This is a genomic window from Verrucosispora sp. NA02020, from assembly GCF_013364215.1.
Lineage (GTDB): Bacteria > Actinomycetota > Actinomycetes > Mycobacteriales > Micromonosporaceae > Micromonospora.
Genome location: NZ_CP054923.1, coordinates 6,128,473 through 6,185,562 on the forward strand (window position 1 = coordinate 6,128,473; position 57,090 = coordinate 6,185,562).

The 57,090-nt window shown below is 73.0% G+C and carries 52 protein-coding genes and 2 tRNA genes (2 of these 54 cut by a window edge); 18 read left to right on the top strand and 36 right to left on the bottom strand.

Annotated elements, in window-relative coordinates:
• The 4 genes from HUT12_RS27305 to HUT12_RS27320 all read right to left on the bottom strand — a co-directional run.
• Window positions 1–13: the 5' portion of a sigma-70 family RNA polymerase sigma factor gene (locus HUT12_RS27305; RefSeq protein WP_162854371.1), read on the bottom strand. Its footprint begins 803 nt before the window's first position; only the first 13 of its 816 coding nucleotides appear in the window; its start codon is at window positions 11–13; its stop codon lies off the left edge, out of view.
• Window positions 14–274: 261 nt separating this feature from the next.
• Window positions 275–889 (bottom strand): alpha/beta family hydrolase, encoded by a 615-nt coding sequence (locus HUT12_RS27310; protein WP_176095154.1) that lies wholly within the window; start codon window positions 887–889, stop codon window positions 275–277.
• Between the two features lie 208 nt (window positions 890–1,097).
• Window positions 1,098–1,490, bottom strand: a complete 393-nt coding sequence (locus HUT12_RS27315) for a WhiB family transcriptional regulator (RefSeq protein ID WP_131054846.1) — start codon at window positions 1,488–1,490, stop codon at window positions 1,098–1,100.
• Window positions 1,491–1,686: 196 nt separating this feature from the next.
• The gene (locus HUT12_RS27320) at window positions 1,687–2,397 is read right to left on the bottom strand and encodes an SOS response-associated peptidase (RefSeq protein WP_131054847.1); all 711 of its coding nucleotides are present in this window, start codon (window positions 2,395–2,397) and stop codon (window positions 1,687–1,689) included.
• Window positions 2,398–2,499: 102 nt separating this feature from the next.
• Here HUT12_RS27320 and aroA point away from each other — a divergent pair, with 102 nt between their 5' ends.
• From aroA to HUT12_RS27340, 4 genes are all read left to right on the top strand, one after another.
• A complete protein-coding gene (gene aroA / locus HUT12_RS27325; RefSeq protein WP_131054848.1) occupies window positions 2,500–3,801 on the top strand; it encodes a 3-phosphoshikimate 1-carboxyvinyltransferase in 1,302 nt (433 codons plus the stop codon).
• Window positions 3,771–4,895 (top strand): ribosome small subunit-dependent GTPase A, encoded by a 1,125-nt coding sequence (gene rsgA / locus HUT12_RS27330; RefSeq protein ID WP_131054849.1) that lies wholly within the window; start codon window positions 3,771–3,773, stop codon window positions 4,893–4,895. The genes aroA and rsgA overlap by 31 nt, the downstream gene beginning before the upstream one ends.
• Window positions 4,896–4,959: 64 nt before the next feature.
• On the top strand, window positions 4,960–5,763 hold the full coding sequence (gene hisN, locus HUT12_RS27335) for a histidinol-phosphatase (RefSeq protein WP_131054850.1): 804 nt from the start codon (window positions 4,960–4,962) through the stop codon (window positions 5,761–5,763).
• 59 nt (window positions 5,764–5,822) lie between these two features.
• Entirely contained in the window at window positions 5,823–6,812 is a 990-nt protein-coding gene (locus tag HUT12_RS27340; protein ID WP_176095155.1) for a hypothetical protein, read from the top strand.
• On the opposite strand, the gene HUT12_RS27345 is transcribed toward HUT12_RS27340, so the two are convergent.
• The gene (locus HUT12_RS27345) at window positions 6,767–7,969 is read right to left on the bottom strand and encodes a glycosyltransferase (protein WP_176095156.1); all 1,203 of its coding nucleotides are present in this window, start codon (window positions 7,967–7,969) and stop codon (window positions 6,767–6,769) included. The two genes, HUT12_RS27340 and HUT12_RS27345, sit on opposite strands and share 46 nt — an antisense overlap.
• Before the next feature lie 391 nt (window positions 7,970–8,360).
• Between HUT12_RS27345 and HUT12_RS27350 the strand changes: the two genes are divergently transcribed.
• On the top strand, window positions 8,361–8,933 hold the full coding sequence (locus HUT12_RS27350; protein WP_176095157.1) for a DUF5709 domain-containing protein: 573 nt from the start codon (window positions 8,361–8,363) through the stop codon (window positions 8,931–8,933).
• A gap of 73 nt (window positions 8,934–9,006) precedes the next feature.
• Here HUT12_RS27350 and HUT12_RS27355 read toward each other — a convergent pair whose 3' ends face one another.
• Entirely contained in the window at window positions 9,007–9,651 is a 645-nt protein-coding gene (locus HUT12_RS27355; RefSeq protein ID WP_131056433.1) for a response regulator transcription factor, read from the bottom strand.
• Window positions 9,652–9,665: 14 nt separating this feature from the next.
• Entirely contained in the window at window positions 9,666–10,790 is a 1,125-nt protein-coding gene (gene macS / locus HUT12_RS27360; RefSeq protein WP_368660295.1) for a MacS family sensor histidine kinase, read from the bottom strand.
• 116 nt (window positions 10,791–10,906) lie between these two features.
• Here macS and HUT12_RS27365 point away from each other — a divergent pair, with 116 nt between their 5' ends.
• Window positions 10,907–11,377 (top strand): ATP-binding protein, encoded by a 471-nt coding sequence (locus HUT12_RS27365; RefSeq protein WP_176095159.1) that lies wholly within the window; start codon window positions 10,907–10,909, stop codon window positions 11,375–11,377.
• A 15-nt stretch (window positions 11,378–11,392) separates the two neighbouring features.
• Here HUT12_RS27365 and HUT12_RS27370 read toward each other — a convergent pair whose 3' ends face one another.
• From HUT12_RS27370 to HUT12_RS27395, 6 genes are all read right to left on the bottom strand, one after another.
• Window positions 11,393–12,226 (bottom strand): phosphoribosylaminoimidazolesuccinocarboxamide synthase, encoded by an 834-nt coding sequence (locus HUT12_RS27370; protein WP_131056425.1) that lies wholly within the window; start codon window positions 12,224–12,226, stop codon window positions 11,393–11,395.
• A 75-nt stretch (window positions 12,227–12,301) separates the two neighbouring features.
• On the bottom strand, window positions 12,302–12,544 hold the full coding sequence (locus HUT12_RS27375) for a hypothetical protein (protein ID WP_131056423.1): 243 nt from the start codon (window positions 12,542–12,544) through the stop codon (window positions 12,302–12,304).
• Between the two features lie 145 nt (window positions 12,545–12,689).
• Window positions 12,690–12,763 (bottom strand) — tRNA-Met (locus HUT12_RS27380).
• A 152-nt stretch (window positions 12,764–12,915) separates the two neighbouring features.
• Window positions 12,916–12,989, bottom strand: a tRNA-Met gene (locus HUT12_RS27385).
• A 143-nt stretch (window positions 12,990–13,132) separates the two neighbouring features.
• Window positions 13,133–16,132 (bottom strand): UPF0182 family protein, encoded by a 3,000-nt coding sequence (locus tag HUT12_RS27390; protein ID WP_176095160.1) that lies wholly within the window; start codon window positions 16,130–16,132, stop codon window positions 13,133–13,135.
• Between the two features lie 189 nt (window positions 16,133–16,321).
• Window positions 16,322–17,335 (bottom strand): PDZ domain-containing protein, encoded by a 1,014-nt coding sequence (locus HUT12_RS27395; RefSeq protein ID WP_131055852.1) that lies wholly within the window; start codon window positions 17,333–17,335, stop codon window positions 16,322–16,324.
• A 114-nt stretch (window positions 17,336–17,449) separates the two neighbouring features.
• Between HUT12_RS27395 and HUT12_RS27400 the strand changes: the two genes are divergently transcribed.
• A complete protein-coding gene (locus tag HUT12_RS27400; RefSeq protein ID WP_131055854.1) occupies window positions 17,450–18,772 on the top strand; it encodes a zinc-dependent metalloprotease in 1,323 nt (440 codons plus the stop codon).
• Between the two features lie 61 nt (window positions 18,773–18,833).
• Here HUT12_RS27400 and HUT12_RS27405 read toward each other — a convergent pair whose 3' ends face one another.
• Both HUT12_RS27405 and HUT12_RS27410 read right to left on the bottom strand, forming a co-directional pair.
• Complete coding sequence (locus HUT12_RS27405) at window positions 18,834–19,454, bottom strand: hypothetical protein (RefSeq protein WP_176095161.1); 621 nt, start codon at window positions 19,452–19,454, stop codon at window positions 18,834–18,836.
• Window positions 19,455–19,485: 31 nt separating this feature from the next.
• Entirely contained in the window at window positions 19,486–20,007 is a 522-nt protein-coding gene (locus HUT12_RS27410) for a M48 family metallopeptidase (RefSeq protein WP_131057806.1), read from the bottom strand.
• A 533-nt stretch (window positions 20,008–20,540) separates the two neighbouring features.
• Here HUT12_RS27410 and HUT12_RS27415 point away from each other — a divergent pair.
• The 3 genes from HUT12_RS27415 (at window position 20,541) to HUT12_RS27425 (ending at window position 23,343) form a co-directional block, all read left to right on the top strand.
• Complete coding sequence (locus tag HUT12_RS27415) at window positions 20,541–20,708, top strand: DUF5679 domain-containing protein (RefSeq protein ID WP_012014940.1); 168 nt, start codon at window positions 20,541–20,543, stop codon at window positions 20,706–20,708.
• A gap of 192 nt (window positions 20,709–20,900) precedes the next feature.
• Complete coding sequence (locus HUT12_RS27420; protein ID WP_176095162.1) at window positions 20,901–22,004, top strand: TOMM precursor leader peptide-binding protein; 1,104 nt, start codon at window positions 20,901–20,903, stop codon at window positions 22,002–22,004.
• Window positions 22,005–22,014: 10 nt separating this feature from the next.
• The gene (locus tag HUT12_RS27425; protein ID WP_176095163.1) at window positions 22,015–23,343 is read left to right on the top strand and encodes an AarF/ABC1/UbiB kinase family protein; all 1,329 of its coding nucleotides are present in this window, start codon (window positions 22,015–22,017) and stop codon (window positions 23,341–23,343) included.
• 71 nt (window positions 23,344–23,414) lie between these two features.
• Here HUT12_RS27425 and HUT12_RS27430 read toward each other — a convergent pair whose 3' ends face one another.
• The 4 genes from HUT12_RS27430 to HUT12_RS27445 form a co-directional block, all read right to left on the bottom strand.
• Window positions 23,415–23,651 carry a hypothetical protein gene (locus HUT12_RS27430; protein ID WP_131056528.1) on the bottom strand — a complete coding sequence of 79 codons (237 nt, stop codon included), beginning with the start codon at window positions 23,649–23,651 and terminating at the stop codon, window positions 23,415–23,417.
• Window position 23,652: 1 nt separating this feature from the next.
• Window positions 23,653–24,018 (bottom strand): WhiB family transcriptional regulator, encoded by a 366-nt coding sequence (locus HUT12_RS27435; RefSeq protein WP_131056526.1) that lies wholly within the window; start codon window positions 24,016–24,018, stop codon window positions 23,653–23,655.
• 132 nt (window positions 24,019–24,150) lie between these two features.
• Window positions 24,151–24,435: a hypothetical protein gene (locus HUT12_RS27440; protein WP_131056524.1), complete on the bottom strand. Its 285-nt coding sequence runs from the start codon at window positions 24,433–24,435 to the stop codon at window positions 24,151–24,153.
• A gap of 140 nt (window positions 24,436–24,575) precedes the next feature.
• Window positions 24,576–26,726 (bottom strand): ATP-dependent DNA helicase UvrD2, encoded by a 2,151-nt coding sequence (locus HUT12_RS27445; protein ID WP_176095164.1) that lies wholly within the window; start codon window positions 26,724–26,726, stop codon window positions 24,576–24,578.
• A 93-nt stretch (window positions 26,727–26,819) separates the two neighbouring features.
• On the opposite strand from HUT12_RS27445, the gene HUT12_RS27450 reads away from it, so the two are divergent.
• The gene (locus tag HUT12_RS27450; RefSeq protein WP_176096007.1) at window positions 26,820–27,062 is read left to right on the top strand and encodes a mycoredoxin; all 243 of its coding nucleotides are present in this window, start codon (window positions 26,820–26,822) and stop codon (window positions 27,060–27,062) included.
• Between the two features lie 56 nt (window positions 27,063–27,118).
• On the opposite strand, the gene HUT12_RS27455 is transcribed toward HUT12_RS27450, so the two are convergent.
• Window positions 27,119–28,435 carry an MFS transporter gene (locus tag HUT12_RS27455; protein WP_176095165.1) on the bottom strand — a complete coding sequence of 439 codons (1,317 nt, stop codon included), beginning with the start codon at window positions 28,433–28,435 and terminating at the stop codon, window positions 27,119–27,121.
• Between the two features lie 223 nt (window positions 28,436–28,658).
• On the opposite strand from HUT12_RS27455, the gene HUT12_RS27460 reads away from it, so the two are divergent.
• From HUT12_RS27460 to HUT12_RS27470, 3 genes are all read left to right on the top strand, one after another.
• The gene (locus HUT12_RS27460; RefSeq protein WP_131053857.1) at window positions 28,659–29,639 is read left to right on the top strand and encodes a helix-turn-helix transcriptional regulator; all 981 of its coding nucleotides are present in this window, start codon (window positions 28,659–28,661) and stop codon (window positions 29,637–29,639) included.
• Window positions 29,640–29,707: 68 nt separating this feature from the next.
• Entirely contained in the window at window positions 29,708–29,944 is a 237-nt protein-coding gene (locus tag HUT12_RS27465; RefSeq protein ID WP_131053856.1) for a DUF397 domain-containing protein, read from the top strand.
• A gap of 211 nt (window positions 29,945–30,155) precedes the next feature.
• Window positions 30,156–30,428: a hypothetical protein gene (locus HUT12_RS27470; RefSeq protein WP_131053855.1), complete on the top strand. Its 273-nt coding sequence runs from the start codon at window positions 30,156–30,158 to the stop codon at window positions 30,426–30,428.
• Window positions 30,429–30,679: 251 nt separating this feature from the next.
• Here the strand turns inward: HUT12_RS27470 and nudC are convergent, their stop codons facing one another.
• From nudC to HUT12_RS27515, 9 genes are all read right to left on the bottom strand, one after another.
• Entirely contained in the window at window positions 30,680–31,633 is a 954-nt protein-coding gene (gene nudC / locus HUT12_RS27475; RefSeq protein ID WP_176096008.1) for an NAD(+) diphosphatase, read from the bottom strand.
• 47 nt (window positions 31,634–31,680) lie between these two features.
• Entirely contained in the window at window positions 31,681–33,018 is a 1,338-nt protein-coding gene (locus HUT12_RS27480; protein WP_176095166.1) for a pitrilysin family protein, read from the bottom strand.
• Entirely contained in the window at window positions 33,015–34,328 is a 1,314-nt protein-coding gene (locus HUT12_RS27485) for a pitrilysin family protein (RefSeq protein ID WP_176095167.1), read from the bottom strand. The genes HUT12_RS27480 and HUT12_RS27485 overlap by 4 nt, the downstream gene beginning before the upstream one ends.
• A gap of 106 nt (window positions 34,329–34,434) precedes the next feature.
• Window positions 34,435–34,623 carry a hypothetical protein gene (locus HUT12_RS27490; protein WP_131053852.1) on the bottom strand — a complete coding sequence of 63 codons (189 nt, stop codon included), beginning with the start codon at window positions 34,621–34,623 and terminating at the stop codon, window positions 34,435–34,437.
• Window positions 34,624–34,839: 216 nt separating this feature from the next.
• A complete protein-coding gene (locus HUT12_RS27495; RefSeq protein WP_013735772.1) occupies window positions 34,840–35,043 on the bottom strand; it encodes a cold-shock protein in 204 nt (67 codons plus the stop codon).
• A gap of 221 nt (window positions 35,044–35,264) precedes the next feature.
• Window positions 35,265–38,624 carry an ATP-dependent DNA helicase gene (locus tag HUT12_RS27500; protein WP_176095168.1) on the bottom strand — a complete coding sequence of 1,120 codons (3,360 nt, stop codon included), beginning with the start codon at window positions 38,622–38,624 and terminating at the stop codon, window positions 35,265–35,267.
• Window positions 38,625–38,649: 25 nt separating this feature from the next.
• Complete coding sequence (locus HUT12_RS27505; RefSeq protein ID WP_176095169.1) at window positions 38,650–42,201, bottom strand: ATP-dependent DNA helicase; 3,552 nt, start codon at window positions 42,199–42,201, stop codon at window positions 38,650–38,652.
• Between the two features lie 418 nt (window positions 42,202–42,619).
• Entirely contained in the window at window positions 42,620–43,165 is a 546-nt protein-coding gene (locus tag HUT12_RS27510; protein WP_176095170.1) for a TIGR00730 family Rossman fold protein, read from the bottom strand.
• 1 nt (window position 43,166) lies between these two features.
• Entirely contained in the window at window positions 43,167–44,021 is an 855-nt protein-coding gene (locus HUT12_RS27515; protein WP_131057490.1) for a TIGR00730 family Rossman fold protein, read from the bottom strand.
• 138 nt (window positions 44,022–44,159) lie between these two features.
• Between HUT12_RS27515 and HUT12_RS27520 the strand changes: the two genes are divergently transcribed.
• Window positions 44,160–44,312 carry a hypothetical protein gene (locus HUT12_RS27520; protein ID WP_162854397.1) on the top strand — a complete coding sequence of 51 codons (153 nt, stop codon included), beginning with the start codon at window positions 44,160–44,162 and terminating at the stop codon, window positions 44,310–44,312.
• Window positions 44,313–44,418: 106 nt separating this feature from the next.
• On the opposite strand, the gene dapE is transcribed toward HUT12_RS27520, so the two are convergent.
• Complete coding sequence (gene dapE, locus HUT12_RS27525) at window positions 44,419–45,492, bottom strand: succinyl-diaminopimelate desuccinylase (protein ID WP_131054898.1); 1,074 nt, start codon at window positions 45,490–45,492, stop codon at window positions 44,419–44,421.
• A gap of 137 nt (window positions 45,493–45,629) precedes the next feature.
• Here dapE and dapD point away from each other — a divergent pair, with 137 nt between their 5' ends.
• Window positions 45,630–46,589, top strand: coding sequence for a 2,3,4,5-tetrahydropyridine-2,6-dicarboxylate N-succinyltransferase (dapD, locus tag HUT12_RS27530; RefSeq protein WP_131054899.1), 960 nt, complete (start codon window positions 45,630–45,632; stop codon window positions 46,587–46,589).
• 107 nt (window positions 46,590–46,696) lie between these two features.
• Here dapD and HUT12_RS27535 read toward each other — a convergent pair whose 3' ends face one another.
• A complete protein-coding gene (locus HUT12_RS27535) occupies window positions 46,697–50,023 on the bottom strand; it encodes a S8 family serine peptidase (protein ID WP_176095171.1) in 3,327 nt (1,108 codons plus the stop codon).
• A 140-nt stretch (window positions 50,024–50,163) separates the two neighbouring features.
• Here HUT12_RS27535 and HUT12_RS27540 point away from each other — a divergent pair, with 140 nt between their 5' ends.
• Together HUT12_RS27540 and HUT12_RS27545 are read left to right on the top strand one after the other, a co-directional pair.
• Window positions 50,164–50,724 (top strand): sugar O-acetyltransferase, encoded by a 561-nt coding sequence (locus HUT12_RS27540; protein ID WP_131054901.1) that lies wholly within the window; start codon window positions 50,164–50,166, stop codon window positions 50,722–50,724.
• A gap of 142 nt (window positions 50,725–50,866) precedes the next feature.
• Window positions 50,867–53,494, top strand: coding sequence for a hypothetical protein (locus tag HUT12_RS27545; RefSeq protein ID WP_176095172.1), 2,628 nt, complete (start codon window positions 50,867–50,869; stop codon window positions 53,492–53,494).
• On the opposite strand, the gene HUT12_RS27550 is transcribed toward HUT12_RS27545, so the two are convergent.
• The 5 genes in view from HUT12_RS27550 to fdxA are tightly spaced (at most 58 nt apart) and all read right to left on the bottom strand, a layout consistent with a single transcriptional unit that may run on beyond the window.
• Window positions 53,471–54,118 (bottom strand): nucleoside/nucleotide kinase family protein, encoded by a 648-nt coding sequence (locus tag HUT12_RS27550; RefSeq protein WP_176095173.1) that lies wholly within the window; start codon window positions 54,116–54,118, stop codon window positions 53,471–53,473. The genes HUT12_RS27545 and HUT12_RS27550 overlap by 24 nt on opposite strands.
• A complete protein-coding gene (locus HUT12_RS27555; protein WP_131057043.1) occupies window positions 54,118–54,762 on the bottom strand; it encodes an SIMPL domain-containing protein in 645 nt (214 codons plus the stop codon). Before HUT12_RS27555 ends, HUT12_RS27550 begins: the two co-directional genes overlap by 1 nt.
• 58 nt (window positions 54,763–54,820) lie before the next feature.
• A complete protein-coding gene (locus tag HUT12_RS27560; protein WP_176095174.1) occupies window positions 54,821–55,813 on the bottom strand; it encodes a prephenate dehydrogenase/arogenate dehydrogenase family protein in 993 nt (330 codons plus the stop codon).
• Complete coding sequence (dapC, locus tag HUT12_RS27565; protein WP_303393517.1) at window positions 55,813–56,922, bottom strand: succinyldiaminopimelate transaminase; 1,110 nt, start codon at window positions 56,920–56,922, stop codon at window positions 55,813–55,815. Before dapC ends, HUT12_RS27560 begins: the two co-directional genes overlap by 1 nt.
• On the bottom strand, window positions 56,919–57,090 hold the 3' portion of the coding sequence (gene fdxA, locus HUT12_RS27570) for a ferredoxin (protein WP_030490464.1). The gene runs 155 nt beyond the window's last position; the window shows 172 of its 327 coding nt (coding positions 156–327); its start codon lies off the right edge, out of view — the gene reads right to left on this strand; its stop codon occupies window positions 56,919–56,921. Before fdxA ends, dapC begins: the two co-directional genes overlap by 4 nt.

Here is a 57,090-nt window from a genome sequence, read left to right on the forward strand (position 1 = left end):
TCTCGGTCGGCACCGGTCACCCCCTCGCACAGTGGTCATCCGAGGGGTTCAACACCCACCGCAGGCCAGGGCATTCCGGATCCGACTCCCGATCCTGGTCCCGGCCGCGCGGATCACACGGCTGGGACCAGGAAGGGCCTGGGAGCCCGGTGCGACCGCCCCGACCGGGCGGGCGACACCATGGGATGCAACGACCCGGCGCGGCCACCGGACACGGCGCGGGCCCCGACCGGCACCGCGGCGGCCGCGTCCCGGCCGGGCGGACGACGGGCGGTCAGGACCGCACCCAGCCGTGTGCGCGCAGCCAGTCGATCACCAACGCCGCCGTGCCGGGTGGGTCGCCACGCAGGTCGTGGCGCTGGCCCGGGCGGACCACCACCTGCACGCCGGGGCCCGGCTCGGGCACCCCGAACGGGTCCCGGTCGCCGTTGACGACCAGTGTCGGCACCCCGCTGTCCAGCTCGGCGGCCCGGCTGCGTTCCGGGCGGCCGGGCGGATGCAGCGGGAAGGCGAGCGCGACCACCCCGGCGGCGCCGACGCCACGCGCCGTCCGGCAGGCCACCCGCGCGCCGCTGGAGCGACCTCCCACCAGCACCGGTACGCCCGGATGACGCCCCCGCAGCACGGTCGACACGGCGGTCCAGGCCGTGTCGAGGTGTCCGGCCGGAGCCGGAGCCCGCCGACCGGCGACCCGGTAGGGCTGTGTCACCCGGGCCACGACCAACCCGACAGCCACCGCCGCGTCGCGTAGCGCGAGCAGGTCCGGTGCGTCGACACCGCCACCCGCCCCGTGCCCGAGCACCAGGAGCGCGCCGGCCGGGCCGGGCGGTCGGTCGGTGTCCACCCGCGCCGGGCCGTGCGGGGTCTCGATGAGGTCGTCGTGCGGCACGGCTCCATTCTGCGGGCCGCCCGCTCTGCGCCACCGGCGGTCACGCCGCCGCCCGCGCCACCGGCGGCCGGGCTGGCGTCCGGGCACCACCACCGCCGGTCGGTCCGCAGGTCGGCGTGCCTCGTTCCCGCCGACGCCATCTGGCCGGCTCCGGGGCGGGACCGTCGCGTCCGACGACACGGCGTCCCGCTCCGGACCGGCTCATCGATCAGCTCAGCGGCACCAGGGTGAGCAGTCGATCACGCACCGGCGGACCCGCCTCGCTGGCGGCGTCCGGATCGGGTTGGACCTCGTCACGCCAGGCCACCAACATCGCCCGCCGCTCGCGGGGTGTGGTGCCACCCCACACGCCGTGGCAGTCGCCCACTTCCAGCGCCCAGGCGAGACAGGAACCCTGCACGTCACAGCTGTTGCAGAGTGCCACCGCCGCGTCGGCCGGCTCGTTCGGTGCCGGAAAGAACGTCTCCGGATCGACGCTCTGGCATGTCCCCCTGGTACGCCAGGCTTCGTCTTGTCGCCGCTCGTGCAGCGCCCTCAACAGTCGTGGATCACGCCGTGCGGCGGCCACCTCGTGCGGACGGGGCATACGCGCCCGTGTCATCCACCCACCTCCCCCGTGGGACCAGCAATATCGATGAGCATCGTTCACAGGACGCGAACGACACCCACCACCGGCGCTGTGTTCTATCGCATTTACTGGCACGGGGACAAGTGTCTGCCGGGAAGTTGCCAGAAAGAGCCCTGCACCTTTCACCCGCAACTGCGGCAAATCACTCCCGACAATATGCGGGGTGCAATCAGAACAGGGTCGCCTCTTCCGGGCCGGCCGGGGACGACAGTGGCACCCGGGCGGTCAACCGGGGACCGTCGTTGCGGACGTCGCCGACCGCCGGCCCCACCGGGCGCACCTCCAGCCCGGCCAGCCACTCCGGTGCCGGCGGGACCAGCAGCTCCGCCGGCTCACCTCCCCCGCCCAGCCAGGTCGCCCACCGCTCCGGCGGCAGCAGCAACGGCATCCGGTCGTGCACCTCGGCCAGCTCACCCAGGGCGCCGGTGGTCACCACGCTGCACGTCATCAGCGGGTCGTCGGGGCCGCCCCAGACCGACCAGATGCCCGCGAAGGCGAGCACCGACCCGTCGCGTGGGGTCAGATAGAACGCCTGCTTGGTGCCGTCCGGTCGACGGACCCACTCGTACCAGCCGTCGGCCGGGACCAGGGCCCGACGGCGGGCGAAGGACGGCGCGTACGCCCGGCTGGTGGCGACCGTCTCGGCGCGAGCGTTGATCATGCGTGCGGCGCCGGCGGGCGACCGGGACCACGGCGGCACCAGCCCCCAGCGGGCCAGACAGAGCACCCGGTGCCCCTCGGAGCTGACCCGCACCAGCGGCACCGGATCGGTCGGCGCCACGTTGTAGTCGACCGCCAGGTCGCCACCGGTCTCGTCGGCGGACTCGAACAGCCCGCTCAGGTCACCGGAGCTCCGGGTCGTGGCGTACCTCCCGCACATGTCCGACACGCTAGCGCGCCACCGGCCGGGCGGCTGTCCCGTTCATCGGGAGTGGGAAACGGCGAGGTCCGCCGACGCCCGGCACACGGCAGAATGGGAACCGTGGGGAACCTGACCGCGACCCGGCCGCTACAGCCGTGGACCGCCCCGACGGCCAGCGATCCGGTGTCGGCGTCGCTACGCCTGCCCGGGTCCAAGTCGATGACCAACCGGGCCCTGGTGCTCAGCGCGCTGGCCACCGGCCCCTCGACACTGGCCGCGCCGCTGCGCGCCCGCGACACCGAGTTGATGGCCGGTGGGCTGCGGGCGATGGGCGCGCACGTGTCGATCGCCGACGACGAGCGCTGGTTGGTCCGGCCGCACCCGCTGGTCGGCCCGGCCCACGTCGACGTCGGCCTGGCCGGCACGATCATGCGGTTCGTACCGCCGGTCGCCGGGCTTGCCGACGGCCGGGTCACCTTCGACGGCGACCCGCACGCCCGCACCCGGCCGTTGGGCCCGCTGATCGAGGCGCTGCGCTCGCTCGGCGTCCGCATCGACACCACCGGTCCGGGCAGCCTGCCGCTGGCCGTCCTCGGCACCGGGCGGGTGACCGGCGGCGAGGTGGTGATCGACGCCTCCGCCTCCAGCCAACTCGTCTCCGGCCTGCTGCTGGCGGCCCCGCGCTTCGACCGGGGCCTGGTGGTACGCCACGTCGGCCCGCCGGTGCCCTCCGCGCCCCACCTGCGGATGACCGTGCAGATGCTGCGCTCGGCCGGCGCGGCCGTGGACGACAGCACGCCGGACGTGTGGGTGGTCGAACCGGGCCCGTTGACCGGGCGCGGCTGGCAGATCGAGCCCGACCTCTCCGGCGCGGTGCCGTTCTTCGCCGCCGCGCTGGTCACCGGCGGCGAGGTGACGCTCCAGGGCTGGCCGGGCAGCAGCGCACAGCCGGTGGAGCGGCTCCGCTCGCTGTTGCAGCAGATGGGCGCGGAGGTCGCGCTCACCACCGAGGGGCTCACCGTACGCGGCACCGGGACGGTCCACGGGCTGCGCGCCGACCTCTCGGACGTCAGCGAGCTGACCCCGGCCCTGACCGCGCTGGCGATGCTGGCCGACTCCCCCTCGGTGTTCACCGGCGTCGAGCACATCCGGGGGCACGAGACCGACCGGCTGGCCGCGTTGGCGCGGGAGTTCGCCGCGCTGGGTGCGGACGTCACCGAGGCGTCCGACGGGTTGGAGATCCGCCCCCGACCGCTGCGGGGTGGCGTGTTCCACACCTACGATGACCACCGGATGGCGCACGCCGCGGCGATCACCGGCCTGGCCGTCCCCGGCATCGAGTTGAACGACGTGGCGTGCACCTCGAAGACCATGCCCGAGTTTCCGGCACTATGGTCGGCGATGGTGACCGGCAAGAGCTGACCGACGACGGAGGGGCGGACCTGGCGACCAAGCGACGCGAGTACGACGAGGACGACGTCCGGGTCCGGCCCGGCAAGTCCTCGCGTCCGCGTACCCGCACCCGCCCCCGGCACTCCGACGCCCGGGACGGCTTCGTCTTCGCGGTGGACCGGGGACGCTACACCTGCGTGCTGACCGGAGCCGGGCCCGACGACCCCACCGTCACCGCGATGCGCGCCCGCGAGCTGGGCCGCAAGTCGGTGGTGGTCGGAGACCGGGTGGCCCTGGTCGGGGACACCTCCGGCGCGGCCGGGGCGCTGGCCCGCATCGTCCGGATCGCCCCCCGCCACTCGGTGCTGCGGCGGACCGCCGAGGACGACGCCAGCACCGCCGAGGGGCGGCTGGAACGGGTGGTCGTCGCCAACGCCGACCAGCTCGTGATCGTCAGTGCGCTGGCCGACCCGCCGCCGCGTACCGGATTCATCGACCGCTGCCTGGTGGCGGCCTACGACGCGGACATCGAGCCGCTGCTCTGCCTGACCAAGGCCGACCTGGCCGGGCCCGAGGCGGTGCTCGACTACTACACCGAGCTCGAACTGCCGTACGTGCTGATCCGGCCGGACTCGCCGCTGGACGCCCTCCGCAGCCTGCTCGCCGGCCGGGTGTCGGTGCTCGTCGGGCACTCCGGGGTGGGCAAGTCGACGCTGGTCAACCGGCTGGTCCCGGAGGCCGACCGGGCGGTCGGCACGGTCAGCGCGATCGGCCGGGGGCGACACACCTCGACCAGCGCGGTGGCGTTGCGGCTGCCTGCCCTGCCGGGCGCCGCGGACGCCCCGGGCTGGATCGTGGACACGCCGGGCGTCCGCAGTTTCGGGCTGGCACACGTCTCGGCCGAGAGCCTGCTGCACGGCTTCCCCGACCTCGTCGAGGCCACCGCCGACTGTCCGGCCAACTGCCCGCACACCGCCGACGAGGCCGACTGCACGCTGGACGCCTGGGTGGCGCAGGGGCGGGCGGATCCGCGCCGGCTGGCCTCGTACCGCCGCTTGCTGGCCTCCCGCTCCGGCGACCTGGAGCCACGCGGCGAGGTCGAGCCGCGCGGGCACCCGGAGTGAGCCGCGCCCAGGTCACGACGGCCCGGCGGGACCGGCCGCGACCGGCCTCGCTACCGTGTCCGGCATGACCGGGTACGCCGACGATCTCGCTCTCGCCCACCGGCTCGCCGACGCCGCCGACGCCATCTCGGCGGCCCGGTTCCGCGCGCTCGACCTGCGGGTGGAGGCGAAGCCCGACCTCACCCCCGTCTCCGACGCGGACACCGCCGTGGAGCGCGCGATCCGGTCGCTGCTGACCGCGCACCGGCCGGACGACGGGCTGCTCGGCGAGGAGTACGGCGCGTCGCCGGCCGCCGGCACCCGGCAGTGGGTGGTGGACCCGATCGACGGCACCAAGAACTTCGTCCGGGGAGTGCCCGTCTGGGCCACCCTGATCGCCTTGCTGGAGGACGGCCGACCCGTCGCCGGGCTGGTCTCCGCACCGGCCCTGGGCCGCCGCTGGTGGGCGGCGACCGGCACCGGTGCGTACGCAGGCCCGGACGCCGCCTCGGGCGAACCGATCCGGGTCTCCGCCGTCGCGGAGCTGGCCGACGCGAGCTTCTGCTACTCCTCCCTCAGCGGCTGGGAGGAGGCCGGTCGGTTGGCGCCGATGCTCCAACTGATGCGGGACACCTGGCGCAGTCGCGCCTACGGCGACTTCTACGGTTACATGCTGCTGGCCGAGGGCGCACTGGACGTCATGGTCGAACCCGAGCTGTCGCTCTGGGACGTGGCCGCATTGGTACCCATCGTGACCGAGGCGGGGGGTACCTTCACCGATCTGGCCGGTCGACCGGCCCCCGCCGGAGGCGAAAACAGCGCGGTGGCCAGCAACGGAATACTGCACGCCGAACTCCTCGACAGGCTCGGTCGGCCCGCCGCGCACTGACGTCCGGTTACCTCTATCCTCGCCAGGTGGCTACCTCGGGTTGGTGTTTTCTCGCGGCGATGATCGTCGCGTACGGCGTTGCCAACCTGTTGCAGTCGGTCGCCGCAGCGCGCACCACAGTGCAGCACACCTTCGATCCCGGTCTGCTGCTGCGCCTGGCCGGACACCGCGCCTACCTGATCGGCCTGGTCTGCCAGGTGGGCGGCTTCGTGCTGGCCTTCCTGGCCCGCCGCGACCTGCCGCTGTTCCTGGTGCAGGCCAGCGTGGCGGCCGGGCTCGGGGTCACCGCGATCCTCGGTGTCCTGGTGCTGAAATGGCGGCTGCCGGTGGCCGAGGTGGTGCTGCTGCTCCTGCTCTTCGCCGGGATCACCGCGTTGGTGCTCGCCGCCCAGCCGGCACAGTCCAAGCCCCTCGGCACCGCCGGGATGATCGCCCTGCTGGTGACGCTCGGTGTGATCGCGGTGCTGGGTTTCTTCGCGGTCCGGCTACGCGGCGCTCCCGGCTCGGTGGCGCTCGGCTCGCTGGCCGGGCTGGCCTTCTCCGCCGCCGCGATCGCCGCCCGCCCGTTGGCCTCCGCACCGACCTGGGACGCGTTCCTCGCCGACCCGCTGCTCTACGTGCTGGTCGGGCACTCCGTGGTCGGGCAGCTGCTGCTCGGCCTGGCGATGCAGCGCGGCTCCACCACGGCGGCGGTGGCCGCGATGGACGCCGCCGGGGCGGTCCCCGCCGCGATCGTCGGGCTACTGCTGCTCAACGACAAGATCTGGCCCGGCCGGGAGTGGCTGGCCGGAGTCGGTTTCCTGGTCACCCTCGCCTCGGTCATCGGCCTCACCCGGTACGCCGAGCCGCAGCACCACCACGCCGTCGCTCAGGAGACCTCGCGGGCGGTCGTCGCCGGCAAGCCGCTGATCGGGCCGCAGCCGAGCCGGGCACGCCCGGGCGGCACGGACGGGCCGATGCCGCATCCCGCCGCCCAGCTCTCCCCGACCGGCTCCGGTCTGGCTCAGGCCGCCTCGACGGGCCTGCGCCGGCCGACCACCCGCTCGTAGAGCCGTTCCAGGGCGGAGGCGGTCCGCTCCCAGGTGTAGCTGCACCGGACCCGGTCCACCGCCGCGTGCCCGTACGCGAACCGGCCCGCGTTGTCGGTGAGCACCCGACGCAGCGTCATCCCCAGCGTCCGGACGTCGCCCGGCGACACCAGCTTGCCGGTCACCTCGTCCACCACCGCGTCGGCGATGCCGCCCATCGCGTAGCCGACCACCGGCACCCCGCAGGCCATCGCCTCCAGCGACACCCGTCCGGCCGACGAGTAGTGCGGGGTGCAGGCGACCACGTCGGCCGAGCGGTACCAGGTGGCCATCTGCTCGTGCGGCACGGCGCCCACCAGGTGCACCTGCTCCCCGACGCCGATCCGCTCGGCCAGTTCCCGCAGCCGACGGGCCTCGGTGTGCTGGGCCAGCCCCTCGGCCGGCGGACCACCGGCGATCACCAGTTCCGCGTCGCCGACCAGGCGCATCGCGCGGATCAGGTCGTCCTGCCCGTGGCCTGGGGAGAGCCCGCCGACGGAGAGGATCCGGGAACGCTGGTCCCGGGGTGCCGCCTCGCCGTCGGGCTGAAACCGGTCGATGTCCACTCCGGTCGGCACCATCGCCACCGAGCTGCGTTGCAGACCCATCCGGGTCAGCTCGTCGACCTCGTCGTTGCACTGGGCGACGGCCATGTCCACCGCCCGGGTCAGCGCCCGTTCAAGCGGGATGCGGGTGCCCGGCCCGTCGTACTGCGAACCGAGGTGGCGGAGCTGCTCCATGCCGAGAGAGTGGAACGTCTGCACCACCGGGATGTCGGTCTCCCGGACCGCCTGCGCGGCGGCGAGTCCACCGACCCAGTAGTGGCCGTGCACGACCTCCGGCGTCCAGTCGCCGGACCACCGGTCGGCCAGCCACTGGCCGAACGCCGGCACGTACGGCACCAGCTCGGCGGTGGGGATCGGGGTGATCGGACCCACCGGGGCCCGTTCCATCCGGTACCCGTCGACGAGGTCGCTCTCGGCGACCTCCGGATCGTCCCGTCGGGTGTAGACCCGGACGTCGTGGCCTCTCCCCGCCAGTTCGGCGGCGACCCGTGCGATGTGCTGGTAGGTGCCGACGACGTTACCGTCGCCGGACGGCGGCGAAGCGGCGTGGGCGCAGACGAGGCCGACGCGCATGGGTCACCTCCATGCGGATGGGGCGGTGGTCTCCGGTCAGAGCGTCCCATTAACCGGGCTCCGACGAGCCGAAACATGGCAGATCCCCTGGTGTCCGGCGCGCATGACCCGGACACCAGGGGGTACCGATGAGGAATGCCCCTCGCCCGAAAGCTCGCCGAACCGCCACGGCACCAGCCACGGGCGGCCCTTGATCACGCCCGATCCCGGATCGAGTGGTATCGGCGTGCACCGGAAGCCACTCGATCCTGCATCGAGCGCGACCGTGACGCCGTTCGCGGCACCCCGCCACCACCCGCGTCGATTCGCCGCGGTGGCCCGCCAGCGGCGGCTGCCCGAACGACGCGGACGTGACCGGTTACGGCCGGAGGGCAACGGGTAGTGGTCAGTCATGCGCGACGACGAGTACCCGACCCCCCTGTCCGACCCTGAGGCCGACGGCCTGCCGGACACCGCCGACGACGACTCGACGGCCGGTGACGACGTGCTGACCGGCCGGGAGGCGGACGGCCCGGCGCCGGCCCAGTTGCCCGGTGACCGGACCCCGGTGGCGGTGGACGAGTTCGGCACCACCGCCGAGGAGCAGCTCGACGGCGAGTCGCTGGACTACAAGCTCGGCCGGGAGCGGTTCGAACTGCCGGTCGACGACCCGCTGGCCGGTCCGGTCGACCCGGACATCGCGGCCGAGGCGGACAGCCGGGAGCAGGCGGCGCAGGCGCAGCTCGACGCCGACGTGATCGATCCCGGCCCGACCTCCGACCCGAACTCCCCGGTGTCGCTCTACGACCACGACCGGCTGGGCACCGTCGCCGACGCCACGGTGGGCCGACTGGTCGAACCGGACGAGGGCACGCACACCGACCAGGAGACCGACTCCATCGCGTACGACGCGGGAGCGGCCGGTGGCGGAGCCAGCGCGGAGGAGTTGGCCGTGCACGAGACCCGGCCGCCGCACTCGGTCTGAGTCCCGCTCACGACGTCACTGCGCTGCGTGCCGCCGTACCTGCTGTGCCTGATGGTTCGCTCGCTGCGCTCGCTCATTCGTCCAGGCCGCGTTCGATCGCGTACCGGGTCAGTTCGACCCGGTTGTGCAGTTGCAGCTTGCCGAGCGTGTTCTGTACGTGGTTCTGCACCGTCCGGTGCGACAGTCCGAGCCGCTCGGCGATCTGCTTGTAGGACATCCCCTTGGCCACCAGCCGCAGCACCTCGGTCTCCCGGTCGGTGAGCCGGGGTGCGGTGTCCTGCGTACCGGCGGGAGCCTGTTCCCGGACGGCGGCCAGCCGGCGGTACTCGCCGAGCACCAGCCCGGCCAGGCCCGGCGTGAAGACCGGCTCACCGGCGGCGGTCCGGCGGACCGCGTCCAGGAACTCCGCCAGCCCGGCCGACTTCAGCAGGTAGCCGGTGGCGCCGGCCTTCACCGCGTCCAGCACCCCCTGCTGCTCGCCGCTGGCGGAGAGCATGAGCACCCGCACCTCGGGCCGTTCCGCCCGCAGGCCCCGGATCACCTGCACACCGGAGATGTCCGGCAGTTGCAGGTCGAGCACCACCAGGTCGGGGCGGGCCGCGGCGATCACCCGGACCGCCTGCCGGCCCTCCCCGCAACTGGCGACCACCTCGTGGCCGGCCTCGGTGAGGTCGCGGGCCACCCCTTCCCGCCACATCGGGTGGTCGTCGACCACCATCACGCGTACGCCGTTCACGATCCCCTCCTCGGCACGGTGAGCTCGACCTCGGTGCCGGAGCCCGGGGTGGAGTTGATCCGGGCGGTCCCGCCGAGTTCGGCGAGCCGGCCCTGAATCGCGTGGGTCACGCCGAGCCGGCCCTGGGCGGCGGCCTCGGCGAGTCGTTCCGGGGTGAAGCCCGGTCCCTCGTCCCGGATCGACACGGTGACCGCCGTTCCCTCGTCCTCGACCAGCACCCAGGCACGTCCGTCGCCGTGGCGGGCGACGTTGTCCAGCGCGGCCCCGATCGCGGCGGCCAGTTCGCGGGCCACCGGCGGGGCCAGCGGCACCGGGGTGGCCGGCGCGGAGAGCGACACGCCGCCCGTGGCGTACCGGCCGAGCAGCGCGCGCAGGTCCACCGGCGAGTCCACGTCGTCGACGGACATCGGGCCGGTGCCGGAGATCAACATGCGCAGCGCCGCCTCCTGTTCACCGGCCAGCCGGGCCAGTTCGCCGGCCTCGCCGTCGAGTCGCTCGCCGCGCCGCTGCACCAGGGCGAGCACCTGGAGCACCGAGTCGTGGATGTCGCGGGCCAGCCGTTCCCGTTCGCGGTTGGCGGCCTCGATCTCGACCGCCCGCTGCAACCGCTCCCCGGCGGTCACGGTGAGCCGGGCGACGTGCCCGACCACCACGCCGGCGAGCAACATCAGGATCGCGCCGTTGATCGCCGTGGGGGTGGCCATCCCCCGGGTGGCCAGGTCGGTGGCGCCGACGACCAGAGCGGCCAGCGCGCCGCGTCGCCGTCCGCCGCAGACCGCCCAGGCCAGCACCGGGCCGCTCAACCAGGCCACCGCCATGGTCGGCAGGCCGGCGTCCAGCGCGTCGCGGCCCATCACCCAGGGAGTGGCCAGAAGGATCGCCACCACGACGCCGAGATCGGCCAGGAGCAGCGGCCAGCCGCGCCGGGCCGGAGCGGCGTAGCCGATCGCGGTGACGCCGGTCCAGACCGCCATCGCCAGCACCAGCACCCCGGCGAGCAGAGGGTGGGCGTAGCGGTCCGCGTCGCGCAGCACGACCACGCAGACGTACGCCAGCGAGGCCACCCGGAAGACCGCGACGGCCCGCCAGAGAGGGAGTTCGAAACCACCGGGGGCGGACACGCCCGTCACCATGCCACAGCCTGTGTGACGGGTCCTCGCCGATGCGGTCCCACGAATCCTGACGTACGGTGGTAAAAGCCGCTTAAAGCTCTGCGATCTCCTGTCGGGACGGGGCCATGACGAACGCAGAACCCCGCACACCGCGTACGGTGGTGCCCATCGAACACACCCTCCTGATCGCCGACGCCTTCGACCAGGCACAGGTGACCGAGCTGCGGCACTCGGTCGCCTCGTGCGTGCGTGCCGCAGGGCTGCGCGACGACCGCCTCGACGACTTCGTGCTCGCGGTCAACGAGCTGATCACCAACGCGGTCCGGCACGGCGGAGGGCGGGGCTGGCTCCGGCTCTGGCGGCAGTCGGAACTGGTGGTGTGCGAGGTCTCCGACCACGGTCAGGGCATCAGTGTGCAGCGCCTCGACGACCGCAGCCGGCCGGCGCCGGAGACCGCCGGCGGTTGGGGACTCTGGCTGGCCCGCGAGCTGACCGACGCGATGGACGTGGAGACCGGCCCGGAGGGCACCACGGTCCGCATCACCTCCGCGACCCTCCCCACCGAGCAGCACATCGGCCGGCACCGCAGCGAGTGACGACCGGCGCCGGGGTCACTCCCAGCGGTTGCCGGTGATCTTCTCGTAGACGTCCACGTAGCGGGCCCGGGTCGCCTCGACCACCTCGTCCGGCACCTCGGGCGCCGGTTCGCGCCGGTCCCAGCCGCTGCCCGCCGCCCAGTCCCGCACGTACTGCTTGTCGTAGGAGAACTGCGTACGGCCCGGCTGGTACGACTCGGCGGGCCAGAAGCGGGACGAGTCCGGGGTGAGCACCTCGTCGGCGAGGACCAGGGTGCCGTCCGCCGCCCAGCCCAGCTCGATCTTGGTGTCGGCGACCAGGATGCCGCGCTCGGCGGCCAGCTCGGCGCCCCGGCAGTACACGTCGATGGTCAGCTTCCGCAGCCGCTCGGCGGTCTCCGCGCCGACCTCGTCGACCACCTCGGCGAAGGTCATCGGCTCGTCGTGCTCGCCCATCGGCGCCTTGGTCGACGGGGTGAAGATCGGCTCGGGCAGGATGGACGCCTCGCCCAGCCCACGCGGCAGCGCGACGCCGGACACCGCCCCGGTGCTCTGGTACTCCTTGAGGCCACCCCCGGTGAGGAAGCCGCGGGCGACGCACTCCACCGGGACCATCCGCAACCGGCGGCACCGGATCGCCCGCCCGGCGAACTCGGCCGGCACGTCGGTGGCGGAGATGACGTGGTGCGGCACCAGGTCGGCGAGCTGCTCGAACCACCACAGCGACAACGCGGTGAGCAGCTTGCCCTTGTCCGGGACCGGAGTCGGCAGCACCACGTCGTAGACGGAGATGCGATCCGAGGCGACCAGGATCAGGTCGTCGCCGTCCGCGTAGACGTCCCTCACTTTGCCCGAGTGCAGAAGTTCCACGCGGACAAGTAGACCACGCCCCGGACGCACCACCGTGCCGGGACCGCAGCGCGCGGGAGGCGCTGCGGAACCCGTTCAGCGCCGCCGGTTACGGGTGAGCCGCACCAGCAGCAGGACGACCACGGCCACCACCGCAAGGCAGCAGAGCAGGCCCAGGAAACCGAAGAAGCCGCCACCGCGCCCACGCCGCCGGGCGGCCTCCACGACCAGTTCCCCGGGGCCGGTCGAGGCCCACGCCGCGACCGGCACGAACACCGCCAGCACGACCGTTCCCAGGAGCGTGCCGAGCCGCCCCCACCACTTGCCGATTGAAGACATGGCCCCATCCTCGCGGAGGTCCGCAACCCCTGCCGGGGAACAGCGCACCGCCGAGGCGGGCCCACCGGCCGACGGACGAAGGCCGGAACGGCAGGGATCGGAAACGACGAAGGCCCCGGGAGATCCCGGGGCCTTCGTCGTGCAGTAGCGGGGACAGGATTTGAACCTGCGACCTCTGGGTTATGAGCCCAGCGAGCTACCGAGCTGCTCCACCCCGCGTCGGTATGTGACAACCCTACCCCATGCGGTACGAGCCGCACCGACCACCCCACCCACCCCCGAAGAAGGTGTTCCGGCACCGGTCGGGACGGGCCGCCGCACTCCGGACAACGAGAAAGGCCCCGGGAGATCCCGGGGCCTTTCTCGTGCAGTAGCGGGGACAGGATTTGAACCTGCGACCTCTGGGTTATGAGCCCAGCGAGCTACCGAGCTGCTCCACCCCGCGTCGGTAGATCCACCGTAGCGCACCACCCCGCCCCGCCGCAAAACGACTCACAGAACACCGTGGGCGACCGGTGGGCCCGGACGCCGAAGGGCCCGCGGCGGCGACGGATCGCCGGCCCACGGGCCCTGTCGGAACGTGCTTCGTCAGCCGGTCGGTGACGGGCTGCCGGTCGGTGCCGTACCGTTCGCCCCGGCCGCCTGCTGCGCCTGCTGGAACGCGGTCAGTGCCTCGTCCAGCGTCTTGAGCGCCCGGCCGTACCGCTCGAAGTCACCGGACGCCTGCGCGTCGCGCACCTCGGTGATCGCCGCTCGCACCCGGTCGGCGGCGACCCCCAGGTCGCCGGTGAGCGGCGGCGCCTCGGTCGGCGTGGGCGTGGGCGCCGGCTCCTCGCCGCCCGGCGGCGGCTCCTCGCCTGCGGGCGGCTCCTCCGCGGCCGGCGGCGGGTTGCCGGCCGCCGCCCGCTTGCCCTGCTCCACGAGCTGCCGGATGCCGTCGGCCGGGTTGTCGGCCAACACCACGAACGAACCACCGTCGCCGTACGAGAGCAGCACCTTCTGCAACAGCGGGTACGCGTCGGTCTGGTTGCTCTTCACGTAGACCGGCTCGACGTAGAGCATGCCGTTGCCGAACGGCAGCGAGAGCAGGTTGCCGTACTGCACCTGGGCCTGGTTCGAGGAGAGCAGGTTCAGCTGCTGCCGGATGTTGGCGTTGTTGGTCATCTGCTGGTGCACCTGCACCGGGCCGGAGACCCGGGTCTGGTCGGGCAGTTCCAGCACCTGCAACCTCGGCCGCCCGTCCTGGTACGACGCCGAGATCAGCGCGGCCAGGTTCTGCCGGCCGTTCGGGGTGACCGCGCTGGTGAGCTGGAAGGTCGGCTGCTCCTGCCCGGGCATCTGCGTGTAGAGGTAGTACGGCGGCTGCTTGACCCCGCTGTCCGGCGCGTCCGGCACGTTCGGCACCTGCCAGAAGTCCTGGCCGGAGTAGAAGTCGCCGGGGTTCGTGACGTGGAACCGGGTCAGCAGGTTGCGCTGCACCTTGAACAGGTCGGCCGGGTAGCGGAAGTGGTCGGCCAGCGCCTGCGGGATCTCCTCGCGCGGCGTGATCAGGTCACCGCCGAATGCCTTGTTCCACGCCTTGAGCACCGGGTCGTTCTCGTCGAACTCGTAGAGCCTGACCGTGCCGTCGTACGCGTCCACGGTCGCCTTGACCGAGTTGCGGATGTAGTTGACGTTCTCCCGGGCCAGCTGGATGGTGCCCCGGCCGGTCAGCTCGTCGGTGGTCTCCTGCTGGAGGTTGACCCGCTCGGCGTACGGGTAGGTGGCCGAGGTGGTGTAGCCGTCCACGATCCACTGCACCCGGCCGTCCACCACGGCGGGGTACGGGTCGCCGTCGAGCGTCAGGAAGGGCGCGACCTTCTCCACCCGGTCCCGGGGGTTCCGCACGTAGAGCAGCTTGGAGTTGTCGTTGACCGCCTCGGAGAGCAGGAAGTTCGGCTCCTGCTCCTTGATGGCGTAGAGCAGCCGCCGGGAGAACGACCCGACGTCCACGCCGCCCTCACCGGTGTAGGTGTAGTACGACTCGCGGCCCTCGCCGCTCTCGCCGGCCGGCCGGTCGAACTCCGCCGGGTTGGCGTCCTCGCTCGGCTTGCCGACGATGGCGTAGTCACCGTCCTGCATCCGCTCGCCGTAGTAGATCCGGGGCTGGCTGGCCGGGATCTGGTCGGTCGGCGAGGAGCAGGACTCCTGCGACCGCTCGCCGAGGAAGCCGGAGACGAAGAAGGGCTGGCCACCGCAGACGACCTGGTTCGCGGGGGCGGCCACCACGCCGAACCCGTGGGTGTAGACGGTGTGCCGGTTGATCCAGTTGCTCTGCTGGGCGGTCAGCTCGCCGTAGTTGATCTCACGGACGCCGACCACGTAGTCCTGGGTCTTGCCGTCGACCGTGTACCGGTCGATGTCCAGCTTGGGGCCGAAGTCGTAGAAGCCACGGACCTGCTGGAGCTGGGTGTAGGTCTCGCTGACCAGCTGCGGGTCGAGCAGCCGGGCGTTGGGCACCACCGAGGTGTCGGTGGCCAGGTTCTCCGACGGGGTCAGGTTGCTGGCCGAGTACGCCGAGTTCTCGGCGATGTCCAACCCGTACGAGGCTCGGGTGGCGTCGATGCTGCGCTGGATGTACGGCGCCTCCTTGTCCCGGGCGCTCGGCTTGACCTCGAAGGTCTGCACCGCCCAGGGGTAGATGCCGCCGATCGCCACCGCCGAGACGCCGAGCAGCGCCAGCGAGATGCCCGGCCAGACCAGGTTCCGCATCCAGGCGTTGGAGAAGACGATGATCGCGATCGCCACCACCACGGAGATGTAGGCGAGGATCTCCTTCGCCGGCAGCAGCGCGTTGATGTCGGCGTACCCGGCGCCGTAGACACCGACGCCGTCGTTGTACTCCAGCAGCATCGACCGCCGGTCCAGCACGTACGCGACGGCCTTGAGCAGCACGAAGACCGCGACCAGCGAGCTCAGGTGGGCGCGGGCCGCCCCGCTCATCCGGTCGCCGACGCCCTGCAGGCGTACTCCGCCGAAGAGGTAGTGCACGGCCAGCGAACCGATCAGCGCCAGCACCACCGCGGTGAAGCCCAGCCCGAGCAGGAAGCGCCAGAACGGCAGCTGGAAGACGTAGAAGCCGACGTCCACACCGAACTCCGGGTCCTGCACGCCGAAGTCACCGCCGTGCAGGAAGAGCAGCCACTGGTTCCAGCGGCTCTGTGCGGACAGGCCGGCGAAGAGACCCACCACCACGGCGGCGGCGGCGATCCAGAGCCCGAGCCGGGGGCCGAGCAGCATCCGGTAGCGCTCCAGCGTCGCCTGCTCCGGCGAGTGCGGACGCATCCGGGGGCGCAGCCGCTGCGCCAGCCAGAGGTTGCCACCGACGATCAGACCCATCGCGACGGCGGCGGCCAGGAACAGCAGCAACCGGGTGACGATCACCCCACGGAAGACGGAGGTGTAGTCGACCTCGGAGAACCAGAGCCAGTCGGTCCAGGCCTGCACCCCCCAGCCGAGCAGGGTGAACAGGACGAACACTCCGATCAGCACCCCGATCGTGACGCGTCCGCGTCGGCTCATCCTCGGCAGGGGGCTGCTGCTACGCATGACCACTGTTGGCTCCGCACGCTCGTTATGATCGGCTCCGACCAGGCACCCAGAGTACGGGGTGTTCCTGAATGCGTTGTGGCAGGTCGCGCCGCGCAGCCGACACCCGGCCCGCGAGCGATCGCACCGACCCGAAGTCGGCCCAGGTCAAGAGCGTGGTCCCGGCGGGACGCCGGGTCGGTCCGGCGGTCAGCAGAGCGTCGGTTCGCCCCCGGCACGCAGCGTCTCCATCGCGCTGAGCGCCTCGTCGAGCGAACCCACCCGGACCAGCGGCAGGTCCGGCTGGCGGTTGGACACCGCCTCGGCGCAGTTGGCCGCCGGCACCAGGAACACCGTGGCGCCGGCCCGCTTCGCGCCGACCAGCTTCTGCGGGATGCCGCCGATCGGCCCGACCTGGCCGGAGTCGTCGATGGTGCCGGTGCCCGCGATGACCCGGCCGCCGGTCAGGTCCTCCGGCGTCAGCTTGTCGATGATCCCCAGGGCGAACATCAGCCCGGCGCTGGGCCCGCCGATGTCCTGGAGGTCGAAGGAGAGCGTGAACGGGTGCGGCTGCTGCTGCTCGATCTCGACCCCGATCCGCGGTCGGCCGTCCTGCTCCTGGGTGGTGATGGTGTCGGTGCGGGCGGCACCGTCTCGGGTGTACCCGACGCGGAGCGCGGTGCCCGCCGGCTTCGCCCTGACCAGCTCGGTCAACCGGCCGGCCAGCGGCACGGGCTCCCCGTCGACCGAGGTCACCACGTCGCCGGGACGCAGCACTCCGGCGGCCGGTCCGTCGGCGGCGACGGTCTTGATCACGACCTGCACCTCGTACCCCAGCTCCCGCAGCGCGGCGGTCTCCGCGCTGGTCTGCGAGACCTGGAAGTCCTCGGCGTTGCGCTGCTCGACCTCCTCGCGGGTCTCGCCGGGCGGGTATACCAGCTCGCGCGGCACCACCGCCTGGTCGTCGGAGAGCCAGCCCTGGATGGCCGAGCGCAGCTTCACGGTCGGCTGCACACCCACCGTGGTCAGCCGCAGTTGCCCGGCCGAGTCGGAGGTCTCCCCGCCGGTGACCTGGATCACCTCCTTGCCGTCCTCCTGCCCGAGCGTGTCCACCGTCGGACCGGGACCGAGCACGACATAGGGGACGGGCGCGCCGAGCACCCCGATGCTGAGCAGAGCGGTGAGCAGAGCACCGAGGAGGACGGTCACGCCACGTCGTCTCATGCGCCAGAGCGTACCGAGCCGGTTCTCGGCCTCCGGGCGGCACGACGACGACTTCGCCCTCAGCGCAACTGCGGTGACGGCGACCAGGGGCACGGCGCGCGTACCGTAGAGCTCGTGCCTGATATTCCGTTCGGTTTCGCGCTCCCGGGTGGGCAGCCGCCCGACCCCAACGACCCCGCGCAGATGCAGCAGTTCATGTCGCAGTTGCAGCACCTGCTCTCCGCGCCGGGCAGCGGGCCGGTCAACTGGGATCTGGCCCGTCAGGTGGCGGCCAGCCAGCTCGCGGCGGCGGGCGACCCGGCGGTCTCGCCCTATGAGCGCAACGCGGTCGATGAGGCGCTGCGCATCGCCGACCTCTGGTTGGAGCCGGCGTCGGCCCTGCCCTCCGGCATCAAGACCACGGTGGCCTGGAACCGCAACGAGTGGATCTTCAAGACGCTGGACGTCTGGCGCAAGCTGTGCGACCCGGTGGCAAGCCGGATGGTCGGCGCGATGGGCGACCTGGTGCCGCCGGAGGCGCGCGCCCAGCTCGGCCCGATGCAGTCGATGGTGGCCACCCTCGGCGGTGCCCTCTTCGGCGGTCAGCTCGGTCAGGCGCTCGGGTCGCTGGCTGCGGAGGTGCTCTCCGCCGGTGACATCGGCCTGCCGCTCGGCCCCGCCGGGACCGCCGCGTTGATCCCGGCCAACATCCGGGGTTACGGCGAGGGCCTGGAGCTGCCCGAGGACGAGGTACGCCTCTACGTCGCCCTGCGCGAGGCGGCCCACCAGCGACTCTTCGAGCACGTGCCGTGGCTGCGCGGGCACGTCCTCACCGCCGTGGAGACGTACGCGGCCGGGATCCGGGTCAACCGGGAGGCGATCGAGGAGGCGATGGGTCGGGTCGACCCGACCGACCCGGAGTCGATGCAGGCGATCGCCCTGGAGGGCATCTTCACGCCGGAGGACACCCCGGCACAGAAGGCGTCACTGGCCCGCCTGGAGACCGCTCTCGCCCTGGTCGAGGGCTGGGTCTGCCACGTGGTGGACGGTGCTGCGGACGGCCGGCTGCCGAACGTGGTCTCGCTCGGCGAGGCGTTCCGTCGGCGGCGGGCGGCGGGTGGACCGGCCGAGCAGACCTTCGCCGCCCTGGTCGGGCTGGAACTGCGCCCTCGCCGGCTGCGTGAGGCCGCCGCGCTCTGGGCGGCGCTCACCGAGCACCGGGGCATCGCCGGACGGGACGCCCTCTGGGGCCACCCCGACCTGCTGCCGTCCGACGCCGACTTCGCCGACCCGGTGGCCTTCGCCATGGCCGACATGGACCTGATGACCGAGCTGGAGAAGTTCGACTTCTCCGCTCCGGGCGGCCCGGAGGAGAAGATCCCGGGCGAGGTCGAGGGCAAGGGCCCGGACGGTCCGGAACGCCCCGACGACACCGAGGGCGACGACCGCCGCTCCTGACCCCGCCGCACGCGAGCATCGCCGGTCCGGCCTCAGCCGGACCGGCGGTGTGGGTCGCGCGTCAGCCGGTCCGGTCGGCGCCGGTGAGCAGGGCCCGGGTGTGTTCCCAGCCGTCCAGCGCGAGGTCGAGCCGGGCCAGGTCGGCCGGGCCGCGTAGCCGGTGCCAGGACGGGGTGACCGCGAGGTCGCCCGGCTCGGGCGCCGCCGCGCGCACGGCCGCGGGCACGGCGCTGTCCAGATCCAGCGCCGGCAGCCAGGAGGGTACGGGCAGCCGGACCGCCGCCCCGAGCAGTCCCGGCACACCACCCTCGACCGGGGCGAGTGCCACCGGCCGGCTGGTGAGCGGGCGCAGGAGCTTGCCGACGGTGAGTCCGGGCAGGTCGGGGGCGTCCCCGGCGACCACCGCCGCCTGCTCGTAGCCGTCGCCGGAGGCATCGAGGGCGGCGAAGACGGCGTTGGGCGTCGGCTCGGGCACCTCGTACACCGTCGTGCCGGGCCAGATCACCTCGTCGGCCAGCCGGCGGTCCGCCGGGGTGACCGCCACCGCCGTGTCGACCTCGTTGAGCATGGCGAGCAGGTCCACCACGTCCTCGGCGAGCGCGCGCCGCCAGTCCACCGGGTCGATGCCGGGTGGCGTCCAGGTGACCGGGGCGAGCAGCGCCACCACCACACGTCGGGCCATGCGTCGACCCTACCGCCGGGCGGCGGACCGCTCAGGGCGCGCCGCCCACCGCCGCGACACCCTCCAGGTAGCCCCGGGCGCGTTCGGTCTTCGGGTACCGGCCGACCAGCGCCCAGAACTGCGCGTTGTGGCTGTGCACGATGAGGTGGACGAGTTCGTGCAGCAACACGTAGTCGATCACCCACTCCGGCATCTCCTGGAGCCGGTGGGAGAGCCGGATCGAGCGGTCCGCCGGGGTGCAGGAGCCCCAGCGGCCGTTCTGGTTGCTCACCCACCGGACGCTGGCCGGCACCGCCTGGTCGCCGTACTCGGTCAGGTACAGCTTGATCAGCCGGCCGGACCGCTCCACCAGTTCGGCGTCGGAACGGGTGAGGCGCCCCTCGCGGGCGGCGAGCCGGGCGAGCATCCGGTCGACCCACTCGCTCTCCTCGGCCCGGGAGAACTGGTCGGGGATGAGGACGACGACCCGCTCACCGTCTCGGTAGGCGGACACCGTACGTCGCCGACGCTGGCTGCGCCGTACCTCGACGACAGGCTTCCGCGCCCCCGCCATCAGTGGACCGCGCAGCCTCGGTTTGCTGTCACGTTGGCAAGCTAATGCGTTGTGACCAGGGGTCCGCAAGGGTCAACCCCCCGACACGCGCCCGGAAAATGGGGATTGGTCGCCAGGAGTCCCGAAAAAATTCTTGCCGGAGCATCGCGCGGCGTCACGATCACCCTTCGTGACGGCCGGTGAGGTGTCACAGCACCGACCCGCACCACGGTAAGTGATCATCACTCGACCCCGCCAGCGGGGTCCCAATCTCCGGCCGCACCGCCCGACCAGCGGATTTAGCGGCCTCCAGTCGGCGTGTCCCCGCCAAAAGGACTGATCTGGCGCAATTCGGCGTGCACACTCTCGACGTCGCCTTGCTCACAGTGGCAACGCGCAACTGACATGGAACCACCCGCACCTGGGTAGGGTCCGCCAACCGGTGGTCATGTGGATGACCACGGAGAAGACCCGATGTCGGACGTCGTAGGCGACCGCGCCGGGAGAACCGCCGGACCGGCATCGACCCGGCGGACGAGACGAGGAGGCACACCGTGGCCGACCAGGCCCAGACCTACAACGGTTACTGCGTCAAGTGCAAGGAGAAGCGGGATTTCGAAGGCCGCGTCGAGGTTTCGAAGACCGGCATGAACATGGCCAAGGGCAAGTGTCCGGTGTGTGGCACAACAGTGAACCGCATCCTGGGCAAGGCGAAGGTCTGACGTACGCGTCCGCGCGAGGGGGTGGCCGTCGGCCACCCCCTCGCGGCGTTTCCGCTCACTGTCGGGCCACCGACAGGGTTACCGACGAGTTGTGGAAAACTCGCCAAATCCTGTGGACAGCCCTGGATCTGCGGGTGGCCACCTGTGGACAACGATCGACGGACAGCAGGGAATCGGTCACTGTTCGTACCCATGCCGCCGATCACGGACCACCCGCCGTCGCCCCGACCCACCCTGCTGCCCGGCCTCAGCCGACTCTGGCGCGACCGGCACACCCTCCAGCTCGGGCTGGCACCGGAGCGTGCCGTCCTGGTCGAGTTCGCCGACCCCGGGGCGGTCCGGCTCCTCGACCTGCTCGACGGCACCCGCAGCGAACGGCAGGTGCTGACCGGTACGGGCGGCCGTCCGGAACACGCCCGCGCCCTGCTCGACGCGCTGCGTGAGGCCGGCCTGGTGGTGCCGGCACACACGCTGGTGCCCCGGGATCTCGCCGAGCCCCGCCGGAGCCGACTCGCCGCGGAGGCCGGCGCGCTGGCCCTGGCCGCCGCCCGGCTGCCCGGCACTCCCGCGCAGGTGCTCCGGCGTCGCCTGGCCGCCCGGGTGACGGTCACCGGTCCCGGGCCGCTCGGCGCCGCCGTCACCCTGGCCCTGGCCCAGGCCGGCGTCGGGCACGTCCGACCCGACCTCAGCGGCCCGGTACGCCCCGTCGACCTGGTCGGCAGCGGTATCGCCGCCGCCGATCTCGGCCGGCCACTCGACGCGGCCGTCCAGGCGGCCGTGACGCGCGCCGCACCCGGCACCACCACCGGCCCACTGCGACGGACCCGGCCCGACCTGGTGATCCAGCTCGGCCTCGACCGGCCGGCCGCCCTGGTGGCGGCCGGTCACGCCCAGCGTCGGCAACCGCACCTGCTGATCGACGTCCGGGAGGGCGTACCGGTCATCGGGCCACTGGTCCAGCCGCCGACCGGACCCTGCCTGCGCTGCCTCGACCTGCACCGCGCCGACCGGGACCCGCACTGGCCGGCGCTCGCCGCCCAGATCGCCCGCGCGCCCGCCACCCCGACCTGCGCCACCGGCACGCTGCTCGCGGCCACCGCCTACGCGGTCACCGAGGCGCTGACGCAGCTCGACGGCGGCACACCGGAGACGCTCGGCGGGGCGGTGGAGGTCGGTCCTTCGGGCGTCGCCCGACGCCGGCACTGGCCACCGCACCCCCGCTGCCGGTGCGGTGCGTACACCGAAGATGAGCGCCAGCCCGGCCGCAGAGCAGCAGCGGGCCCGCCGAGTCGGTAACAATGACCTCGTGACCGACATCCCGCGCCGGGCCGTGTCCCGCACCGCCAAGCTCGCCGCACTGCCGCTCGGCTTCGCCGGGCGGACCGTCCTCGGCATGGGAAAACGTGTCACCGGGCTCGCCTCCGACGTGATCTCCGCCGAGATCCAGCAACGCACCGCCGAGCAGCTCTTCAGCGTCCTGGGCCAGCTCAAGGGTGGGGCGATGAAGTTCGGCCAGGCGCTGTCGGTCTTCGAGGCGGCCCTGCCCGAGGAGGTCGCCGAGCCGTACCGGCAGGCCCTGACCAAGCTCCAGGAGGCCGCGCCGCCGCTGCCCGCCGCCAGCGTGCACAAGGTCCTCGCCGAGCAGTTGGGGCCGGCCTGGCGTGAGCGCTTCGTCACCTTCGACGACTCCCCCGCCGCCGCGGCCAGCATCGGGCAGGTGCACCGGGCCGTGTGGCGGATGCCGGACGGCACCGGCCGGGACGCGGCCGTCAAGATCCAGTATCCGGGCGCCGGTGACGCCCTGCTCGCCGACCTCAAGCAGCTCTCCCGGCTGAGCGCCATGTTCCGGGCCATCCAGCCCGGGTTGGACGTCAAGCCGCTTCTCGCCGAGCTGCGGGAACGCATCACCGAGGAGTTGGACTACGAGTTGGAGGCGGAGTCGCAACGCGCCTTCGCCGCCGCGTACGAGGGCGACCCCGAGATCTCCGTCCCGGCGGTCTTCTCCGCCTCGCCCCGGGTCCTGGTCACCGAGTGGGTGGAGGGCACGCCGCTCTCCGACATCATCCGGGAAGGCAGCGAGGAGCAACGGGACCGGGCCGGCCTGCTGATGGCCACGCTCCACCTCTCCGCACCGGCCCGGGCCGGGCTGCTGCACGCCGACCCGCACCCGGGCAACTTCCGGCTGCTGCCGGACGGCCGACTCGGGGTGATCGACTTCGGCGCCGTGGCCCGGATGCCGGAGGGTACGCCGGAACCGATCGGCCGCGTCGCCGCCCTGGCCCTGCGGGGCGACGCCGACGGGGTGGAGGCCGGGCTGCGTTCGGAGGGCTTCCTCAGCACCGACGACCCGATCGACGCCCGCGCGCTGCTGGAGTTCCTGCGGCCGATGCTGGAACCGATCGCCGTCGAGGAGTTCCGGTTCTCCCGGGCCTGGCTGCGCGCCGAGGCGACCCGGCTGGCCAACCCGCGCTCCCCCGCCTACCAGTTCAGCCGGCACCTCAACCTGCCCCCGTCATACCTGCTCGTCCACCGGGTGACGCTCGGTTCGATCGGGGTGCTGTGCCAGTTGGAGGCCAAGGCGCCCTACCGGGGCATCCTGGAACGCTGGCTGCCCGGTTTCGCCCCGGTCGGCTGAGCACCGACCCACCACACGACGACGGCGGGCGGGGACCCCTTGGTCCCCGCCCGCCGTCTGCGGTGTCGGTCCTACAGGACGCCCAACTCGCGGGCCGACCGGGTACGGCCGGTCATGGCGACGGTACGGGCGGATCGGGTTGCCTCAGTGCTCGTGGTGGTGCGGCCGGCCTGAGGCCGCAGCATTCGTACCCGCGCCAACGCTTCGTGGAGTAGGTACATGTCGGTGGTTCCGTTCGGCAGGTGCAGCATCGTGGTCAGCTCTCTCTCGGCCGGCGCAGTGCCGGGGTCGGTCTGGTTCGGGAACATGTCAGGCAGCCAGCCGGACCGCGTTGCGCGACGGGGCGAGCCCGTCGGCGGCCAGTCGCGCCTCGGCCTCGACCCGCAGGGCGGCGTCACGGGCGATGTCCTCCTTGCGCGGGCGACCACGGGGCCGCTTGCGCGGGACGACCGCGCCACGCTCGAAGATCTCGCCGCCCCAGACGCCCCAGGGCTCGGCCCGCTCGACCGCACCGGCCAGGCACTCGACGCGCAGCGGGCAGTCCCCGCAGAGCGACTTGGCCAGTTCCAGGTCGGTGGGCGAGTCGGAGAACCACAGGTCGGGGTCGAACTTCCGGCAGGGCAGGTTCGCCTCCATCTCGACGCTCAGGTCAAGTGGGGCCAACGCCAGACTCATCGCCCGGTCACCTCTCTCTCACTTCGATCTCGTGGATCGCTGTTCCGACGTACTCGGCGGTGCAAAAAAACTGAGGCCGCGGATCCCGGTATGCGGGTTCCGCGGCCTCGAGGTGAGCCGGTGGTCTGTTGGTCAGACCGGTCTACCTCGAGGTGGAACACCGCGGACGTCCATCCGCTTGCTGGCGCCATCGACGCCCTTGCCCGTGAAGCCACTGGTCCCCTGGATCCCGTTCGGCTTCGGTGCGAGGATCAGCTCGGCCTGAACCTCGACCCGGTGCACCTGCGGAGCCCACGGTCGCGTGGCGACGACAGTCGCCCGAACATCCGTCGCCGGAACGACGGAGATCAGGGCAGCCGACAGCGGAGCGACGGCAACGGGCAGCGCCGTCGGACGCTGGTTGATGTAGCTCTCCATCGGTGCCACCTCCAGACCTTCACTCAACGATCGACTCGGAACAGATCCCCCGTGAGCAGCCCGAACAGGGCCCCTCGCCGAGGTGTGTCCTGAGGCTATGACGGTCGGTGGGGCGAGGGCAAACGAATTAACGGTCAGATTCAGAAAGTTTTCTGAGGGCAGATCTCATCGACCGCCGCGCCCCCCACCAGCGCCAGCACGGCCTCCCCGTACAGGCCGAGTTTGCGGGGGCCGATGCCGGCGATCGCCACCAGTTCCTCGGACCGGCCCGGCCGCCGCTCGGCGAGCGCGACGAGCGTCGCGTCGGTGAAGACCACGTAGGCGGGGACACGCTGGGCTCCGGCCACCCGGGACCGCCACTCGCACAGCCGCTCGTGCAACTCGTCGTCGATGTCGGACGGACAGGTGGCGCAGCGGCCCAGCTTCCGGTCCGGCCCGGCGAACAGGGTGGTCCCGCAGATCCGGCAGGAGACGATCCGGGTGGCCGCCCGCCGCTGTGCGCCGCGCGCCGGGGCGCCCGCGCTCGCCCGTTCCGTCCCGCCCGGGGCGAGTTGGGGCAGGAAACGGCACGGCCGCCGGGCCCGCCCGCCCGGGGAGCGTGCCGAGGCGTACGACAGCCAGAGCCACTGACGGGCCCGGGTGATGCCGACGTACAGCAGCCGGCGCTCCTCCTCGACCTGCTCGGTGGTGCGCGCGTACGTGGTGGGCAGGGTGCCCTCGGCGAGCCCGACCAGGAACACCGCGTCCCACTCCAGGCCCTTCGCGGAGTGCAGCGAGGCCAGGGTGACCCCCTCCACCGTGGGTACGTGCTGCTGGGCGGCCCGTCGGGCCAGTTCGTCGGCGAAGTCGGCGAGGGTGACCGGGCGCTCGACCGTGGCGGCCACGCCCACCGGCACCAGGTCGGGGGTGGCCGCGTACTCCTCGGCGAGCTGGACCAGCGCGGCCAGCGCCTCCCACCGCTCGCGGGCGGCCCCACCGGGCGGGGGCGCGTCGGGTGCCCACCCGACGGCGGCGAGCGCCTCGACCACCGCCACCGGCAGCGGGGTCTCGCCGGGAATCGACCGGGTGGCCGCGCGCAGCGCCACCATCGCCTGCCGCACCTCGGTCCGCTCGAAGAACCGCTCGGCCCCCTGGACCTGGTACGGCACGCCCGCCTCGGCCAGCGCCTTCTCGTACGCCTCGGACTGCGCGTTGGTGCGGAACAGCACGGCGATCTCCCGTGCCGGGGTGCCGGCGTCGACCAGGGCACGGCAGCGCGCGGCGACCGCGGCGGCCTCGGCCGGCTCGTCGGTGAAGATCCGCCGCTCCGGCTCCGGGCCGGGCGGACGCTGGCCCACCAGTTCCAGGCGCAGCCTCGCCTCGGTGCCACGGGCCTGTGAGATGACCGCGTTGGCGAGCCCGACCACCTGCGGGGTGGACCGGTAGTCACGGACCAGCCGGACCACCGTGGCGCCCCGGTAGCGGCGCGGGAAGTCGACCAGATACGACGACGTCGCCCCGGTGAACGAGTAGATCGTCTGGCTGGCGTCGCCGACCACGGTCACGTCGTCCCGGCCGCCGAGCCAGGCGTCCAGCAGGCGCTGCTGCAACGGGTTGACGTCCTGGTACTCGTCGACGACGAGATGCCGGTACTGGTTGCGTACCTGTTCGGCGACGTCCGGGTGCTCCTCGATCCCCCAGACCGCGGCGCGGAGCACGTCCTCGAAGTCGATCACACCTCCGGTGCGCTTGAGCCTCTCGTACGCGGCGAAGACCTCGGCGACCTTGGCCGGCTCGTGCGGCGTCTCGCGCAGCGCCTTCGCCGCCGCCACCACGTACTCCCCCGGCTCGACCAGCGAGGACTTGGCCCATTCGATCTCACCGGCGAGGTCCCGGGCGGCGGTCCGGTCGGTCCGCAGGCCGGCCCGGGCCGCGGCGAGGGTGACCAGGCGCACCTTGCTGTCCAGCAGCTCGGGCATGGCCCGCCCGGCCAGCAGCCGGGGCGCGAAGTAGCGCACCTGGCGCAGGGCCGCCGCGTGGAAGGTCCGGGCCTGGACGCCGGCCACCCCGAGCGCGCCGAGCCGGTGCCGCAGCTCGGCGGCGGCGCGGGCGGTGAAGGTGACGGCGAGCACGTGCCGCGCCGAGATCTCCCCGCTCAGCGCCCGGTGCGCGATCCGCGAGGTGACCGCCCGGGTCTTGCCGGTGCCGGCCCCGGCGAGTACGCAGACCGGCCCGGCCACGGCGGTCACGGCCGAGCGTTGTTCCGGGTCGAGCCCGGTCAGCACGCGTTCGGACGCGGAGTTAACCACCACAGCGGGGAATTGTCGCAGCTCGCCCGGACGTTGCAGCGGTTAGCCTGTGCTGATCTGCGCGAGCAGGCGCGCATGACGTTGGAGGATCTCACCATGCTGACCATGTACTCCACTCCCTGGTGCGGCTACTGCCACCGGCTGAAGTCGCAGCTCGACCGGGAGGGGATCGCCTACCAGGTGGTCGACATCGAGCAGGATCCGGCGGCGGCGGAGTTCGTGATGGGGGTCAACGGTGGCAACCAGACCGTGCCCACCCTGCGCTTCGCCGACGACAGTGCGCTGACGAACCCGTCGATCAACCAGGTCAAGCAGCACCTGGCGAGCATCACCGTCTGACCGAGGACGTACCCGCGGCGGCCGGCCCCCACCCGGGGCCGGCCGCCGCGTCGTCGTCAGTGACCGCCCCGGCCGGTCAGCGTCCCGACCGGCGCCGGGTCCCGGTCCTCGGTGGCCGGGCGTGGTGCCGGCACCCGGGTACGCGCCGCCGGTCCGGCCGGCGGGCTCAGCCGGCGCCCGCCCCAGAGGTAGCCGCCCGCGAGCAGGGTGGCCAGGCCGATCGACACGAAGACCAGCCGGTAGTCGAGCACTCCCACGATCAGCGCGCCCACGCCGACCGAGATCGCCTGCGGGCCCCGGATCACCGCCTCCGACGCCGCCGCGACCCGGCCGATCAGCTCGGGCGGGGTCCGCCGCTGAATCAGCGTGTGCAGGCCGACCAGGGTCAGCGGCAGGGAGAGACCGGCCAGCAGCACCGCAGTGAAGCCGAGCCACAGGTTCGGGTACGCCAGCGCCAGTGCCGCCGGGCCGAAGAACGCCACTCCGGCGGCGAGCGTGCCCAGCTCACCGAGCCGACGCAGGACGGCTGGGGAGCACAGTCCGCCGACCAGTCCCCCGATGCCCTGCACGGTGACCAGTACGCCGACGAACGTGGCGTCCCGCCTGAGCCCCGAGTCCACGTACGCGAAGATCAGCGACTCGGTGAAGCCCATCACCAGCGAGCCGAGGCCGTAGCCGACCAACGCCCGCCGCAACGCCGGCTCACCGGCGAGGTGCCGCAGCCCGGCGACCAGCTCGGAGGAGAGGCGTCGTACCCGGGTGACGGCGACGGTCGGGCAGTCCTCCGGATCGGCCGCTCGCGCGGGCGACTCGGCCATCCGGAGCGTGCCGACCACGGCGGCGGCGGCCAGGAAGCCGACCATCCCGACCGCGGCCAGCACCCAGCCGCCGAGCACCGCGTACAGGCCCGCACCGGCCAGCGGACCGACCAGCCGCAGGCCCTGCCGTGCGGTCTGCAACGCGCCGTTGGCCTCTCCGAGCAGGTCGGACGGGACCAGTTCCTGGATCAGCCGGCTGAGCACCGCACCGACCGTGAGGTTCGACAGGCCGTAGAGCGCGGCCACCGCGTAGATGATCCACATGTCGCCCGCGTCCCGGACCGCGAACAGCGGGGTCAGCAGCACCGCCATGGCGAGGTGGGTGACCACGAAGAAGGGCTGCCGGGGGTACCGGTCGACGAACCAGCCGACCAGCGGCGCGAGGGTCCTCGGCGCGAGGATGACGAAGATGGTGGCACCGGCGAGGCCGTCCGATCCGGTGAGGTCCTTCACCCAGATGGCGAGTGCCAGCAGCAGGATCGACTCCGCGGTCATGCTGGCCAACAGTCCGCCGAACAGCAGGCGGAAGTCCGGGCGACTCAGGACGGTTCGCATTGATCCCTCCGGGGGTGGCGCGACTCGGGCGCGGTCGGGAACCCGTCCGGGGCGGGGACGCAGGTGAAGGCGGTCTCGTTCCGGTGTGTCGGGTGTCCGTATTTCTCATGACACGCCCCCGCCGGTACCTCCGGCGCCGGTCGCGACGTCCATACTGGCCGTGGGGGGCGAATTTCATACAGTTACCGTCGCGTCTGCGGCGGTCGACGGAAAAGAGGACACCGTGCCTCCTGCCGCACCCAGTCCGATCCTGCGTCGGCAGCGGCTCGGCCGCGAACTGCGCCAGCTACGCGAGGCCGCCGGACTCACCGGTGACCAGGTCATCGAGCGTGTCGGTTGGGCCTCCGCGTCGAAGCTGTCCCGGCTGGAGAACGGCCGCAGTCGACCCGACCCGCAGGACGTCCGGGACCTGCTCGACCTCTACGACGCCGACACGGCACGGCGGGCGGAACTGCTCGGCATCACCGACGAGGCCGGTGACATGCGCGGCTGGCTCAAGAACTACCCGGCGATGACGCAGCAGCAACGCGGCTTCGCCGAGCTGGAGGCCGGTTGCGTCGAGATCTCCGAGTACAACCCGGTGCTGGTGCCGGGGTTGTTGCAGACCCCCGGGTACGCCCGCGTCCGACTCTCCTCGGCGTACCAGGTCGGTCGGGAGGCCGGCGATCCGGAGACCGAGGAGGAGACCGAGACCCAGGTCAAGGCCCGGCAGGCCCGGCAACTGCTGCTCACCCGGGAGCACGACGCGCCCCGGTACACGGCGGTGCTGGAGGAGGCGGCGCTCGGGCACCGTGCCGGGCCGCCCGAGGTGCTCCGGGAGCAGTTGGCGCAGCTGTGCGAGCTGGCCATGCTGCCCAACGTCACGCTGCACGTCCTGCCCAGGGACACGCCGATCGGGCAGTGGTACCTCCCACCGACCGCGTTCTCGGTCTATCGGTTCGCCGACCCACTCGATCCGGAGACGCTCGCCATCGAAGGTGGCTTCACCGACGTCATGTCGACCGACGTAATCGCCCTAAATCACTATAAAGTGGTGTTCGAGTGGCTACGTACGGCGGCACTTTCCGCAACGGATACCCACTCCTGGCTGGTCAAGTCGTCGGAACGGCTGACCAGTCCGGGAGCATCGTCCATTGTGGCCAATGGATCGGCAACGGCGCCGGCCCAGCGCCGTGGTTCCTCCGGGAGCCTGACGGAGCGGTGACCGAGAAGGGACCGCGCCCGACACGTGCGGCCCTGCTCGATCCATCGGTCCACGTCAGGAGCTCAACCATGAACGACATTCGCACCACGCCGTCCGTCCTCGCGCAGCTCGCGCACGCCCCCTGGCGTACCAGCACGCGCAGCCAGACCTCCAACTGCGTGGAGGTCGCACCGCTGGGCACCGGTCCCGCCGCGGTGGCGCTGCGCGACAGCAAGGACCAGGGTGGCCCGGTCCTGCTGTTCAACCGGGCCGGATGGCTGGGCTTCATCTCCGGCGCCAAGAACGGGCAGTTCGACCTGAACTAGCTCGGGTACGTCTCGCGGGGCCGTCGGCACACCACCGGCGGCCCCGTCGTCGTCCACACCGACCACCCCGGTGAGCAGGCATCGGATGATCGGACGGGGCTGAAATCAATCGCCGTGTTTCACTTGCTGAGATGCGGGCCGGGCGTACGATGGCCGAGTATTGACGTGGAACTTCCACGGTTCCACCCGTCGCGGCACATCGGAGACCCACATGCGGTTCCTGATCGTTCGCACCGACATCCGCGCCGTCGTCGACACCGACATCACGGCCGCCTGGGCCGGCGGTCACCGGCTGCGGGACGAGACCACCCGGCCCGAGCCGCGTCGCCAGGTCGTGCACGCCGAGGACCGTGACGCCGCCCTGCACCTCGCCCGCGCCATCGCCACCGTCGGCGCTGTGCGCTGCGGTAAGCAGCGGGTCAAGGTGCTGCCGCTCGACGACCCGAAGCGCTGGCGGGCCCACCCGGGTCCACCCGACACCTGACCTCCCCACGTCCGTCGTGGTCGGCCGGCTCCCCCGCCGTGTTCCTCACCCAGCCGACCACGACGGCCCGTGTCCCCGGCCCGTGGCCGCCGCGGCAACGACGGCCACGGGTCGGGGCCGCACCTCCCGCACCCGCACCGGCACGCACACCCGCGCCGCACCCGCCGCACCCGCCGCCGTGCTCGGCGTGGGTGTAAGGAGGGGTCCCCTGCTATGCACCAGGCGTTAGCAGGGGACCCCTCCTTACAACCTCAGCAGTGCCCGTCGAACCAGCGGTGGATCAGGAACAGCGCGATCGACGACGGCGGGGGCAACAGCAGGCGGTCGCCTCCGGCGTCCACGTCCCGGCCGGCGAGCGCGGCACCGATCTCGTGCCGGGTGAACCAGCGGGCCTGCGCGATCTCGGCCGGATCGGGCCGGACCGGGTGCTCCGGGTCGGCGGTGGCCAGGAAGCCGAGCATCAGCGAGCCCGGGAACGGCCACGCCTGGCTGCCCGCGTACGTGATCTCACGGACCGGTACGCCGACCTCCTCGCGTACCTCCCGCAGCACGGTCGCCTCGGCCGACTCGCCCGGCTCGACGTACCCGGCCAGACAGGAGAACCGGCGCTGCCCCTTCGGGCTGGGCCAGGCCGCGTTGTTGCCCAGCAGGCAGCGCCCGTCGACGCCGTCGACACCGTCGTGCACCAGCACGATCATGGCCGGGTCGGTACGCGGCCACACCCGCTCACCGGAGCCGTCCACCCGGGACCAGCCCGCCTCGTCGGTGCGGGTCGGTGCGCCGGTGACCGGGTGATAGAGGTGCCGCAGATGCCAGTTGGTCAGCGCCAGCGCCGTGGTGAACAGCCCGGCGTCCCGGTCACCGAGCAGGTGCCCGATGCCCCGCAGGTGAGCAGACCGGGTGTCCGGCAGCACCGTCAACGCGGTGTGCACGCAGAAGATCGGCACCCCGTCCGGTTCCACCCCGAGGAACACCGCGTCGGCGGCCAGAGTCGACGGCAGGTCGTCCGCCGCCACCAGGACCAGCTCCGGCACCGGGGTGTCGGTCCGCACCAGCGCCCGGCCGCCGGCCTCCACGTCGAGCACCAGCACCCGCGCGCCGGACCAGGCCCCCGCCAACCACTGCGGGTCGGTACGCCGATGCGCCGCCCGGTCCAGCGTGGAGCGGGCCAGCGGCGGGGCCGCCTCCCCGCGTACCCAGTCGATCGGCTGTCCCCAGCCGTCCGACGGCAGCGCCGTGCCGGTGGGCCCGCTCACGGTGTGGCCGGTGTGGTCTGGACCGGGGTCAGCGTGGACAGCGAGGGCTCGATCCGTGCGGCGTCCCCGAGCACGACGGTGACCGCGCGGGACGGGGCGAGGTAGCGGGCCGCCGCCTCGGTGACGTCGTCGACGGTCGCCTTCGCCAGCCGGGTCGCGTGCTCGGAGAGGAAGTCCAGTCGCAGCCCACTGCCGGCGTACGCGCTGACGAACGACGCCAGTCCCGCCTGGGTGGCGATGCCGAGCTGGAGCGTGCCGAGGGCGTACTGGCGGGCCTGGTCCAACTCCTCCTGACTGGGCGGCACCGTGGCCAGTCGACCCAACTCGTACGTGGTCTCCAGCAGCGCCGGTGCCGTCACCTCGGTGGCCACCTCGGCGGCGGCCAGCAGCACCGAACCACCGACCGAGTGCTCGACCATCGAGTGCGGGCCGTACGTGTAGCCCTTGTCCTCGCGGATGTTCTCCACCCAGCGCGAGGAGAAGTAGCCGCCGAAGATCAGGTTGGCCAGTTGCAGCGCGGCGTGGTCCGGATGGGTACGCGGCACCGCCGGCAACGCCATCCGCATCGACGACTGCACCGAACCGGGCCGGTCGACCAGCAGCAGCGGGCCCGGTTCCAGCGGCGGGACCGGCGGCACCTCGGCCACGTGCTCGCCGCCCTGCCAACCGGCGAGCGCCTTCTCGGCGGCGTCCAGCGCCCGCTCCGGGCGTACGTCGCCGACCAGCACCAGCACCGCGCCGGCGGGTCGGACCCGCTGGGCGTGCAGCGTCCGCAGGGCGGCCGGACGGACCGCCCGGACCTGCTCGGGCTCCGGGGTCTGGACCGCGTACGGGTGCCGGCCGAAGATCCGCCGCAGCAGCGCGGTACGGGCCAGATGGGCGGGCTGGCTGCGGGCCACCTGGATTCCGTCGACCAGCCGGTCCCGCTCGACGCCGACCCACTCGGCCGGGTAGCTGGCGCCGGTCACCACGTCGGCGAGGATCTCCAGCATCCGGTCCAGCCCGGTGGCCAGGGCGGTGCCGGAGAGCATCAGCCGGTCCGGGTCGAGCCCGGCGGAGAGCCCGCCGCCGATCCGCTGGAGTTCGGCGGCGATCTGCACGCTGCTCATCGTCTCGGTGCCGGAGAGCAGGGTCTGCGCCAGCAGGTGCCCCCGGGCCAGGTGGGCGCGGACGAACGGCATCCAGAGACGCAGTTCCACAAGCGGCACCGCCGGGCGGCGTACCACGATCACGGTGAGCCCGTTGGCGAGCGTGCGTTCGGCCTGCCGGGGCAGCGTGAGCCGACGGGTCGGGCCGAGCGGCGGCAGCGTTCGTGTGGGCGTACTCGTGCTCATGAGCGGCCACCTCCGGGGATCACCTCGACGGACGCGCGGCGCTCCGGCCGCAGGGTGGCCGCAGCGGCGCGGACCTGGTCGTCGGTGACCTCACCGACCAGCCGGGGCAACTCGCCGAGCAGGCCGGGCTCACCGCGCTGCTGTTCCAGCACCGCCATCCGCAGCGCGCGGGCCAGCACCGCGTCGGTGTCGCGCAGCAGGTGGGTGGCCATCCGGGCCTGGGTACGGGCCAGCTCACCCTCGGTGAGGCCGTCGGTGGCGACCCGGTCCACTTCCTCGTCGACGGTCCGCAGCACCTTGTCGACGTCGCCGCCGGGCGGCAGGTGCGACTGGATCAGCAGGGCGGTCGGGTCGCGCACGTCGAAGGGGTCGCCCATGAAGCCCAGGTAGCCGCCGATGCTGGTGACCGTGCGGTCCCGGTGCACCAGCCGTTCGACCAGCCGGGAGGCGTCGCCGTCGGTGAGCACCTCGGCCAACACCACGAAGGGCAGGTAGTCGGCGAAGTTCCCGATCGGGTCGGGCACCCGCCAGCCGGAGGCCACCGCCGGCAGCGGGGCCAGCCTGTCGTCGTACGCGGTGCGCCGCTCGACGGTCGGCGCCGGCTCGGCGAAGTCCGGGCGGGCCGGCGCCGGACGGGCCGGCACGTCGCCGAAGTGTCGTTCGATCAGCTCGACGGCCTCGGCGGTGTCGATGTCGCCGCTGACCGCGAGCACGGCGTTGCCGCTGGCGTAGTAGCGCCGGAAGAAGTCGGCCGCGTCGGCGACGGTGGCGGACTCCAGGTCGTCGAAGGAGCCGTACCCGTCGTGCGCGTTCGGGAAGGTGTCGAACATGACCGGCGGCAGGGTCAACCAGGGGAACCCGCCGTACGGCCGGTTGAGCACGTTGACCCGGATCTCCTCCTTGACCACGTCCACCTGGTTGCGCAGGTTCTCCTCGGTCAGCCGAGGGCCGCGCATCCGGTCGGCCTCCAGGAACAGCGCCCGTTCCAGGGCGTTGCTCGGCAGGGTCTCGTAGTAGTCGGTGTAGTCCAGGTGGGTGGAGCCGTTGAAGGTGCCGCCGGCACCCTGGACGTGCCGGAAGTGGGCGAGCTTCTCCAGGTTCTCCGAACCCTGGAACATCAGGTGCTCGAAGAGGTGCGCGAAGCCGGTCCGTCCCTCGGGCTCGGACCGTATGCCCACGTCGTAGACCACCGCCACGCCGATCACCGGAGCACTGCGGTCGGGGGTCAGGACCACCCGCAGGCCGTTGTCGAGGGTGAACCGCTCGACGGGGTACTTCGCGGCTGGGATTCTCGCTCTGCGCGTCGGCACGGCTCCGACCCTAACGCCTCCGCCGAGCCGGGGAGGCGGGTAAGGGCGGCGGGTGTTAGCCGGGGACCCCTGCTATACCCGAGGCGTTAGGAAGGGGCCCTTCCTTTCATCCGGCGGTGCTGCCCGGCCGCGCGGTCGCGGGGGCAGGGCCGTGCAGGTCCACCAGGCCGGACGGCGCCGCCCCGCCCGGCGTGACGGGCCAGGGAGCGAACGCCACGGCCGTGGCCAGCAGCAGTCCGACGGCCGCCACCGCGACCACCAGGAGTAGTTCCCGCACCGCCGCCGAACCCACCATGGTCGTTCCTCCCCGAGCTGAGCCGATCCCCCCGGCTCATCCCCCGGCACCCAGCGTTCCCTGGCCGGGAGGTGGTGACAGTCGTCCACCCGACGATTGGACGGCTGATTACCGACTCAGGTTCCGCCGAACGGCGCCCGACATGCGGACGGCCGGGCCGCCTCCGATCCCAGTGGGTGACGGAGGCGGCCCGGCCGGCGCGGGTGAACCCGGCGATCAGAGCGGACGGATGTTCTCCGCCTGCGGGCCCTTCTGGCCCTGGACGACCTCGAACTCGACCCGCTGGTTCTCGTCCAGGCTGCGGTAGCCGGAGCTCTGGATGGCCGAGAAGTGAGCGAAGACGTCGGCGCCGCCGCCGTCCGGGGTGATGAAGCCGAAGCCCTTGTCAGCGTTGAACCACTTGACGGTGCCAATAGCCATGCTTGTTTCGTCTCCTTGACGGAACGTCGGACCCGCACCTGTTGCGGGGCCGAAAGAGTGAGAGCTCCGGGCGGTTCCCGGAACTTCTGTCGCTGCTGGTCGCCCCGCCCGGAGAGGTCCGGACATAACAAAGAGCGCCTGGGGCCACAATCCGCCAGGCGCAAACAGAGCTGGTAACCAAAACTGCAACGCGGGCACAGTACCACGGATTCGGGCCCGCGCTACCTGTCCAGCCCACATTCCGGCAACGACATGATCAGGGCGGAGAGTCCGTCGACGTCCAGCAGGTCCGCCGGACGGACGGTCGCCCCGTCCCGCACGTAGTGGAACGCCGCGCCGACCCGGTCGACCGGGATCCCGGCCAGCTCGGCCCAGGCCAGCCGGTAGACCGCCAACTGCACCGAGGCCACCTCGGCCGCCGGTCCCGAGGGCTGGGCACCGGTCTTCCAGTCGACCACGTCGAAGCGGTCGCCGGGCCGGCGGAACACGGCGTCCATCCGGCCGCGTACCACCACACCGCCGAGCACCGTCGCGAACGGCACCTCGACCTCGATCGGCGTACGGTCCGCCCACTCGCTGCTCAGGAACCGCCGTTGCAGCTCCGCCAGCACCTCGTCCGGGGCCGCGTCGGCGTCCGCCGCACCGGGCAACTCGTCGGTGTCGAGCAGCCGGTCCGCGCCGAAACGCTGCTCCAGCCAGGCGTGGAAGGCGGTGCCCCGGCGGGCGTACGGGTTCGGTGCGGACGGCAGCGGCCGACGCAGCGACCGGGCCAGCGCCGCCGGGTCCCGGCGCAACGCGACCAGTTGGGTGACCGACAGGTGCCCGGGCAGCGTCACCTCGACCGGACCGGAGAGCCGGCTCAACTCCGCCCGCTCGGCGAGCAGCAGATCGGTCTCCCGCCGCCACCGGTCCACCTCCGGATCCCGCGCCTCGTCGTCCGGGGTGTCCGGCACGTCGTCGGTCAGGTGACGCCGCACCAGCGCCGCCGCCTCGGTCAACGTCGGTCGGCGTACGCCCAGTGGGTCGGCCGGCCACTCGGCCCGGATCACCACCTCGGTCGTCGGGTTCACCGCCTCCGGCGACGGTTCGGGCGCCCACTCGTCGACCAGGTGACCGGCTCCGGCGTCCAGGCAGGCGTCGTGCACCTCGCGCAACAACCCGGACGGGCCGCGCGGGCGCTTGGTGCCCTCACCCCACCAGTGGCCGGAACAGAGCAGCAGGCGACGCGGACGGGTCACCGCAACGTACGCCAGCCGGCGCTCCTCCCGCTCGTCGTGGGCCCGCCAGGCGTCGGTGAAGTCCTCCACCGCCCGGGCCACGCCACGCTGGTCGTCCACGTCCGCCAGGGCCAGCTCGGGCAGACCGTCGGCGTCACCGCGCAACGGGAACGGCAGCACCCCCAGCCCGCCCAGCCAGTGGTCGGAGTTGCGGACCGGTCCCGGCCACACCCCCCGGCTCAGCCCGGCCACCGAGACGACGTCCCACTCCAGCCCCTTGGCGGCGTGCGCGGTCAGGATCTGCACCGCCCCCTCGACCACCTCCACCTCGCCCGGCGACAGACCGCGCTCCTCGTCCTCGGCGGCGGCCAGGTAGGCCAGGAAACCGGCGAGCGTGGCCCCCGGCGTCTCCCCGCTGAACCGCGCGGCCACGTCGCCCAACGCGTCCAGGTGACTGCGGGCCAGACCGGCGTCGCCGGCGCCCTCGCCGCCGGCGCGTACCGCCACCTCCACGTCCAGGCCGGTGGTCCGCTCCACGTCCGCGATCAGCTCCGGCAGCGACTGGTCCAGCCGGTACCGCAGCAGACCCAGTTCCCGGGCGTACGCGCGCAGCCGCAGGTAGCCCTCGGCCGAGTACGCCTGCGCGGGGCCGAGGTCGGCCAGTGCCTCGACCAGCGTCGCCTCGTCCAGCCGGTCCGGCGTGATCTCGGCCGTACCGTCGTCGGCGAGCTGGCGACGGGCCGCCGCGATGGCCTTGGCCCGACGGTGCAGCGCGACCAGGTCCCGTGGCCCGATCCGCCACCGGGCACCGGTCAGCAGGCGCAACAGCGCGGCACCGTCGGTCGGGTCGGCGAGCACCCGCAGCGTGCACACCACGTCGCGGATCTCCGGGGTGTCCAACAGCCCGCCCAGCCCCACCACCTCGACCGGCAGGCCACGTTCCCGCAGCGCCCCCGCGATCGCCGGAATCTGGCTGCGCAGCCGGACCAGCACCGCCGTGGTCGGGCGCAGGGTCACCGGGATCTGCTCGGGCAGCACACCCGGCATCCGCGCCACACCACGCCAGGCGGCCAGCACACTGTCGGCGATCCAGTCGGCCTCGTCGGCGTACGTCGTCAGCAGTGCGCAGTGCACGGTCCCGGCGGCGGCGCCACGCGCGCTGCGGTGCGGGATCGGATCGCGGACACTGAGCGCGGCGTGCAGCTCCGGCACCTGGGCGCCGGCCGCCCGCAACGGGGTGGAGAGCGCGTTCGCCACGGCGAGGATCTCCGGCCGGTTCCGCCAACTGGTGGTCAGTCCGAGCACCTGGGCGGGTTCCCCGTCGGTGCGGGCGAACTCCGTCGGGAAGCGGTCCAGGGTGCCGGCGCTGGCCCCCCGCCAGCCGTAGATGGACTGGCAGGGGTCACCGACGGCGGTCACCGGGTGACCGCCGCCGAACAACGCGCCGAGCAGCACCACCTGGGCGTGGCTGGTGTCCTGGTACTCGTCGAGCAGCACCACCCGGTAGCGCCCGCGCTCGATCTCGCCGACGCCCGGATGGTCCCGGGCCACCCGGGCGGCCCGGGCGAGCTGGTCGGCGAAGTCCATCGCCTCGAAGTCGTCCTTGCGCCGGGCGTACGCGCGCACCAGCGGCAGCAGCTTCAACCGGGTCTGCTGGAGCGCGAGGGCCTTGCGCACGTCGGCGTAGACCCGCCCGGGACGGGACTGCACGTCGGCGAAGAACCGGCCGGTCCACGCGGCCAGGGAGTCCGGGTCGATCAGGTGTTCGTCCAGTTCACCGGAGAGCGCCAGCACCGCGTCGGTGACCGTGCTGGGCATCCGGTCCACCTCCGACATGTCCCCGTCGTAGTTGCGCACGATCAGGTCCACGAGCTGCCAGCGGGACGCCTCGGTGAGCAGCCGGGTGGAGGGCTCGTAGCCGGCCCGCAGGCCGTGCTCGGTGACGATCCGTCCCGCGTACGAGTGGTAGGTGGCCACCGTCGGTTCGCCCGCGAACGGGTCGTCGAGCGGGTCCCGTCCGCGCCGCCCCAGCCGGCGCACCAACTGGTCGAGCCGGGTACGCACCCGGTGTGCCAGCTCACCGGCGGCCTTACGGGTGAAGGTGAGACCGAGCACCTGCTCGGGCCGGACGTACGAGTTGGCCACCAGCCAGACCACCCGGGCGGCCATCGTCTCGGTCTTACCCGAACCGGCTCCCGCGACCACCAGCAGCGGCTCCACCGGCGCGGCGATGATCGCCGCCTGCTCCCGGGTCGGCGCCGGCAACCTCAGCAGCTTGGCCAGCTCCACCGGCGTGTACCGGGGACCGACGGCGGCCGCCCGGGGCGCCGGTGCCGTGGGATTGAACAGGGCGGGCTGGGTCATGCTGCCTTCTTCGGAGCTGGCACGCTCACTCCTGGTGCTCCGGTCGCCGGACGGTCGGTGGCTCGACCACCTGCCGTCCCTGCCCGGAGACCGGGCAGCTGGTCCGCACCGGGCAGACCCGGCACTTCGAGTTGGCGACCGCGGCGAAGGTGGCGGCGGCCATCGTATCGGCGGTCCGCCGGACCAGCGCGGTCGCCCAGCCGGCCTCGGGTCCGTCGGTCGACGCGGCCTGCGCCTGCTCCCGGGCGTCCCGCGCGCCGGTGCCGAGCTGCACCAGCGTCGCCCCGCCGGGCTCGTCGCCGTACTCGGCGAACGCCCCCGCCTCCACCGCCGCCTGGTATGCGCCGAGCTGCGGGTGCTCGGCCAGGTCCCGCTCGGTCACGGCGGTGGACTTGCCGGTCTTGAGGTCCACCACCACCAGCCGGCCGTCCGCGTCGACCTCCAGCCGGTCCACCCGCCCGACCAGCTCGATCGGCCGGTGCGGATCGTCCAGGCGTACCGCGAACTCGTGCTCGATGGCGAGCAGCCGGCGCGGATTGGCGGCCAGCCAGCGCAGCAGCTTGTCCACCATCGCCTCGGCGCGGGTCCGCTCCGGCCCGACCATCCACCGCGCGGCCAGCTCGATCGCGTCGAACCGGGCAGCCACGTAGTCCAGCAGCGCGCCCCGGTCCGCGCTGGCGTCCTCGGCGAGCATCGCCGCCGCGTGCACCAGGTTGCCGACCCCCTGGGCGGCGCTGGCCGGTGGGCTCCCGCCGTGCCGTTCCAGCAGCCAGCGCAGGCTGCACCGCAGCGCGCTCTCCATCGCCGACGGCGTCACCCGGACCGGCTCCCCCTCGTCCACCAGCGGCCGGTCGTCGGAGAGCGGTCGCAGCCCCCACCAGTCGTCCGGGTGCGCGCCGGCGACCCCGGCGGCGGCGAGTCGGGCCAGCTCGGCCGCTGCCGCCCGCCGCCGGGCGGTCGACGCCGCCGGGTCGGCCACCGCGGTACGCAGCTCCGCCACCAGCGCGGGCAGGGTCAACGCCCGGGGCGGCCGACTCAACGGCAGCGTCCGTGGCCCGACCCCGTCGTCCCGGTCCGGAGCATCGTCCCGGTCCGGAGCGTCCTCCTGGTGCTGAGCGTCGTGCCTGTCGTCGACCTGCGGCGCTCCGCTGCCCGCTCCGGGCGTCGACGGCTCCGGAGAAGCGGGCGGCGGTGGCCCATCGGGGTTCGGGGTGGGTCCGTCGCCGGGTGGATCGGTCGGCCCGAGTTCGTAGAGGAAGCGGCTGGGCTGCTCCTCGTGGTCGTCGCCGCCGACGGCCGCCGACGCGACGGCGCTGACCAGCAGTCGCCGCCGGGCCCGGGTCACCGCGACGTGGAACAGCCGCCGTTCCTCGTCGAGCAACGCGGAGGTCTGTCCGACCAGGGTGGCGACCTCCCCGGCACCGTCCGCCCGGCCGGTCATCACGTCGACCAGCCGTTCCGAGCCGAGCAGGCTGCCGCGCAACCGCAGGTCCGGCCAGACGCCCTCCTGCACCCCGGCGACGGCGACCAGATCCCACTCCAGGCCCTTCGCGGCGTGCGCGGTGAGCAGGCGTACCGCGTCGCCCCGGTCGGCGGAGGAGGCGAGCGTGTCGGCGGGGAGTTCCTGGGCGAGCACATGGTCGAGGAAGACCTCGGTCCGCGCGCCCGGTAAACGGTCGGTGAACCGGGCGGCGGCGTCGAAGAGCACCAGCACCGCGTCCAGGTCCCGGTCGGCCGCCTCGGCCCGACGCCGCCGGGCCAGGTCGCCCTCACCGGCCACGGCCGGTCCCCGGGCCAGCGCGGCGGACCACAGCTCGGCCAGCCCGCTGGCCTGCCAGACCGCCCAGAGGACGTCCTCGACGGTGGCGCCCGGTCGACCGGCCGTCTCGCGGGCCACCGCCAGCAGCCCGGCCACCGTCTGCGCCGACTCGGCCCAGCGCCGCTCCACCCCGGCCAGCTCGGCCGGGTCCTGCAACGCCTCGACGATCAGCTCGCCGGAGGGCCGACGGTCGCCGCCGGCCAGGGCGAGCGCGCGTAGGCCCTGCCGCAGCCGGCGCTCCGCCAGCGGATCGGCACCGCCGAGCGGCGAGTGCAGCAACGCGACGGCGGCCTCCTCGTCCAGCCGCTCCGGCTCCGACGCGCAGCGCAACAGCAGCAGCAGCGGCGCGACCGCCGGTTGCAGGTGCAACGGCAGGTCCTCGCCGTGCACCACGGTCGGTACGCCGGCGGCGTGCAGCGCCCGCCGCAACCCGGGCAGTTGCCGCCCGGTGGAACGGACCAGCACCGCCATCCGGGCCCAGGGCACGCCGCCGAGCAGGTGCGCCTCGCGCAGCGCGTGTGCCAGCCAGGCCGCCTCGCTGGTGGCCGAACGGAAGGTCCGGACCTCGACGGTGCCCGGTGGCGTGTCGGGCAACGGGTGCAGCCGACGGTGTGCCGCCGGACCACGCAACCGTCGACCCAGCCGGGACGCGGCAGCGAGCAGCCGCTCCCCCGCGCGGTAACTGGTGGTGAGCAGCACCTGCGCGGCCGGCGCACCGGAGGCGGTGCGGAACCGGTGCGGGAACGTCGTCACACCGGCCGGATCGGTGCCCCGGAAGGCGTACGTGGAGGAGTCGGGATCGGCGAAGGCCACCAGCGGCGTGCCGCCCCCGGCGACCGTGTCCAACAGGTCGAGCTGCGCGGGGTCGGTGTCGGCCAGCTCGTCGACGTAGACGTACGCCAGACGACGCCGCTCGGACGCCAGCACCTCCGCGTCGTCGCGCAGCAGACCGGTCGCCGCCCGGACCAGCTCCGCCGGGTCGTACGCGACCGAGCCCCGGTTGGCGACGTCCCGCAGCGCCAGCACCGCGACGTACTCACGCAGGAAGCGGGCGGCGGCCGGCCAGTCGGCGCGGCCGAGCCGCTCGCCGAGCCGGGCCAGCTCGACCGGACCGACGCCCCGCTCCGCCGCCCGCATCAGCAGGTCGCGGAGCTGGGCGGCGAACGCCCGGGTACGCAGTGCCGGTCGCAACTCCTCCGGCCAGCCACCCGGTTCGTCGCCGGGCTCCTCCCCCACCACGTCCAGCAACTCACGGATGATCAGATCCTGTTCCGGACCGGTGAGCAGCCGTGGCGACGGCTCACCCCGCTCGGCGGCGGCCCGCCGCAACAACCCGAAGGCGTACGCCGGGAAGGTCCGCACCAGCGGCTCCCGCACCACCCGCCGCCCGTTCGCGGCGATCCGCGCCTCGATCCGGTGCCGCAGGTCGACTGCGCCCCGGCGACTGAAGGTGAGCACCAGGACCCGCTCCGGATCGACCCCCTCCTCGACCCGGGCGGCCACCGCCTCGACGAGCGTGTGGGTCTTCCCGGTGCCCGGTCCTCCGAGGACGAGCATCGGCCCGTCGGTGTGTGCCACGACCTCGGCCTGCCGAGGATCCGCCGACGTCTGCTCCCCGCCGGACGCGGGTGCGGGTGCGGGTGCGGACGCGGGCGCGGGTGCGGACGGCGGGCCGGCCAGGTCCGGAGAATGCCCGGTGGCCGGGTCGTTCTCCTGGGTCGGCCCGCCGGACCGACGCACCAACCGGTACGCCTGCATCCCGCCATCCCATCACGGCCCTGCGACACTGCCCGACGCGCCACACCCGCCGACGACCCGACGCCCACCCGTCCTCACCGGTCCCGTCCGCTGGTCCCGGTCGCCGCTCCCTCGCCGGCCCCGGCAGTGACGTGCGGTGGTTCGCGTGCCACCACCCCGACCGGTACCCCGCTGGTCGCCCTTTGCTCTGCTTCACCCCACGCAACGGTTCGGACGAACTTCTGTTGCGCGGGGTGAAGCAGAGCAAAGGCGGCGAGCAGGTATACCCCGGGAGTCGGCTCAACCCGAGACGGCGCGACCCGAGACGGCGCGAATCACCACACCGGCGTGCGGCACCGGGCCACCGCCCGGTGCCCCTCGGTGAGCGCGGCCGCGTGGGGCAGGCGGCAAGGGTCAGGCGCGGTGTGGGTGGCGCCGCCTAGGTGAGGGCTGCCTCGATGACGTCGAGGGCGGTGGGGACGGTGTCGGCGACCTGGACGAGATCGAAGCCGGCGGGCTTGAGGAAGCTCTGGTCGGTGACCGCGCGCAGCCAGTCCATCAACGGGGTGTAGAACCCGTCGGTGTCCACCATCACCATCGGTTTGCGGTGCAGGGCCAGGGTGGCGGTGGTCCAGACCTCGAAGAGTTCGTCGAGGGTGCCCAAGCCACCGGGCAGGGTGAGGAACGCGTCCGACTTCTCGACCATGAGGACCTTGCGGCTGGCCATCGAGTCGGTGATCAGCAGTTCGTCGGAGGCGACGTCGGCGACCTCCAGGTCGACCAGCACCTGCGGGATGATCCCGACGGTCCGGCCGCCGGCCGCGCGGGCCCCCTCGACCAGCGCGCCCATCATGCCGACGCGACCACCTCCGCTGACCAGCGTGTGCCCTCGTCGGGCGAGTTCCGCGCCGGTGGCCTCGGCGAGGTCGAGCCACCGTTGGTCGAGGGTACGGGAGGAGGCGCAGAACACGCAGATCGCCGCCACCTCAGCGCTCCGCCTGCTCGGCCCGCTCGGCCGACTCGGCTGCCGCCTGCTGGTCCGCTGCGGTACGGGCCACCGCGTCGGCGCGTACCGCCTCCTGCTCGGTATTGAGCGCGGCCTCGGCCTCCACGATGTGCCGGACCGCCGCGGCGACGTCGTCGGTGACGCAGATCAACTCCAGGTCGACCGGTCCGATCTTGCCCTCGGCGGCCATCGTGTCGCGCAGCCAGTCGAGCAGCCCCTGCCAGTACTCGGCACCCATCAGCACCACCGGGAACCGGGTCACCTTGCCGGTCTGCACCAGGGTGAGCGCCTCGAACAGCTCGTCCATCGTGCCGAAGCCGCCGGGCAGCACGACGAACGCCTGGGCGTACTTGACGAACATGGTCTTGCGGGCGAAGAAGTAGCGGAAGTCGATGGCCAGGTCGACCCACTCGTTGATGCCCTGCTCGAAGGGGAGTTCGATGCCGAGACCGACGGAGTGCCCACCGGCCTCGCTCGCGCCCCGGTTGGCCGCCTCCATCACGCCGGGTCCACCCCCGGTGATCACCGCGTAGCCGGCACGGGCCAGGGCCGCGCCGAGCGCCTCGGCGAGCTGGCACTCCGGGCTGTCCGGCTTGCTCCGGGCGCTACCGAAGACGCTGACGGCGGGCGGCAGGTCGGCGAGGGTGTCGAAGCCTTCGACGAATTCGGAGAGTATCCGTAGCGCCCGCCAGGCGTCCTTGGTCTTCCAGTCCGCGCGGGTCCGCGAATCCAGTAGCCCTTGGTCCGCTGTGCTGGTGGTGATCGCCTGGCGGCGCAGTGTGACGGCGCCGCGGTGCCGCTCCCGTCCTGGTTCGCGGCGGTTGCTCTGAGTCATGGGAGCAACCGTAGTGGAGTTCCGCCGGGGCGCCCGGCAAACACTTCGTGATCTTGTGCAACCAATTCGCTTCCCCGTACGTCTTACTATTCACATACCGGGTATGCCCGGCGCGCAGGCTTCGGGGGAGGAGACAGCGTGATCAGTAGCAACGAACGGATCCGGATGAGGCGTCAGATGCAGCGACGCATCCGCGACGTGGTGGCCGAGCGCCGCCGTACCCGGCTGCTCGAAGACCCGCCCGAACCGCCCGCGGAGCCCGCTTCCGACACGGCGCTCACCCGCGTGTAGCGCGGGGCCTGGACACCCTGCGCCTGAGCCCCGCGCGCCGGTCACCCGGGCGGGCGCGGCGGCACCGCACCGCCGCCCGCACGACCGGACGCGCGAGTCCGCCGGGTCAGGCGGAGGCGAGCCAACGGTGCAGCGTGGCGGCACCGTCACGGATCTTGCCGATCTCGACGTGCTCGTCCGGGTGGTGGGCGAGATTGGGATCACCCGGACCGAAGTTGAGCGCCGGGATCCCCATCGCCGCGAAGCGGGCCACGTCGGTCCACCCCAGCTTGCCGATCGGGGCGGCACCCACCGCCGCCAGGAACTCCTGGGCGGGTGGGGCCTCCAAGCCGGGCAGCGCACCGGGCGCGCAGTCGGTCACCGTCACCTCGTACCCGGCGAGCACCTCGCGCAGGTGCGCCTCCGCCTCGGCCGGCGTACGGTCCGGCGCGAAACGGTAGTTGACCTCGATCTCGCACCGGTCCGGGACCACGTTGCCGGCCACCCCACCGTTGATCCGCACCGCGTTCATACCCTCGCGGTAGTCACACCCGTCGATGGTCACCCGCCGCGCCTGGTACTCCGACAGCCGCCGCAGGATCTCACCGGCACCGTGGATCGCGTTGACGCCGTGCCAGGCGCGCGCCGAGTGGGCCCGTACGCCGGTGGTGACCGCCCTCGCCCGCATGGTGCCCTGGCAGCCCGCCTCGACGATCCCGTGCGTCGGTTCGAGCAGCAGGGCGAAGTCGGCCGTCAACCACTCCGGGTACGCCTCGGCCACCAGCCGCAGGCCGTTGTACCGGGACTCGATCTCCTCGGCCTCGTAGAAGAAGTACGTCACGTCGTAGCGCGGGTCGGGCAGGGTGGCCGCGAGGTGCAGCGCGAAGGCCACCCCGGACTTCATGTCCGAGGTGCCGCAGCCGTACATCAGGTCGCCGCGCAGCGTGGACGGGAAGTTGTTGTTCAACGGCACGGTGTCCAGGTGACCGGCCAACACCACCCGGGACGCCCGCCCCAGGTCGGTACGCGCCATCACCGTGTTCCCGTGCCGGTAGGTGGCCAGGTGGGGCAGCTTCCGCAGCACCTCCTCGACGCAGTCGGCGATGGCCTTCTCGTTGAGCGAGACCGACTCGATGTCGACCAGGGCGCGGGTCAACGCCACCGGATCGGCGAGGACCTCGGGGGTAAGCGGGTTCTCCATGGTCCGCACGGTACCGTCACAACCGGCGACCGCGAGACGCGAGCCCGCGAGCCCTTCGACGACGCGCGAGGAGTGAGCTCGCGCACCCCGCAGTCGCGAGCAGCAGCCAGCGCAGCATGCGAGCGAGAGGTGAGTAAGTGACGTCCACAGAATCCGCGTGGGGCATCGGCCTGGCCACCATGACCGCCGACGACCAGGTGCTCGACACCTGGTATCCGACCGGCAAGCTGGGCCTCGGCGAGCTGCCGTTGGTCCCCGGCGAGGACCAGGCAGACGTGCTGGACCTTCCGCCGGGTGCGATCGGCGACCGGGCCCTGCCGGGTCTGCGTACCGTCCAGGTGATCACCGTGATCGGCTCGCTGGACGACCCGATCAAGGACGCCAGTGACGCGTACCTGCGACTGCACCTGCTCTCCCACCGCCTGGTGCGGCCCAACGAGCTCAACCTCGACGGCGTCTTCGGCAAGCTGGCCAACGTGGCCTGGACCTCCGCCGGGCCGTGCCCGCCGGAGCGGGTCGACGAGCTGCGCGTCATCGAGCGGGCCGCCGGCCGTCACCTGGCCGTGTACGGGGTGGACAAGTTCCCCCGGATGACCGACTACGTGGTGCCCTCGGGTGTCCGGATCGCCGACGCCGACCGGGTCCGCCTCGGCGCCCACCTCGCCTCCGGCACCACCGTGATGCACGAGGGCTTCGTCAACTTCAACGCCGGCACGCTCGGCACCTCCATGGTCGAGGGCCGGATCGTGCAGGGCGTGGTCGTCGGCGACGGTTCCGACATCGGCGGCGGCGCCTCCATCATGGGCACGCTCTCCGGCGGCGGCACCGACAGGGTACGCATCGGCGAGCGCAGCCTGATCGGGGCGAACGCGGGTGTCGGCATCTCGCTGGGCGACGACTGTGTGGTGGAGGCGGGGTGCTACATCACCGCCGCCTCGAAGCTCGCCCTGCCGGACGGCCGGGTGGTCAAGGCCCGCGAGCTGTCCGGAGTCGACGGGCTGCTGTTCTGGCGCAACTCGATCACGGGTGGGCTGGAGGCCCGGCCGCGTACCGGTCAGGGCATCACCCTGAACGCCGCCCTGCACGCGAACGACTGACGCCTCCGCGCGGACTCGTGCAAGGAAGGGTCCCCTGCTAACGCCTGGTGCATAGCAGGGGACCCCTCCTTACATCGGTGCCGACGGTGCCGGCACCACCGACGTGATCACTTCAGGCGGTACGCCTGGATGATCCGCTGGGTCACCGTGTTGCCGCCGCTGTCCCGGGCGGCGGCCCGCAGGGACACGTGGCCGGTGCCCTTCGGATGCTGCACGGTGGCCTTCCAGCCGCTGCCGGCCTTCTTCACCCGGGCCCGCTGCCAGGTCCGGCCACCGTCGTAGGAGACCTCGACGGTCACCGAGGTGGTCCGCGCCGACGGCGCACCGGGCTGCCGCTGCACCTGGACCGGGATCACGAAGGACCGGCCGGCCGGGGCGGTGTGCGCCCCGTCGAGCCGAGGCGTGAACCTGATCGCCGAGGCGGGCAACGCCACCGGATCGTCGCCCCGGACGTGCCGGGACCGGAAGGTCCAGGCGGCGGCGACCTCCGTGCTCAGGTCGGTGAAGCTGCGCTTCACTGAGGTCTCCATCCGGTACGTCGCCGTCCCGGCCGGCACCTCGAAGTCACCCCAGCCGTTGTCCGGGCTCTCGCCGACCAGCTTGCCGTTGCGGTAGAGCGCGGTACGCGAGGTGTCCGCCACCGAAGCCCCGTGGTGCCCCGCGGCGTCCCCGTGCAGCGGCACCGCCAGGCTGATCACGTCACCCCGCCGGGTGAGCCCCTCCCCCGGCCACTGCGGCACCGCGAACGACGGCCCGTAGGGAGCGCTGTTCCAGGTGTCCTGGTACTTCTTCCCCGCCCGGTAGGCCGTCGGGTCCGAGAAGAGGAAGGCCACCCCGACCGGCCACCCGTCGTCGGACGGTACGCCGAAGGTCAGGTCACCGTTCCAGCGGATGCCCTTGGTGTTGTAGTACTCGACCCGGCTGCCGGGGGCCTCGGTGGGCAGGATGATCGCCCAGCCGCCGACGTTCACCTCGTGGACCGGATAGACGGCCCGTTCGGCGACGGTGTCCGGGTACCCGCTGCGGAACTTCTGCGTGACGGTGGCCAGGTCACCCTTGCGGTAGTTCCGGATCAGCCCGGTCGGCATCCGACCCGGGACGCTCTCCGCCAGGGCATAGAGGTAGGAGCTGCTCTCCGCCTCCACGTCGGCCCACTGACTGCCCACCGTGCCGAGGAACCTCTTCGGCGAGACGGGGCGGCCGAGCTGCCCGGTGCTGATGCCGGTGAAGTCGAAGGCGAGCAGGCCGTAGCTGGCGCCGCCGTCGTCCAGGAGGAAGTTCGCGCTGATGTCCACCAGGGCCGGAGTCGCCGACCGTTGCGGCACGGTCATCCGCACCGGCTTCGCCCGGCGGGCGTCGACGGTGACCGTGGTGTCCCTCGTGACGGCCAGCTCCGGCCGGACGAGGAACGCGGACTCCTCGGTCTCCATGTCGAACAGGTAGCTGTTCAACCCGTACCGGCCCTTGGGCACGCGGACCTCGGCGGTGCCCGACGGGTCGTACGCGAAGTAGTCGACGAAGTCGTCCAGGCCCAGCAGTGAGGTGCTGTAGTCCTCCGTCGGCGTACCGTCGGACCCGAGGTGCCGCACCGTCACGGTGTAGCTCTCCACCTCCTTGTGGACCGCCAACGGGGTGAGGGCCACGGTGTCGCCGGCACGGGCCACGATCCGGCCGGTGTAGTGACCGTCCGGGCCGTCCACGCTGGTGTCGGTCGTGACGGTGGCGGACGCCGTGCCGCCTGCGGGCACCACGACGCTGCTCGTGCCCAGCGTGAACATGCCGGCCGGTGCGGGCGTCCCGTCCGGGCCGGTGACGTCGAGGACGAGGTCCAGGGTGAGCGCGGTGCTCCCGGTGTTGTGCCAGTTCACCTCGCGGGTGATCGGCTCGTCGTCGGCGTGCGGCCAGAGGGTGCGGCCGAACGAGACGCTCGCCGGCTCACTGGTCACCTGCTGGGTGATCGCCCTCGCCACGTCGACCCGTCCGGCGCCCTGCTGATAGGCGGTCAGCTCCGGATGGGGCGCGGCGGAGGACATCAGGGTGGCCTTGAGCTGGGCTGCCGTGGCGTCGCCGCGCTGCTGGGCGAGCAGTGCCGCCGCACCGGCGACGTGCGGCGCGGACATCGAGGTGCCGGAGAGCGACACGTACTGTTCGCCGACCGGATCGCCGAGCAGCGTGCCCTCGCCCCGGGCGGCGACGATGTCCACTCCCGGCGCGGTGATGTCCGGCTTCAGCGCGTCGTCGCCGACTCGCGGACCCTGGCTGGAGAAGAAGGCGAGGTCGTCGTCCCGGTCGACGGCCCCGACGGCGAGTGCGGAGTCCGCGCTGGCGGGTGAACCGACCGAACCGGCCCGGCCGCTGTTGCCGGCCGAGATCACGAAGAGCGCCCCGGTCTGCGCGGTCAGCGTGTCGACCGCCAGCTCCAACGGGTCGACCTGCGGGCTGTCCGTCCCGCCCAGGCTCAGGTTGATCACGTCGGCCTGCTGGTCGACGGCGGCCCACTGCATCCCGGCCAGGATGGCGGAGTCGGGGCAGCCGTACTCCTCGCAGACCTTGCCGTCGAGCAGCGTCGCGTCCGGGGCGACCCCTCGGTTCCGGCCGTCGGATGCGGCGCCGCTGCCGGCGATGATCGACGCGACGTGGGTCCCGTGGCCGACGATGTCGCCGGGGTTCTCCTCCTCGGTGAAGTTCTCCGCCGCGCCGACCCGCCCGACCAGGTCGGGGTGCGCGGCGTCGACGCCGGTGTCCAGCACCGCCACCCGTACGCCCCGACCGGTGAAGCCGGCCTGGTGGGCGGCGGGCGCGCCGATCTGCGGCACGCTGTGCTCCAGAGTCAGGTGTCGCCTGCCGTCGAGCCAGAGCCGCTCGACACCCCCCGCCGCGTCGATCCGCGCACTGCCACCGGCCAGGGCGGCCCAGAGCCGATTCGACTCCTGCTTGTCCAGGGTGGCCGCGACGCCGCCGATGGCGGCCAGGTCACGGGTGACGGTCACCCCGTCGGGCACCCCGGTCCGCCGCGCGGCGCCCTCCGGGTACGTCATCAGCAGCGGCAGGTCGCTGCGGTGGCGGTCGTCGTAGCCGGCGGCGATCAACCCGGTCACGTCGAAGAGACGCCGGTCGACGCGGCCCGCCTGGATCAGTGGCAGGGCGTCCTGCGGCACCACCCAGAGGTGGTCCTGCCGGCGTTGGGTGAGGAAGCGGATTCCCGAGCGGCCCTCGGCCGGGCGCACGCTCGCCGCACCGGAGGGGCTCACCGTGACGCGGTCACCGGTGATCAGGGTGACGGTCGTGTTCCCGGCCGACGCCGCACGGGCGGCGGGCGACGGGGTGGACCCCGGTGCGGCGGTGGGGGACGGACCGGCGGTGGCCGTGCCCGGTGCGCCGAGCACGAGGCCCAGCACCAGCCCGATGGCGGTCAGTCTGCTTTTGCGAGGCAACCGAACCCTCCTTCTGGAGTGTCTTATCGATGTGAGTCACATCGACACCTGCCAGGATTGCATACCGAGTATGCACAAAGGAGTCAAGAATTCGACGAAGTCGATACCAGCGCGTCGCGGATGACGGCATGATCGTGCGGGTGGCATCCATGAAGGAACGCATGCTGGCCGGAGAGCCGTACCTCGCCGAGGGGCCGGAGATCCTCGCCGACCTCCAACGCGCCGCCCGACTGATGGAACGCGTCAACACCAGCCCCGCCGACGACCCCGACGCCCGGCTCGCCGCACTGCGGGAACTGCTCGGCGAACTCGGCGAGGACACCTGGATCCGCCCGCCGTTCTACTGCGACTACGGCTACCACATCCGGATCGGGCCACGCAGCTTCGTGAACTTCAACGCGGTCTTCCTCGACGTCGCACCGATCACGATCGGCGCGGACGTGCAGGTCGGCCCGAACGTACAACTGCTCACCCCGACCCACCCGGTGGACCCGGAGCAGCGCCGGGCGAAGTGGGAGGCGGCCAAGCCGATCACCATCGGCGACAACGTCTGGCTGGGCGGCGGGGCGATCGTCCTGGCCGGTGTCACCGTCGGGGAGAACACGGTGGTCGGCGCGGGTGCCGTGGTAACCAAGGACCTGCCCGCCAACGTCGTCGCCGTCGGCAACCCGGCCCGCCCGGTCCGCCAACTGGACCAATAACCCGCGCACACTCGGTCACCGTCCGGACCGGACCAATCTCCGCGAAAAACGTTCCTACCTGCGAAAACATCCTCGCGGTGGATGGCACTCCCTCCACAGTTCAGGCACTCTGGGTTACAGAGTCGTCACCGGGAGGCGTGCCATGAGCGGTCGGATCCTCGAACTGCGCGTACACGGCGTGTCGAACACGCCGCCGGCCGAGACCTTGGGTGTGCCCACCGAACCGGGCACCGAGCCCGCTCCGCCGCGACTGGTCGCCGGAGGACCGGTCACCGGCTTCTACCGCTCCCCCGGCACCTCGACGGGCGACCCGATCGTGGTCGAGGCGTACAGCTGGGGGCAGTTGACCTCGGGCGCGCGGACCGCGCGCGACGTGGAGCGGGCCCTGTGGACGCTGCTGCTGCCCTTCACCCTGGCCAACGTGGCGCTGCACGCCCGGCCCGGCATCCCGGCCGACCCGACCAGCGAACGGTTCGCCAGCCGGTCCGGGATCACCGCCTGGCTGATCCGACTGTTCTGCCTGACGCTGACGGCCACACCCGTGCTGGCGCTCACCGGCGTCGGCGTCGACCTCATCGGCTGGCAGTGCGTCGACGACAGTTGCCTGGGCCGGATCCCGGGGCCCTGGCAGTTCCTCGCCGACCCCTGGTGGCAGCGGGGCAGCCGCGCGCTCGCGGTCGGACTGCTCGTGCCGCTCGCCCTGATCGTGGTGCTCGGCCTGGTCGCCTGGCGGACCTACCAGTACGAGGCGGTGATGCCCGCCGACCCGACCGATCCGCCGGTCCGCCAGCCACCCGGACCAGCCGACGCCGACCTGCCCGACGGCCAGCCGGAACAGGAGCCGCCGTCGCCGCCCGAGCCACCCCGGGGCCCGCTCGCCAACCCACTCGAAGATCCCACCTTCTGGTGGGGCGAGGGGCAGCTCCGCCGCGCCGCCGTCCTGCACCTCTGCACCGGTACGGTGGCCGCCGTCGCCGTCCCGCTCGGTACCACCCTCGCCCTGCACCCACCGCACGGAGCCCGGGCGGTCATCGCCTGGCCCACCGTGGCGTTGCTCGTCGCGGTCGTCGTGATCACGGTGGTGGCGATCGGCCGGCCGTTCCTGACCCGGCGCGACGGGGCGACGCCACTCGGCCCGTGGAGCGTCACCGTCATCGTCCTCACCGGCCTCGGGCTGGTCGGCACCGTCCTGGTGCTGATGCTGCCGGACAGCGCGGGCGGTGCGGCACAGCTGGCCACCCTCCGCCCACCCGCCGGCTGCGGCGACGCGTCGTCACTGCCGGGCTGCCAGGAGGACCGGTCCCTGCCCGGCTTCGACCGGGTCCTCGCCTGGCTCGGCACCGGCCAACTGCTGCTACTCATCGCGATCGGCGCGACCGCCCGCTCCGGGCGGCGCGGCGGTGCCACACCGGCCGCCGCCACGGTGCTGATCACCGTCGGCGCCGCCTGGTGCCAGGGCTGGTTGCCGTTCCTGCCGCCGGCACCGCTCGCGGTGTGGCAGGTCGTCCCGGCACTGCTGCTCCTCGCCGCAGCCGGCCTCCTGATGCCGCGTACCCGACCCAGCGACGTGACCCAGCCCCTCGGGCCCTACACGGACCTGGCCTGGCGTGGTCGCGGCCCGGCCGTCATCGCCGGATTCGGGTGGCTGCTCTGCCTCGCGTACAGCACCGGCCTGCTCTACTGGGTCAGCGACCTGCTCAACCGGGACGCCACCGACAGCGGACGTCCCCCGGTGGTGCCGCCGGTCCCGGTGACCTGGTCCGGTCTGGTCTTCGGCATGGCACTGCTGCTGCTCGCCCTGGTCGCGATCCGTGCCGTCGTGCTGTTCCGCCGACTGCGCCGGCAGGAGTACGCCGAGCTGCGGGCAGAAGGCGGTCTCTCCGCGCACGACCTGCGCCGCGCCCGGGACGTCAGCACCCACCAGGCCCTGCACCGCCTGGTCGGCGAACACGCACTACGCCTGATCGGCTGGTACGCGGGCACCGCGGGGACACTCGCCGCGCTCGGCTGCATGGTCGTGCTCTCCCCCGCCCGCCCGCACGATCTCACCTCGGGCACCACCGGCACCGTCATCGGGGTCGTCGCCGACGTCGGTGACCGGCTGCTCGGGTGGCTGCCTCTGGCGATCGCCGCGATCGGTCTGCTGGTCTACCGCAACGACACGGTCCGGCGGTCGGTCGGCGTGGTCTGGGACGTCGGCACGTTCTGGCCGCGCGCCGCGCACCCGCTCGCCCCACCGAGCTACGCCGAACGGGCCGTGCCGGAACTGCTCACCCGCACCGCCGGGCTGCTCGCCCTGACCGAACACGATCCCCGCCGGGTGGACGGCATCATCCTCTCCGGACACAGCCAGGGCACCGTCATCTGCACCGCCGTCATCCTCCAGATCCCGCAACGCTGGCGGCAACGGATCTGGTTCTTCTCCTACGGGTGCCAGCTCACCCGGCTCTACGGCCGGATCTTCCCGGCGTACTTCGGCCCGGACCGGCTGCCGGTGCTGACCCGGGCACTGACCCGCCCCTCGGCCGGGACCCGGTGGACGAACTTCTGGCGGGACACCGACCCGCTCGGGTGGCCGGTCACCGCCGGGGAACGCGACATCGCGGTCACCGACCCGGAGGCACTGCACCCGAGCGACGGCGAGGTGGCCGACCCGCCGATCCGGAGCCACAGCGGATACCCGGAGGCGGTCGAGTTCCAGCGGGAACGTTCCCGGGTGGCGTGGATGCTGCGTCGGGCCGTGCCGTCACCCCGGCGGGGCGTCGGCTAGCCGGACCACCAGGTCGGCCCGGACGGCGGTCTCGGCCACGAGCGCGGCGTTGACCTCGTCGCTGCCCAGCGCCCAGGCGCGTGCCTCCTCGGCCGACCGGCCGTACCCGACGTGCCGGGCCACGAGCCGACGCCGTCGCAGGTCGCCGTCGAGATCCAGGAACCACGCCTCGTGCAGCAACGCCCGCATCTCGTCCCACGGCCAGTCCGGCACGAGCAGGTAGTTGCCCTCGGTCACCACCAGCCGGACCTCCGGCGGCACCTCGATCGCGCCCGCGATCGGTTCCTCCAGCTCCCGGCGGAACTCCGGCGCCCAGACCGACGTCGGCTCCTTGCGCCGCAGGCGGCGCATCAGCGAGACGTACCCGTTGGCGTCGAAGGTGTCGATCGACCCCTTGCGGGCGGCACGGCCCAGCCGGTGCAACTCGGCCTGGGCCAGGTGGAAACCGTCCATCGGCACCAGCCGGGCGGACGCACCGATCGCCGCGACCACCTCGGCGGCCAGCGTGGACTTGCCCGCACCGGGTGCGCCGGTGATGCCGAGCAGTTGCCGGGGACCCGCGTCGGCCAGGGCGCGGGCCCGCCGCACCAACTCGTCGACGGGCAGCACCCGGGCCTCGGTCATCAGGACAGGACCGGCCGGGTGATCGCGAACCGGGCCCGCACCGCCGCGTGAACCGACTGTGGTTGCGGATCGAGCTCCAACTCCGGCACGGCGGTCGACTCGACCCCACCGGCGTCGAACGACATCCGGGCCATCATCGGCTGCCCGCCGCCCTCGTCGGCGAGCTCGATCAGGTCGGTGACCCGCGCGTCGAGCGCCTCGGCGTACTCGCGGGCGCGCAGCAGGGCATCGGCGATCGCGGCATGCCGGGCCTCCCGGTAGGCCGGGCTGTCCGGCCGCAGCGACCACCATGGCCCGGCGACCGCCACCTGGTCCTGGTCGGCCAGCCGCAGCATCAGTTCGCCGAGCGCGGTGAAGTCGCTGACCGTCACCGTGGTCACCACCGAGCCGTGCCAGGCCACCACCCGCTCGCCGGACCGTCGTGTCTCGGGCCGCACCCGCAGGTCGCCGGTCTCGCGGCGGTCGATCGTCGGCCCGTACGAGTCGAGTAGCACCCGGATCGCGGCGGCCCGCTCGGCCAGCCGGGTCAGCGTGGGCTCGCGCTCCCGGTCGCGCGCGAGCGCAGTCACCGCGAACCGGGCCTCCTCCGGAGCGACTTCCCGGTACGCCTCACCGCGTACGGTCACCACCGGTCCGTCCACCATGCCCTCACCCTAGCGGCGGCTCACGTACCGCGCCCACCGATGCGTCCCGCCCGACGGATCAGCCGGCCTGCGGGAGCTGCGCAGTGTACGAGACCACCTCGTCGAGGACCCGGCACCCGCTGAGGTGACCGCCCGCCGCGCCCAGCCCGGTCAGCCAGGCGACCTCGGCGGTGGCCTCACCGTCGACCGGGAACGGGCGGACCGTCGGTTGGTACGGCCGTCCGGCGAGGGCGACCCGGGCGGCACCCGCCTCGGCGTACCGGGCGGTGAGCGCGTCACCGTCACCGGCTCGCAGCGCCTCGGTCAGCTCGTCGAGGTAGGCGGTGACCTCGGCCAGGGCGGCCAGCACCTGCTCACGGTTGCCGCGCAGCATGTTCGCGGTGCGCGGGGCCGGGGTGCCGGCGACCCGGGTGCCGTCGCGGAAGCTGCCGGCGGCCAGCGTCAGCACGGCGTCGCGCAGCGGCGAGCGCTGGGCGGCACCGGCCAGGGCACCGGCGAGCAGGTGCGGCACGTGCGAGGAGAGCGCGACCACGGCGTCGTGCCGGTCCGCCGCCATCGGCACCACCCGGGCCCCGATCACCTCGGTGACCAGGGCGGCCAGCCGGCGGAACGCGCCCAGCCCGTCCGGCGCGGGACAGAGCACCCAGGCGGCGCCCGCGAACAGCTCGGGCCGGGCCGCACCGAGACCGGCCCGGTCGGTGCCGGCCATCGGATGACCGGGCACGAAGCGGTGGGTCAGGCCCCGGGTCGCGGCGAATGCGGCCAGCTCGGCCTTGGTGCTGCCGACGTCGGTGAGCAGGCAGTCCGGCTCGGTCGCCGCGGCCACCTCGACCAGGGTCTCCGGCAGGGTCGGCAGCGGCCCGCCGAGGAACACCACGTCCCGGCCGGCCACCGCGTCGGTCAGCCGCTCGGAGGTGGGTACGCCGGCCAGCCGGGCCTGGCGGCGGGTCGCGTCGTCCGGGTCCCAGCCCGTCACGTCCAGCCCGGCGGCGTGCAGCCGGAGCAGCACCGACCCGCCGATCAGGCCGGTGCCGACCACCGCCGCGCGCATCAGGGGCCGGCGAGGCGGGCGGCGACGGCGGCGACCCGCTCGTCGGACTCGGTCAGCGCCACCCGGACGTACTGCCCGGCGGTGGGCCCGTAGAAGACACCGGCGGCGACCAGGATGCCGCGCCGGGCCAGCCAGTCGACCGTGTCCCAGCAGTCCTCGCCCCGGGTCAGCCAGAGGTAGAGCCCCGCCTCGGAGTGCTCGACGGTGAACCCGGCCCCGGTGAACGCGGCCCGCAGGGCCTCCCGGCGCGCCCGGTAACGCTCCCGCTGCGCGGTGGCGTGCTCCTCGTCGTGCAGCGCCGCCACCATCGCCGACTGCACCGGCTTGGGCACGATCATCCCCGCGTGCTTGCGGATCTTGAGCAGCTCGGCCACCAGTGCCGGGTCGCCGGCCACGAAACCCGCCCGGTACCCGGCGAGGTTGGACCGCTTGGAGAGCGAGTGCACGGCCAGCACCGAGTCGTACGAGCCGCCGCAGACCTCCGGCGAGAGCACCGAGACCGGCTCGGCGTCCCAGCCCAGCGGCAGGTAACACTCGTCGCTGGCGACCACGGCGCCACGCTCCCGGGCCCAGTCCACCACCTTGCGCAGGTGGGCGGCGGGCAGCACCCGGCCGGTCGGGTTGCCCGGCGAGTTGACCCAGACCAGGCGTACCCGGGAGGTCGGACCGACCGCGGTCAGCGAGTCGGCGCGGACCGTGGTGGCCCCGGCCAGCCGGACCCCGTCCTCGTAGGTGGGGTAGGCCACCGACGGCACCACCACGACGTCACCCGGCCCCAGCCCCAGCAGGGTCGGCAACCAGGCGACCAGCTCCTTCGACCCGATCGTCGGCAGCACCCCGAGCCCGTCGACGCCCGCCCCGCAGGACCGGGCCACCCAGGCCGTGATCGCCGCACGCAGGTCCGGGGTACCGGCGGTGAGCGGGTACCCCGGTGCGTCCGACGCCTCGGCCAGCGCACGCCGGATCACCTCGGGCACCGGATCGACCGGCGTGCCCATGGAGAGGTTGATCAGGCCGTCCGGATGCGCCGCGGCCAGGGTCGCCGCGGCGTCCAGCGTGTCCCAGGTGAACTCGGGCAGCCGCGACGAGACCGGCGCGGGGGCGTTCAGTGCCCCTCGCCGCGCGGCGGCTGCGCGGCGACGAAGGTGGCGTCCTTCTCCACCTTGCCGACCTTTGAGGCACCCCCGGGCGAGCCCAGGTCCTCGAAGAACTCGTAGTTTGCGCCGGTGTAGTCCTTCCACTGCTCGGGGACGTCGTCCTCGTAGAAGATCGCCTCG

Coding starts and splice junctions, on each gene's coding strand:
- HUT12_RS27355 (WP_131056433.1), bottom strand. CDS start 9,651: ATGGTGGTCGACGACCACCCGATGTGGCGGGAAGGGGTGGCCCGCGAC.
- HUT12_RS27470 (WP_131053855.1), top strand. CDS start 30,156: ATGCGGTTCCTGATCGTTCGCACCGACATCCGCGCCGTCGTCGACACC.
- HUT12_RS27440 (WP_131056524.1), bottom strand. CDS start 24,435: ATGGAGAGCTACATCAACCAGCGTCCGACGGCGCTGCCCGTTGCCGTC.
- dapE (WP_131054898.1), bottom strand. CDS start 45,492: ATGGAGAACCCGCTTACCCCCGAGGTCCTCGCCGATCCGGTGGCGTTG.
- HUT12_RS27450 (WP_176096007.1), top strand. CDS start 26,820: ATGCTGACCATGTACTCCACTCCCTGGTGCGGCTACTGCCACCGGCTG.
- HUT12_RS27405 (WP_176095161.1), bottom strand. CDS start 19,454: ATGGCCCGACGTGTGGTGGTGGCGCTGCTCGCCCCGGTCACCTGGACG.
- hisN (WP_131054850.1), top strand. CDS start 4,960: ATGACCGGGTACGCCGACGATCTCGCTCTCGCCCACCGGCTCGCCGAC.
- HUT12_RS27435 (WP_131056526.1), bottom strand. CDS start 24,018: ATGAGTCTGGCGTTGGCCCCACTTGACCTGAGCGTCGAGATGGAGGCG.
- HUT12_RS27480 (WP_176095166.1), bottom strand. CDS start 33,018: ATGAGCACGAGTACGCCCACACGAACGCTGCCGCCGCTCGGCCCGACC.
- HUT12_RS27550 (WP_176095173.1), bottom strand. CDS start 54,118: ATGACCGAGGCCCGGGTGCTGCCCGTCGACGAGTTGGTGCGGCGGGCC.
- HUT12_RS27495 (WP_013735772.1), bottom strand. CDS start 35,043: ATGGCTATTGGCACCGTCAAGTGGTTCAACGCTGACAAGGGCTTCGGC.
- HUT12_RS27320 (WP_131054847.1), bottom strand. CDS start 2,397: ATGTGCGGGAGGTACGCCACGACCCGGAGCTCCGGTGACCTGAGCGGG.
- HUT12_RS27500 (WP_176095168.1), bottom strand. CDS start 38,624: ATGACCCAGCCCGCCCTGTTCAATCCCACGGCACCGGCGCCCCGGGCG.
- HUT12_RS27515 (WP_131057490.1), bottom strand. CDS start 44,021: ATGACTCAGAGCAACCGCCGCGAACCAGGACGGGAGCGGCACCGCGGC.
- rsgA (WP_131054849.1), top strand. CDS start 3,771: ATGGTCGGCGATGGTGACCGGCAAGAGCTGACCGACGACGGAGGGGCG.
- HUT12_RS27395 (WP_131055852.1), bottom strand. CDS start 17,335: ATGAGACGACGTGGCGTGACCGTCCTCCTCGGTGCTCTGCTCACCGCT.
- HUT12_RS27410 (WP_131057806.1), bottom strand. CDS start 20,007: ATGGCGGGGGCGCGGAAGCCTGTCGTCGAGGTACGGCGCAGCCAGCGT.
- HUT12_RS27465 (WP_131053856.1), top strand. CDS start 29,708: ATGAACGACATTCGCACCACGCCGTCCGTCCTCGCGCAGCTCGCGCAC.
- HUT12_RS27545 (WP_176095172.1), top strand. CDS start 50,867: ATGAGCGGTCGGATCCTCGAACTGCGCGTACACGGCGTGTCGAACACG.
- HUT12_RS27345 (WP_176095156.1), bottom strand. CDS start 7,969: ATGCGCGTCGGCCTCGTCTGCGCCCACGCCGCTTCGCCGCCGTCCGGC.
- HUT12_RS27350 (WP_176095157.1), top strand. CDS start 8,361: ATGCGCGACGACGAGTACCCGACCCCCCTGTCCGACCCTGAGGCCGAC.
- HUT12_RS27375 (WP_131056423.1), bottom strand. CDS start 12,544: ATGTCTTCAATCGGCAAGTGGTGGGGGCGGCTCGGCACGCTCCTGGGA.
- HUT12_RS27365 (WP_176095159.1), top strand. CDS start 10,907: ATGACGAACGCAGAACCCCGCACACCGCGTACGGTGGTGCCCATCGAA.
- HUT12_RS27390 (WP_176095160.1), bottom strand. CDS start 16,132: ATGCGTAGCAGCAGCCCCCTGCCGAGGATGAGCCGACGCGGACGCGTC.
- HUT12_RS27455 (WP_176095165.1), bottom strand. CDS start 28,435: ATGCGAACCGTCCTGAGTCGCCCGGACTTCCGCCTGCTGTTCGGCGGA.
- HUT12_RS27430 (WP_131056528.1), bottom strand. CDS start 23,651: ATGTTCCCGAACCAGACCGACCCCGGCACTGCGCCGGCCGAGAGAGAG.
- HUT12_RS27340 (WP_176095155.1), top strand. CDS start 5,823: ATGATCGTCGCGTACGGCGTTGCCAACCTGTTGCAGTCGGTCGCCGCA.
- HUT12_RS27315 (WP_131054846.1), bottom strand. CDS start 1,490: ATGACACGGGCGCGTATGCCCCGTCCGCACGAGGTGGCCGCCGCACGG.
- HUT12_RS27560 (WP_176095174.1), bottom strand. CDS start 55,813: ATGCGCGCGGCGGTGGTCGGCACCGGCCTGATCGGCGGGTCGGTGCTG.
- HUT12_RS27420 (WP_176095162.1), top strand. CDS start 20,901: ATGCCGCCGATCACGGACCACCCGCCGTCGCCCCGACCCACCCTGCTG.
- HUT12_RS27505 (WP_176095169.1), bottom strand. CDS start 42,201: ATGCAGGCGTACCGGTTGGTGCGTCGGTCCGGCGGGCCGACCCAGGAG.
- HUT12_RS27555 (WP_131057043.1), bottom strand. CDS start 54,762: ATGGTGGACGGACCGGTGGTGACCGTACGCGGTGAGGCGTACCGGGAA.
- HUT12_RS27490 (WP_131053852.1), bottom strand. CDS start 34,623: ATGGTGGGTTCGGCGGCGGTGCGGGAACTACTCCTGGTGGTCGCGGTG.